The sequence below is a fragment of the Acinetobacter sp. AS23 genome (genome assembly GCF_023612055.1).
Lineage (GTDB): Bacteria > Pseudomonadota > Gammaproteobacteria > Pseudomonadales > Moraxellaceae > Acinetobacter > Acinetobacter oleivorans.
Window position 1 is genome coordinate 749,730 of the sequence record NZ_CP082274.1, and the last position, 57,671, is coordinate 807,400.

A 57,671-nucleotide genomic window follows, 5' to 3' on the forward strand; every position below is an offset into this window, starting at 1 on the left:
GCTTTTCTAGCTTTATTAAGCTTTTTTCAGCATCAAGTTTGCCACTGGGGTTGTTATGCGTAGGTGCTGCTTTACAGTTTATGCAAATTAAAAAAGATATTGTCGTGTTGGCGGCAGACACTTTTGCACGACTTTTAGCAGTGCCTGCTTTGGCTTATATGGTTTGTACTTGGTTTGGTTTACCAAGTTTGCAAACACAAATTTTAGTCATTTTCTTTGCGCTACCGACTGCTTCTGCTTCATACATTTTAACCAAAGTTTTGGGTGGCGACAGCCAACTCATGGCAGCAGTAATCAGCTTTCAAACCCTATGTGCAGCTGTGACGTTGCCAGTGATGATTTGGTGGATTTCTTAAGATATAAACCTTTAGGTAAGACACGTTCTATTTTCTAAACATTAATAGGCTGATTCTTATTTAAAGAATGCTTTGCTACCTTCCTCATCTAATTATTGCTAAACTTTTTTCTTTTTCAGGTGGATGAGTATGTCCTTTGATCTCAAAGTGAGCTTGCAGCAAAGGTCTGAACCGTCTGCACAGCAGAAAAAACTTAATCGCCTGATTGATAAAATAGAACAGCAAAAAGTTAGCCTTAGCACATGGCAAAATGCGCAAGCTGAGATTCAACAGCACATACGGCAAAAACTGATGCCCGTGTATAGCGATTTGCATGAAGTCTTATTTCAGCAGTTGGATCAACTTTGGAATATGTTGCATAGCCACGAGTTTTCCAAAGCGGATATGCAACAACTTGATGAAAAAATTGCCCAGCTTTCACACATGTTGAAGCGCTCCAAAATGCTTTCTGCTGAACAGTTGGAGTTGGTGAAGCAGATCGATACCTTTTATCAGCAACATGCGGGGGAATCGGCAAAAAAGACTAAAAAAGCTCATTCAATAAAATTTGAATATGATGAAAGTACTGAGCAAAGTGCAGAATTTGATGAAGACTTTGAACAGTATGCGGCTGAGCAACAACAAGCGCGAGAACAAGCCAAACAGCAAAGGCAGCAACAGAAATGTGAACAAGCTGAGCAAATGGCAGCGCAGTCACTCAAAACAGTTTATTTAAAAATTGCTGCGATGATTCACCCAGACCGTGAACAAGATGAAACCAAAAAAGAAGAAAAAACTGAGTTGTTCCAACAAGCAAGTCAGGCCTATGAAAAGCAGGATTTGTTTTATTTACTCAAACTTCAGTTACAGCTTGAACAGAATAAAGGAGTAGGGGCTAAAGAATTATCTGCTGAGCAATTGCGGTTTTACAAACTTGCTTTGGATGCACAAAGCCAGCAGCTTGAAAGCCAACTTGCTGAGATTTTGGATTCTTTTCAGTTAGCCAAGAATGTGAAAGCGGAGCATGTACATATTAGTGATGTTTATAAAGCTATAGATGCTGATTGTGCTGAGTTGAAGCAGCAGGTGAAGTGGGAAAAGGAACGCTTAAAGCATATGAAAAAAGTGAGTGGGGTGGAGATGTTGTTGGAGCATGGGGTGTTATAATTTTTAAAAGCATATATCCCCCTAACTTTAAAAGTAAAGGGGGAATACAATTAAGAAAATCTAATTTTGGGAAGTGCACATGAAAGCCAAAATACAGTTTCTCCTATACCAAACCACTCAATGTTCGTGGGATCATTTCTTATAATTTCAAAAGTCTTATGACTACTTTCAGTATTTAGAAAATTAATAACGTGATCTAGAGTTTTCTCACTACTTCCTTCTAAGAATATACAATTTTTTTCTTTCAATTGTCTATGAATTTTACAATTAGCGTGTTCATCAAACTCACAATCTTTAATAATTTTCTTATCTTTAAGGAAATTATAAACTTGATTCCAATATTTACCTTTAGGCGTACTTCCTCCAAGGTGAGTATAGAATTTTTTTGTAAAACCTAGCTTTATATCTATATAGGAATAAAAATTGATAGTTGATTCCGCATCCAAGTTTCTTAAGATTTTTAATCTTTCAAAAGGGATATAAGGTGTGTTTTCTAGGAGTTTTTCAGGGATTAAATTTTCAGCTTCACGGCAATTAGTATTTGAAAAAAAAGCTAACCATGAATCACTTTCTACTAAAACTTTACATTTTTTAGCATTATCACTAATTTCACAATTAGGAGAAAATTTATCACTATCTTTAAAACAAAAAATAAACTCTTGCTTTTTATTTAGTTGGTTTCTTAACTCCTCTGTAATTGTATCTCCACCACCACCTTGGAAATGGTTGGATATCTTTAATGAAGGAAAGTTTTTCCTATTTTTGATTCGAAAGTGTTCTGCTGCATAATTTAAAAAATAAGAATCATTAAGATTTTCTGCCAGTATTAAAATTCCTTTTGAAAGAAAACCAGGTTTAATTTCATTTATATTTATAATCCATCTCTTATCAATATTACTTATGTTATAAGTATTCGCAGTAATAATAATCTTATAGGGAATGCTATTGTAAAATGATTGATTGGTTGCATAATTATTAAGAGCGAATGAAGCAGCTTCTCTAGCTGGCTTTGAAAAGTCACTACACTCGGAGAATTTTTTTAATAAACTTCTACTACCACTTATAATAAAATAACCTTCACTAAAACCATCTAATAAATACCCTAAATTTTTCAAATTTTCACAGTTTTCCAAATCTAGTTTGTCTAGAGAATCATCTAAATGAATATACACGAATCAAGTCTCAAAATTAATAAATTATAAAGTTAGCTAAAGAAACCAAATGGCCAATTTTCTAATATTCCTTCCTCATTAAAATTAGAATGAATAATATTTGTTTGACCAGATTCATTGTCAAAAATTAATATTTGAACATCTTCAGTATCTAAATTCCCTTCTTCAATTAATTCTCCAAGTCTATTTATTAAGTGGGGACTATGAGTTTCATAAATAAAATGATATGTTCTATCTAAATATTTTAGTTGATTAATAATATCAACTGTTATATCAGCAATTTTAGCTTGATAAGCAGGATGTAAATGGAGCTCAGGTTGTTCCACAACTAAGCAGCCTTGATCTTCACTTTTATTATTATAAACAGCACTCCACAACTGTAAAATAACAGGTAAAAGTTGGGAGTAACCAACACCTAGATCTGCAAGATTAATAGTTTCCCTTGTATCTTTATTCATAATTAAATGTAGGGAAATATGCCCAGTGCTATCTTCTGTTGAGAATTCTAAATCAAAATGTTTGTTAATTAGCTCTTTTAGTTTCTCATGTTTATGGTTTTCTAGAAGAAACATAGCAATATTTGATCCTTTAGAGTCGACCTCATCTATCGCTAATTCTTGTTTTCTATAGTAACGTTGTGCCGTTGCTCTAAGTGGTTCAAGATATCTTACTTGTGAAAAAAAAGATGATATTGAGTTATTATAAAAATCTAGAATTCTTTCAATATTTGAAATTATATATATTTCTTTTAAGTCATGGATTCTTTCTTCAATAACACCTAATTTTTGAAAAGCTTTGATATCATAGTTATTTAACAAAGATTCATGAAGTAAATCAATTACCTTGTCAATATCCTTCTTATTAATTTCCTTTTTAAAATTCTTTTCTATAAGAATAGGAAATAAAAAATTATTATTTTTAATAAAAAAATCAATATATTGATGTAATTTTTTTTGGGATGTTACTGAATTATCTTGTTTTAAATCTATTTTTATATTTGGTAAAATTTGTCTTTGTTCTATTTTATAAAAATCATCAATCTCTAACTCATATGTATGATCGTTTATAGTTGCATAAATTTTATTGGATTTAGGTTTAATTATAAATTCTATATAATCGTTTAAAAGTAAAATGTTTACAGTATATTGAGGGTCTTTTGAGTTTATATCAAGGAGATTAATAGAGATTGAGGTTTTAATTTTTGTATCATCAGCATCATTAAAAATATTTTTTTGAATTCCTCTCGATATTAATCTAGTTGAACTAAAAATATTGATATAATCATATTTAGACATTTCTATATTAAAAGAAAATTTTATTCCCTCCTCGGTACTTTTTTTATGTATTGATGTATTAAAATCACCGAAATCAACTAGCCGACCATACCATAATATAGGTGATTTTTTTTGCGATTCACAACTCTGGCGCAGTAGAGGAAATGATCTTGCAAATGTACTTTTGCCAACACTATTACGCCCAACTAATATTGTTAAAGGTTTTAAGTTGATAAAGCCTGTATCTTTTAAACTTCTTAAATTTTGTATTCTTATTGAATCTAACTTACTCATAAAAAATCTCCTTATGGAAATGGGGATTTTATCGTGTTTTTTTACTTAATAACAACACATCTAATACTAAAGCGCAGCGATCTACTCCATATTTACTTTAACTTTCTCTAACAGAGCAGCAAGCTCCGCTTTTTGACCCTCAACAACCGCTGCTGGTACTTTAGATATAAAGCCTTCATTTGCAAGTTTGCCCGCGATTTGGTCGGTAGCTTCTAAAATAAGAAATTGTTGAGGTTATATTCTTTATAAAATATAGTGTGAAAATTATAAAAATTAAAAGATCGGATTTATGAATGAAAAATTTATTCAATTATCAAGAGAACTTAAACATAGACCTATTTTAGAGAAGGCTTTAGGTCATTTTCCTAACTTACCTTTAATTGCTATAGATTGCGGCTGTGGTGCTGGCAATGAATCTGCTTACCTATTATCAAAGGGATTTAATGTTTATGCTTTTGATATTTCAATTGAGGCGCAAAAATTCTGTGCTGAGCGATTCAAGGATGACTCTAAATTTATTTTCTATCATGAATCTTTTGAAGACTTTAATTTTCCATCTGCAAGCTTAATTATTGCTTCATCAAGTCTATTCTTTTGCGATCCAAGCTATTTCGAGCGTGTAATTAAACGAATTATAAATGCACTTCCTGAAGGCGGAATTCTTGTAGTTGATTTATTGGGGACTCAAGATGAATGGGTTATTAGAGAACCTAAAAAATTTATAGGTTTTACTTATCAAGATATAGCCGATTTATTCTTATGCGATTTTAATTTATTGTTTCATAAAGAAATGAATGAAAATTTGCCCTTATTGAATGGTTACATAAAATCATGGCATCTTCATATGCTGATTCTACAAAAAAAGTAATTTTTAAATATAGAAAAACCCAGAACCTGCTTGCACAGATTCTGGGTTTATTCGACTAAAAAAGCTTAAAGCGCAGCAATCTGCTCCATATTCGCTTTAACTTTCTCTAATTGAGCAGCAAACTCAGCAAGCTTCGCTTTTTCACCTTCAACAACTGCTGCTGGTGCTTTAGATACAAAGCCTTCGTTTGCAAGTTTGCCCGCGATTTGGTCGTGTTGCTTTTGGATTTTATCCAAATCTTTTTGCAAACGAGCAAGCTCAGCTTTAGGGTCAATTAAGCCTTTCATTGGTACAAATACCGATGCATGGCTAACAACGCTAGAGCAAGACAAAGGTGGTTCTTGGTCTTTATTCAAGAACTCAATGCTTTCAACTTTAGCCAATGCTTTGAACAATGCTTCAATACGAATGATTTGTTCACGTTCAGCGTCAGACGTGTTTTGAAGTAATACTGGCAACAAGCGCGCATTACCTAAACCTAACTCACCACGAATGTTACGTACTGCACCAATCAAACCTTGAAGCCATTGCATATCTGCTTCAGCTTGTTCATTGATTTTTGCTTGCTCAGGAATAGGGTATTGAGCAGTCATAATCGTTGGACCGCCTTGACCAAGCATTGGTGCAAGCGTTTGCCAGATTTCTTCTGTCAAATACGGCATTAACGGATGAGCCAAACGTAAAGAAGCTTCCATTACAGCAAGTAATACACGACGTACTTCAGCTTTACGCTCTTCTGAAACTTCTGCATCGTTTAGAACTGGTTTAGTTAACTCAACGTACCAGTCACAGTATTCATTCCAGATAAAGTCGTAAATCGCTTGAGCAGCAAGGTCTAAACGATACGTTGCAAACGCTTGATGTACAGCAGCTTCAGCTTTTTGCAGACGGCTCATAATCCATTGTTCTGGAAGTTCCCATAGATCAGGGCGCGCTTCTTGACCAACAGTTTGACCTTCAACATTCATCAGAACGAAACGAGTCGCGTTCCAGATTTTGTTACAGAAGTTACGGTAGCCTTCAACACGTTTTAAGTCGAACTTGATGTCACGACCAGTGTTTGCAAGCGCACAGAACGTGAAACGTACTGCGTCAGTACCATAAGCATTAATACCTTCTGGGAACTCTTTGCGCGTTGATTTTTCAATCTTCGCAGCATCTTTCGGGTTCATTAAGCCAGTTGTACGTTTTGCAACTAAGCTTTCTAAATCAATACCGTCAATCAAGTCTAATGGATCAAGCACGTTACCTTTAGACTTCGACATTTTTTGACCTTCACCATCACGTACCAAGCCGTGAACGTAAACAGTCTTAAATGGAACTTGAGATGAACCATCTTCATTTTTCATGAAGTGCAGGGTCATCATAATCATGCGGGCAACCCAGAAGAAAATGATGTCAAAACCAGTCACCAACACATCTGTTGGGTGGAAAGTTTTTAAGAAATCATTTGCTGCATCTTTTTGTGCGTCGCCAGTCCAACCTAAAGTTGAGAATGTCCAAAGTGCAGATGAGAACCACGTATCAAGAACGTCTTCGTCTTGTTTAAGTTCAACGTCAGCAGCGATGTTATTTTTCGTGCGTACTTCTTCTTCGTTACGGCCAACATAGATGTTGCCATTTGCATCGTACCAAGCTGGAATACGGTGACCCCACCAAAGCTGACGAGAAATACACCAGTCTTGAATGTCACGCATCCATGCCATGTACATGTTGCTGTACTGCTCTGGAACAAACTTAATACGACCATCTTGAACTGCTTCAATTGCAGGCTCAGCAAGCGGAGCAATTTTTACGTACCATTGGTCAGTAAGTAACGGCTCAATGATCACGCCAGAACGGTCGCCGCGTGGAGCTTTTAAGTCATACGGTTGGATTTGATCTAACCAGCCTTCAGCTTCAGCTTGAGCAACTAATTTTTTACGTGCTTCAAAACGTTCTAAACCAGCATATTCCGCAGGTGCAGTAATGGTTTTAGAAATCTGTTCGCCAGCTTTTGCAATATATTCAAACTCGCCTAAAACTTCGGCATTTTTGTTGAAGATATTAATGATTGGCAAGCTATTGCGTTTACCTAGGTCATAGTCATTGAAGTCGTGAGCAGGCGTGATTTTTACACAGCCAGTACCGAAGTCTTTTTCAACGTAGTCGTCGGCAACGATCGGAATTAAACGACCCGTAATTGGCAATACAATGTTTTTACCAACAAGGTGTGCATAACGCTCATCTTCAGGATGAACAGCAACCGCAGTATCACCAAGTAATGTTTCAGGACGAGTTGTTGCAACGACTAAATAGTCTTTGCCGTCTTGAGTTTTAACTGATTTGTCTTCAAAGAAATATTTAAAGTGCCAAAGTGAGCCTTTTTCTTCTTTGCTTTCTACTTCAAGGTCAGAAAGTGCTGTTTGAAGTTTAGGGTCCCAGTTTACAAGGCGCTTACCACGGTAAATTAAACCGTCTTCGTGCAAACGAACGAATACTTCTTTAACTGCGTTAGATAAACCTTCGTCCATCGTGAAGCGTTCACGTGACCAGTCTACAGATGAACCTAAGCGACGAATTTGTTTCGTAATTGTGCCGCCAGATTGTTCTTTCCATTCCCAAACTTTTTCGATGAACTTATCACGGCCTAAGTCATGACGAGTTACACCTTGTAAGCCAAGTTGACGCTCAACAACCATTTGCGTTGCAATACCAGCATGGTCAGTACCCGGTTGCCACAAAGTGTTTTTACCCATCATACGGTTATAACGGGTGAGGGCATCCATAATGGCATTGTTAAAGCCATGGCCCATGTGCAAACTACCTGTGACGTTTGGTGGTGGAATCATGATACAGAATGATTCACCGTGACCAGAAGGTTTGAAGTAACCTTGTTCTTCCCACGTTTGGTACCACTTCTTTTCGATCTCGGTTGGATCGTATGTGGTCGCAATATTTTGAGCGGTTTGAGCGTCAGTCATAGTAGCTTAGATCGAATATGCATAAAAAATTGCACCTATTGTATCAAAAAAATGCCTCGAAATTAATGTGCTGAAAACAGATAAACGGTTTTGTATTTTTTTCAAAAAACGGTAGATTTATGAAGGATGGATCACAATTTAATCGTGTAGACACACGGCACAAAAATTACAAACGAATTGAAAAAGGATGTTGCTCATGAGTTATGAAGTTTTTTTGAAAATTTCCGATTCAACTTATACCCAATTCGAGACCATTCGACAGAAACTGCATGATGGGATAAGTCAAAGTCAGGCAAAACCTTTAGGCGATGTACTCTCTGATCTTTCTTGTGAAATTATTGAGCAGGTATTTTCTGTGCTTTTACAGTCAGGAAGTGCAACCATGTCTCCAAAGCAACAAGCTGAGTCTGAAAAAGTTATTCAGCAGGTCTTAGAGACTTTTCGAAAATATATGCCTTGGTCAGTTTCATTTTTTGGAAATGAGCGTCTTTTGCCTTTAGTCGATTACATGACGTCTCTGATGAAAGAACAGGGGCAACAAGTTTATATTACCTACCCAGTTACCCTGCAGCTCGTACAACAAGCTCAACACCTTACGCAGCAAATTCGTGACGGTAATATGCAAAGTATTGCAGCTGCTTTTGAAACCTTAATACAAATTGTAGATTTAGGCGTAACAAGCCTAGTACGTGAGCCTAAAAAGCGTTTAAAATTTAATTTAGTTGTCGATAAAACTCTTAACGGAGTAATCAACATGACGACGCATTTGGGCTATAAACGTTTGGAAAAGTTAGGTACACAGGTCGATCAGACCACAGCAACTCATTATATCAACCACTTTTTGGCCTTCATGCATCAAGCAGCATAATTTAAAAAGATAATAGGAACATAAAGCATGGCCAAACTTGATACTTTGCAAAATAAAGTGGTATGGATTACGGGAGCATCTTCTGGTCTGGGTAAGGCCTTAGCCGGTGAGTTGGCTTTGCAAGGGGCCGAAGTGATTTTGACCTCGCGTCGTTTTGAAGAATTAGAAGAAGTTCGGGTTGGCTTGTTAAACGCTGACCGTCATTTGTCGGTGGTTGCTGATATTACTGATGAAAAACAAGTAAACGAAGCTTATAAGCAGATTTTAAAAGCGAAAGGGCGAATTGACTGGCTCATCAATAATGCAGGTTTAAGCCAACGTGCTTTAATTAAAGATACGACAATGGCAACCGAACGGGCCATTATGGAAGTCGACTATTTCTCTCAAGTGGCATTAACTAAAACTGTGCTGCCGACCATGCTAAAACAAAAGTCTGGTCGTGTTGTATTTGTGTCGAGTGTAGCGGGTTTATTAGGGACTCAGTACCGTGCAAGCTACTCTGCTGCTAAGGCGGCAATTCACATGTGGGCAAATAGTTTACGTGCTGAAGTCTCCGATCAAGGTGTTGAAGTTTCAGTTATTTTCCCAGGCTTCGTAAAAACTAACGTTTCGTTCAATGCACTAAATGGTGCTGGGCAACCTCAAGGTCATCAAGATGAGGCTATCGAGAATGGTTTAGAGGCAGATGTATTTGCAGAGCAATCTGTAAAAGCATTAATGCAGGGTCAAGAATATATTGTTGTTGGTGGAGCAAAGGAAAAACTAGGTGTGATGGTTTCTCGGATGTCACCAAAACTTCTTTATAAAATGATTAGGAAAACAAAAGTAAAATAAAAAAGTGATTTCGCCATGCTAAATTGATGGAAAAACCCGCATAGAAGGTTCACCATGGATCAAGATTATCACCGTATTTTAGACGTCATTACGCGTTTTCAATTGGTCTTTGACCAGAAAAATTGGGACGCTTTTGATGAGTTATTGGCAGATCAACTTGAGGTGGACTATTTCCAGTTTAGGGGAGAGCCTTTATGTGTCGTGTCTTGTCATGAATATAAAGGTTCTAGGCAACAAGCTTTATCGCATTTACGGCTACAGCACAATTTGAGTAATCCTCTGATTCGTATTGAACAAGATCAAGCATGGTTAGAATGTAATTATCAAATTTATCGTTTTTCGGAAAATGATTATTTTCATTCGTTTGGTCGTTATTATTTTACTTTGGCAAAACAACAAGAGAGTTGGAAAATTACCGGAATTTGCCAACACTTAACTAAAAATATTGGCAATCCGCGCATTCATTTTTCTGCTATGGGGCAGTGCTAGTCTTTTACTGCTGTACCATAAGCAAATACTTCAACCATGCCACCTTGCATACCAAGTTCGGTTGTACTCAGCCGAACTCCCATAATATGGTTAGCTCCTGCGGTATGGGCTTGTTGTTTTAAGCGAACAATGGCTTCACGGCGAGCACGCTCAACTACACTTTCATAACTGGTAAGTCTTCCACCCAAAACATTCTTAATGGATGCCAATACGTATTTAAAGTAGTCATGAGAAATTACGACATTACTACTAATAAAATGACCTCGCTGATCACTCGTTGCAAAACGATTGGTATTAATTCGGATATGGGCCAGTCGTTGTTCTTTTTCTAGAAGTTCATTCAAATGTTTTCGTTCAATATGGCGCCCAAAACCCCAACCAATACTGAAAAGAATTAGAAAAATAACAAGCTGAAAAATAAGATTGTCCATTTTCTACCTATGCACTAAATGGATCTGGTAGATGGGGCGCTTGAGGTTGAACAACCACAGCCGTACCATATACGAATAATTCAGAAGCACCTTGGGCAATATTTGAAGTTGAAAACCGAATACCAACAATTGCATTCGCACCAAGTTGCTGAGCTTTGGCAATCATGCGATCCATGGCTTCTTGGCGGGATTCTTCTAATAATTCGGTATAGCCTGTAAGTTCACCACCTACAATATTTTTTAAACTTGCCATCAAATCACGGCCAACATGCTTACTACGGACGGTACTTCCATAAACAACATCAAGTTGCTTTACAATCTGGTGGCCCGGAACACTTTCTAAATTACTCAGTAACATTGTTTTTTATCAATCTAAATTCTTAAGGTTTCAAGATAAAAAATATTCACATCAGATGCAATAAAAAAGCCCACCGAAGTGAGCTTTTATAAATTAAGTTATTTAAAACTTATTGTTTTTTAAGTTCAGCACTTGATGGTTGATTAACCACTGTATCTGAAGTATTTGCTTTTAAACCACCGCCTAGAGTTTTGTATAACTCGATTTGGTTGTTTAAGTTAGCTTGTTGAAGCAACAATAAACCTTGTTCTGCTGAATAAGATGAACGCTGTGCATCAAGAACTGTCAAGTAACTGTCAATACCAGCACGGAAGCGGGCATTTGACAGTGTGTAGTTGCGGTTAGTTGCTTCTACTAGGCGTTGTTGAGCTGTTAAACGCTCACCAATATTGGCACGAGTTGCAAGCGCATCATTCACTTCGCGGAATGCAGACTGAACTGATTTTTCATAATCAGACAATGCAATTTTCTGATCGGTTTCAGAAATTTTCACATTGGCTTTACGTGTACCCCAGTCAAAGATTGGTAAGTCTAAGCTTGGACCAATTGACCAAACAAAACCACCAGACTTAAATAGATCACTTAAGTCAGTTGATGCATAACCCGCAGAACCCGTTAAGCTAATGGTTGGGAATAAACGTGCTTTTGCAGCACCAATATTCGCACCAGCAGCGCTTAAGTTATATTCAGCAGCTTTTACATCTGGACGGTTGTTAAGCAAGTCACTCGGTAAACCAGCTGTATATACATTTTGTTGAGTAATGCGTTTTACAGGTTGGTTTGGCAACAAGTTTTGTGGAACTGATTGGCCCACTAACAAGTTCAACAAGTTTTGTGCTTGAGCAATCTGTGTTTTGTAGTTCGCTACATCATTACGCGCAGTTTCTACAGAAATCTGTGCCTGACGTAGTGGAACTTCACTGTCGATGCCCACATCAAAACGTTTTTTGTTGAGATTGTAAGAGTCTTGTTGTGCTTTAAGCGTTTGCTCTGCAAGTCTTAAATTCGCTGTTGCGAAAGAATAGTTTAACCATGCTTGAGCAACTTGGCTGATAAGACTGATTTGAGTCGAATCACGTGCACTTTGCGTTGAAAGATAACTATCTAGTGCAGCATCTTTTAAGCTGCGTACACGGCCCCAAAAATCGAGTTCATAGGCAGTTACACCCAAACCTACTTGATAAGTAGAGTAGGGGTTATTCGGATCACGGCTTTGAGAAACCTGACGAATTGCACTACCACTTGCTCCGATTGTTGGAAGCTGGTTGTTTTGCGTAATTCGATATTGCTGTTGGGCACGTTCAATATTGAGCGTTGCTGTACGTAAGTCGCGGTTGTTGGCAAGCGCCAAATCAATCACTCCGAGCAAACGAGGATCGCTAAAGAACTGTTTGTAACCCTGTTCAGCAATAGACGTACCAGAAGCGCTGTTATATGCATAGCTTTCTGGAATATCGGTTTTCACGACTGGTTCTGGGCCGCGCATGCTTTGACAAGCTGACAAAGCAAGCGCAAGTGCAGATACCGCAATGCTACGACCTGAAATAGACCATACTTTTTGCATCACGATTTATGCTCCTGAGTGTTTATGGTTTTTGGTTTGTACTTAAAGATACTACGAATCCACACATAGAATACAGGGATAAAGAAGATACCTAAGAACGTTGCACTGAGTACGCCACCGAGTACACCGAAACCGACTGAGTGCTGACTTCCTGCACCAGCACCTGTTGAAAGGGCAAGTGGAAGTACACCGAAACCGAAGGCAAGGGTAGTCATGATAATTGGGCGTAAACGCATTTTTGAAGCATGTAAAGTTGCCTCAAGTAGGTCTTCACCTTTTTCCTGCAACTCTTTTGCGAACTCAACAATCAAGATCGCATTTTTTGCAGAAAGACCAATGACCGCGATCATTGCTACCTGGAAGTAAATGTTATTTGAGAGATTTGGATCTCCTTTAATAATCATACCCAAGTAAGTCAATACGATTGCACCAATAATACCAAGTGGTACTACAAGTAAAACCGAGAACGGAATAGACCAGCTTTCGTACAATGCCGCTAAGCAAAGGAAAACGATTAACAATGAAAGCGCATATAAGAATGGAGCTTGAGCACCAGACTCACGTTCTTCAAGTGATAAACCTGTCCATTCATAGTCGAAACCTTGTAAGCCCATAGATGGTAACTTAGCAATAATTTCTTCCATGGCTTTCATAGAGTCACCAGAGCTCACGCCAGGTGCAGGTGTACCTTGAATGTTAACTGATGATACGCCGTTATAACGTTCAAGACGAGGAGAACCATATGTCCATTTGCCTGTAGCAAATGCAGAGAACGGTACCATTTCGCCTTTGCTATTACGTACATACCACTTGTTTAAGTCCTCTGGCATCATACGGCTATCCGAATCACCTTGAACATAAACTTTTTTCACACGACCACGGTCAACGAAGTCGTTAATGTATGAGCCACCCCATGCAATACGCATAGTGTTGTTAATGTCAGCAATGCTAACGCCCATAGCACCAGCTTGAGCCTGATCTACATCAATTTGATACTGAGGTGTATCTTCTTGACCATTAGGACGTACCCCTACAAGACGTTTATCTTGTGAAGCCAAACCTAAGATCGTATTACGTGCTGCAATAAGTTTCTCATGACCTTGACCACTTGAATCTTTAAGTTGCAAGTTAAATCCAGCTGTTACACCGAGTTCAGGCATTGCAGGAAGCTGTAATGGCATAATGTAAGATGCGTCTTTGACGATCATATTTAATGCCATACCGCGCTGAATTAACGCACCGATTTGAGACTCTGGTGAAGTACGTTCACTCCAGTCTTTCAACTTAACGAAGCCAATACCAGCATTTTGACCAACACCCGTGAATGAGAAGCCCGAAACGGTGAAAATAGATTCCACAGTATCTTTTTCATTCATGAAGAAGTTTGTCATGGTGTCAATCACTTTACCTGTACGGTCAAGCGTTGCGTTTGGTGGTAATTGAACAAGTGTCATAACCACACCCTGATCTTCCTCTGGTAAGAATGAAGATGGGAGTTTTTGGAACAAGAACACTAGTAGGCCAATCACTACAGCGTAAAGTACGCCAGAGAAGATTTTGCCTTTAAGCATGCGGCTAACACCATTTTGGTAGCTATGCGACATGCGGTCAAAACTGTTGTTAAATCCTCTGAAGAAACGAGCAAAAATATTATTGCTTGGTTCTTTGTTAGGATCATGCTGTTTTAAAATGGTTGCACAAAGTGCAGGGGTGAAAGTTAACGCTACAATTAACGATAGAACCATTGCTGTTACAAGGGTAATCGAGAATTGACGGTAAATCACACCTGTTGTACCACCAAAGAATGCCATTGGTACGAATACCGCTGTCAATACGCTTGTAATACCAATTAACGCACCAGAAATCTGTTGCATTGATCGTGAAGTCGCCGTGACCGGATCGGTATGCTCTTCACTCATCACACGCTCAACGTTTTCCACTACAACAATGGCGTCATCGACCAGAAGACCAATTGCCAATACCATAGCGAACATGGTTAAGGTGTTAATTGAGAAACCAAAGATATTAATAACAGCAAATGTACCTAATACAACAACAGGTACAGCAAGTGTTGGAATAATCGTTGCACGCCAGTTCTGCAAGAACAAGAACATAACAATGAACACTAAAATTACCGCTTCAATTAATGTGTGTACAACACTTTCAATTGAAAGACGAATAAATGGAGTAGTGTCATAAGCTAGTTTATCTGCAAGGCCTGTTGGATAGTTCTTACGTAATTCTGCTAAACGGTGTTCAACAGCGTCAGCGGTGTCAAGTGCGTTAGCACCAGTTGCAATTTTAATTGCAAGACCGCCAGCAGGTTTACCATTAAACTTCGAATCGAACTGGTAGTTATCAGAACCTAACTCTACACGAGCAACATCTTTTAAACGAACCTCAGCACCTGATGCTGTGTTCTTTAAGAAGATATTTTTAAATTGTTCAGGTGTTTGTAACAAGCTTTGCGCATTTACTGTTGCGTTAAGCACTTGACCTTGAACCGCTGGTGCACCACCTAACTGACCTACAGCAACTTGTGAGTTTTGCGCTTGTAAAGCAGTCGCAATATCACTTGGTGTTAACTGATAGTTGGTGAGTTTTGCAGGGTCGAGCCAGATACGCATTGCGTACGAACCACCAAAGACTTGTACCTCACCAACACCAGCAACACGGCTAAGTGGTTCTTTAATTGACGAGTTTACGTAATCTTTAATGTCTGAGTCTGACAAGGTATTGTCTGGTGAATAGAATGCAATAACTTGCAAGAAGCTTGCACCAGATTTAGTAACCGTCACACCTTGGCGTTGAACGTCTTCAGGCAAAAGAGCAGTTGCAGATTGCAGTTTGTTTTGAACCTGAACCTGTGCAATATCAGGATCAATACCTTGTTCAAAGTTTAATTGAATAGATGCTTGACCGTTACCCGCACTGTTAGATGAAATATAACGTAAACCATCTAGACCATTCATTTGTTGTTCAATGATCTGGGTTACAGTATTTTCAACAGTCTCAGCCGATGCACCAGGATAAGTTGCAGCAATTGTAACTGTCGGTGGTGCAATCGTCGGATACTGTGCAATAGGCATTTTAGTTAGCGTGAGAATACCCGCCAACATAATGACTAATGCAATCACCCACGCAAAAATGGGGCGATGAATAAAAAATTGTGCCATTCAATCTACCCCTTATGCATTAGATGCTTTCTGTTCTGCTTGAGGTTTACCTGATTGAGCCGGTTTTGTAGCATTTGGAGCTGCACCTTGAGGATTCGCTGGTTGAGCTTGGTAAGGTTTTGCTGACACTTCTTGCCCTTCTTTAACTTTGGCAACACCATCAACAATCACTTTTTCACCAGCTTTGAGACCATTAGTCACAATCCAGTTTTGTCCTTGAACACCAGAGGTTTCAACAGGACGACTCTCAACAGCGCTTTTAGCATTAACAAGCATTGCTACAGCTTGACCTGTCGGTAAACGCGTAATTGCGGCTTGAGGAATCAGATAAGCATTTGGAACTACACCTTGAACAATCTGCGCAGTTGTGTACATACCCGGAAGTAACAGATGGTTCGGGTTCGAGAATACGGCACGTAAAGTAATCGTTCCTGTATCCTGATTTACAGAAGCATCAGAGAAAGCAAGTTGTCCTTCGATTGGATAAGTCGAACCATCTTCAAGCTTCAACTTCACTTTCGTGTTGTTACTGTTGTTTAAACTGCCTTTGCTGAGTTGTTGGCGTAAACGTAATAACTCGGCACTAGACTGGTTAATATCAACATAGATAGGATCTAACTGTTGAATCGTCACTAAAGGATCAGTTTGGTTTGCTGTAACTAAAGCACCAGCTGTTACAGAAGAACGTCCAGACTGACCAGAAATTGGTGAGCGGATTGTAGAATAACCAAGATCTACATTTGCATTCGTTACTTGAGCTTTTGCAGCAGAAACTTGTGCTTCAGCAACATTCACCTGACCAAGTAAGTCGTCATATTCTTGTTTAGATACAGCATTACTCGAAACAAGTTGCTTATAACGGTTTAGCTTGGTACGTAGTGAAGCTAGATTTGCCTGTTGTTGTAAAAGAGATGCTTTTGCATTTTCAAGCGTTGCACGGTTTGTTCGAGAGTCCAGTTCATAAAGAGCCTGACCTTCACGCACATAACTTCCTTCAGCAAACAAGCGTTTTAAAATTACACCACTTGTTTGAGGACGAACTTCAGAAATTTGATATGCTGAAGTACGGCCAGAAAGCTCAACGCTTTGTTCAACACTTTGTGGTTGAGCAACAATAACACCTACCTCAGCAGGCGGCATTTTCTGAGCAGCAGCAGCTTGCTGTTTCTCATCGGAGCCTTTGCCACAACCAACAAGTGCGATACTTGTTGCTAATGCGCAAGCAGTAAGGGCAGGAGCCCAAAGCTTAGCCGACATCATTGTTCCACCTCGTTAGATAAAATCTAAAAATATATTTGTTTTTTACTTAACCTACTTTGTGTTTGTAATAACCAGAGCCAAAGCAGTGCAATCCAAATAAAACCTATGCCCCAACCGGCGAGTACATCTGTTGGAAAATGAACTCCTGCATATATTCTTGAAAGCCCCATGCAGATAAACCAAAGGCAAGAAATCAAAATGATATAAGGAGAGTTAATGTTGGGCTTATGGCATAACATTATCATTGCCAGACAAGCCAGTGTTGATGCATAAACACTGTGTGCACTTGGGAACGATGCACCGTAACTTTCGACAATATGATATACCTGTGGAGGTCTTGGGCGATCAACACACCACTTGAGCAGCCAACCCATGGTGATACTGCCAAGAACTCCCACGCTAATGAAAATAACAGTAATATATTTTTTATACCATGCCTGATATATACACACCAGAAAGGATAAAAAAAGTACAAAAGGCATACCGCCTATCCGTGCTAGGAAGATCGTAATAGAGTTAAGATAATCTGAACGATATTCACTCAATATTTGAACGCTGAGAAGATCCAAAGACTGAAGTCTTGGTACAAAAAGACCAAGAACACCTAATCCTAAAAAAATACAACCAATAAAAAGCAACAAATAGGGCATATAAATACCTTTGCTTATTCAAGCAGTGTCCACTACTGAAAGCCGTTAAAAGTGTACTTGCCAGTACACTTTTTTTCAAGCCTGATAGATCATCGTAAATTCATTTTGAAAAATTTTTAACATTTGGAAAAACAATCACAACAAAATTGACGGAATTCACATTTTGTGTACAAAGCAAAATTCTTAATGTTCTATCTTTTTTCCATTATTTGTAGTCGTATTTTCTTCAAGTTCTAGCGGCTGTTTCGGGGGCCAGAAAAAATCACTTGGACGAGTCAGAAAGTGGGTCATAACGAGTTTGGCTAAAGGTTTCCATTGTTCGAAGCGAACACGACGTGCACGTAGAGCCACAATAATCGTTAAAGTGAAACTAACGAATAAGTTAGTGAGACCAATACATAACACGCCTAGAAAGGATACGATAATCAGTCCGATGTCTGGACTGCCGTTAATGGTCATTAAACCTTGAATAAAGTTGGCCGAAGCAAAGGCAATATGACGGATATCTAAAGGTAAACCTAAAATAAACCCTATGGTCCCCATGCTTCCTAACATAATCCCGAATAAGAAGTTACCCGCTAATGCTCCTAAATTGCGCTCAATATATTCAGCAAAACGGTTGAGGCGATCTTGCCCAAACCAGTTGGCTAAGCGACGATGTGCTCTTAGGCGTGGACCGACTTTTCGGTAAACAGCTAGGTTATCGAAGTATCCAGCAATGAGACCCGACAAAAACAAACACACTCCGGCAATCGCTGCATGTGGAACTGCTAATGAAGTGAAGGGGTTTAAGCTGTGCAACAAATACGTTGCTTTAGTATGAGTTAACAAGGGCTCATCAAGATAGAACTGCCAAGCAAATGTAATGAGTGCAGCAGTAGGAATCGCAATTGAAATATTGCCTAAAATAGCAATGAATTGTGTTCGAATAATATTAATAATCAGGGCTGCTAACTCTGCAATTTGAGCTGTTTTAGAGCCTTTACGCTGTTGCACAGTGGCTGCGAGGGCCGCAGCTGTCATTGCAGGTTGTTTGGTTGCAACTGTGAAATGCAGTACATGAATCAGAATGAATCCTAGAGAATAATTCATACTGAAAGTAAAGGCCTGCATTAGCGGAGCCATTGTCATTCTTGCTGCAAGAATTTTTAAAGATGCCATACAGGCAATAATGACACCCGCTCCAGCAGCAGCTTTATACATGCCCCAAAAGCCTTTGGTATCAGTACTTACATAATGTTCACCTGTTCGGCTGGCATTTTCAGTTACTTGAAAAGCAATAAGTTCACTTGTTGTACTTAATAAAGAGCGAACACTTTTTTCACTATAGTGCGCCTTGGTTAAATCGGAAATCAGATGTCCTAAAGAGACATATTTTCCTTTAGTGTTATCTACAACCAAATAAAGCAGTAATTCAATTCGATCGAGGCACTGCTCAAGTAATGACAATAAGTAAGTCAAACTTAAGCTGACCCCAATTCTTTTGGTAGCACGGCGAATTTTTAAAACCACATCCCGACACTGTTCCAACATAACAAATGCTTGTGATGCATCCGGAGGGGAAGTCACCGCAATTTCATGTTCAAAAAGTTCTTGTTTTTTGTACTTCTCGATAAACTCAACAATTTCACGGTTTTGAACTAAAAATGGTGATTCATATTCAGTTAATTCCGGTTGAGCATTAATAAATTCGGGGTAAAGACCAATTCCACTAATTCGATAAGATAAAACGGTAATCGCTTTAATCATTTCACTTTGAATGACAAGCTTTTCATCTACATTACTTTGGCTTTGTCCAATAAGACCAAATAGATTTGCCCAATCTTCCTCATCAATATTATTGAGCCAAATTTTGTCACTTTCTAAATAGAAAATTCTACCAATTAATATTTTGAGTTGGCTTGCATCTTCGATTAACGGTAAAAAATGTGCTCCGAGTCTTTGTCCTAGCTGGTTCCAGAAACCATCTAAAGACAAAATTCCGCTATCAGCATATAAGCTGACTTGTTTATAGCGATTAATTAGACGTAATAAAAAAGTTTGTAGCAGGAAGGGTGCTGTAGGTGTGCGTAATAGGCTTTCAATGAAAGCCTGTATTTTTTGCTTTATCTCATCCGTATTTTGAGGATCGGATGGACGAATAGCATTGACTAACTCAATAAGTAGATTTTCGTCAATGACAGCTTGAGAATCCTCAAGCTGTTTCTGTATTTTTAAAAAAAGATCTGAAAAATTTATATGCATAGGCAAAATAATATCTATTGTATTCGATGTAACGCAAGCTGAGTTAAGTTAATCAAAGCCTGACGATACGGTGTATCAGGTAGGTTTGATAAAGCTTGCAGTGCTGCTTCTGTTTCTTCTTGGGCACGTTGGTGACAATAATCTAAAGCACCAGACTTCTGTACAATTTCTATGACCTGAGATAATTGGTCCACTCCACCAGTTGCAATGCTGCGACGAATAATCGCATGCTCTTCACCTGTTGAGTGTGCTAATGCAGAAATTAACGGTAAAGTTGGCTTACCTTCCATTAAATCATCACCAATATTTTTACCTAATGTTTCAGCATCTGAAGTGTAGTCTAAAATATCATCAATAATTTGGAATGCATTACCAAAATGACCAGCAAACAATCTTAATGGTTCACGATACGCCTCTTGCCCAGCCAGAATAGCGGCACCTTCTGTAGCCAACTCAAACAGGCGAGATGTTTTACCGTGAATAATTTTTAAATATGTTTCTTCGGTTGTATCGGGTTGATGCTGTGATTGAAGTTGTAATACTTCACCTTCAGCAATTTCACATGTACCTGTTGAAAAGTCTTTCAATAAAGTCATGTTGTTTAAATCAACCAATAGGTCAAAAGCGCGAGCAATAAGGAAGTCACCGACTAAAACGGCTGTTTGATTATTCCATGTCGCATTTGCTGTAGGTCGACCACGACGAAGCCCAGATTCATCTACCACATCATCATGGACTAATGTCGCGGTATGCAACATTTCAATGATTGCAGCCAGACGTTGAGCATTTTGCATGTTGTCTAAACCACAAGCGCGAGCCGCCAGTAAACACATAATCGGGCGCATACGCTTTCCGCCAGCTTCAACCACATGTTTGCTGACAGACATGACTAAACCGACTTTTGAGCTAATTCCTTCATTAATCAAGTGATCCATCGCAGCAAAGTCTGAGGCAACAGGCGCAAGAATGTCTTGCTTGAAATCGATGACCATATGAAGAAAAACCCCGTATTGGTAGATAAGTGGCGTTAGTGTAACAATTAAAGGTGTGTTGCACAGGTAAACAAGTGGCTGATATTAATCATTTCTATTGTCTTTATGCGTTCTTTGTTCTTTATTTAAGCAAAACATGATATTTCCGGCAAAACAATAAATTTAATGACATCAGCATTAATACAACTTGTTCTTGTCGCAATTTGTGTCTGGAACTGTATTTTAATTTTCATTCAGAATCAATGAAAACTGCTAAATTCCAATCGAAGCTGTCTGTTGATTTTGTAAAAAGAGGGGAATAGGAGCCACTGATAAATAGAAAATACTTGTCGTTTGATCAAATTTCACTTAAAATCTGTCGCCTTATATAACCCCAGTGGCGAGCGTTTTAAGATCGATATATCCCTTATCGGCACGACGACACGGGCTAATTGGAGTACATTATGTACGCAGTAATCCAAAGCGGTGGTAAACAGCACCGTGTAGTTGAGGGTGAAACCCTTAAAGTTGAATTATTGAAAGCTGAATCTGGCGCGACTATTACATTTGATGATGTATTAATGGTTGTAAACGGTGACAGCATTCAAATCGGTGCTCCAGTTGTAGCTGGCGCTAAAGTAACTGCAGAAGTGGTTGGCCATGGTCGTCACGACAAAATCCGCATTATCAAAATGCGTCGTCGTAAACACTACCGTAAACAACAAGGTCACCGTCAATGGTTCACTGAGTTGAAAATTACTGGTATTTCAGGCTAATCACGAGGAGTAAGAGACATGGCAACTAAAAAAGCCGGTGGATCGACGAAGAACGGTCGTGATTCAAACCCAAAAATGTTAGGTGTTAAAGTTTACGGCGGTCAAGCTGTAACTGCTGGTAACATCATCGTTCGTCAACGTGGTACTGAGTTCCACGCTGGTGCAAATGTTGGTATGGGCCGTGACCATACTTTATTTGCTACTGCTGACGGCGTAGTAAAATTCGAAGTGAAAGGTCAATTTGGCCGTCGCTACGTAAAAGTTGAAACTGTATAAGTTTTAGCTTCAAAAAAAGCCCACATTTTGTGGGCTTTTTTTATGGAATTTAATCTGGTGTATCTTCATCATGATGAATGAAATTCTACAAACAACATGAATAACATAACAAAATATCTTATTTTCTCAATGATTAGCACAGAGTTTGTCGGTTAATATGAGTCTTGAATTAAGAGCTTGCTAAGTTTCATAACTTTGGAAGATGGCAAGTTGTCTTACAGCAACTAAAAAGGTGATGACATGAATATGCTTCGTAAAACTATGTGTGCTATTACACTCAGCGCGTCAGTGCTTGCTCCTGTAATGAGTACTACAGTGTTTGCTGCGCCTGTAGCAGCACCGGAGCAACAGGCAATTGGGAACCTGGTTAATCAGTTATCAGGTTTACAGCGTTTGACTGCCGATTTTGAACAAACAACTAAAGCCAATACAAAAACTGTGGCACAGAAAAAGAGTTTAAGTGCACAGCATATGAACCAGACATTCAAAGGCTCAATGAAAGTTGAACGTCCAGGGAAATTTTATTGGGAAACAGTAAGTCCTGCTAAACAAACGATTGTAACAAGTGGGAAAACAGTTTGGATCTATGATCCAGATTTACAACAAGCGGTTCGCCAAAGCTTAGATGATCAGGTTGCAGATACACCAGCGTTATTACTCTCTGGTAATACTAATCAAATCATGAAATCTTACCGTGTAACGCAACCCGATAAATCAAAACTTTATTTCACATTATTCCCTAAAAAAGAAGATGGCGCTTTCCAAAGCTTAACAATTAGTTTTGGAGCAAATAAAGTGCCTACGCTTATGGTGTTACAAGACTCATTAGGTCAGACTACTTATGTGCGCTTTAAGAACGTGAAAGTAAATGCTTCAATTCCAGCATCTGTCTTTAACTTTACGCCACCAAAAGGCACAGATATTATTGATCAATAATTAAAGCCTCTTCAAAAAAAGCTACCTTTCACGGTAGCTTTTTTTATATAAGAGAGATAGATACATTTTTTAACCCCACCTCGATCGGACGCTTTGTATAGTGATAGAGGTAAATTCATGGGGATTATTATGCGACTTTACGATAAAAAAATTATTTGTATTCTTCCATTAATGGCTGCAATGGCAATTGTGAGTGGTTGCCAACCAAAGTCGACAGCCAAAGAAGAGCAGGCTGCTTCGACTGCAAAAGTTAAAGAAACTAAAGAGGCTGGTGTTCCTGTAATTCAGGCAAAAGTAATCCCAGTAAAATTGCCAAAATCAAAAGTTTGTTTAGAAGATGGTTGTACTGAGTATGACTTTCAAACAGTACAAACCAATCAAAAGTGGATTAATGATTACTTCACTAATCGAATAAAGAAAGCAGATCCGAATGCTTTTGCAAACTTGGCTGATAAACCTGTAGAGGTACCTGAAGGTGAGCCGCGTTCGAGTCAAAGCGCAATTTATGTTCGCTATTTAGGGCAAAATTATAATCTTGCAACTTTTGCATTACAGACTTATTCGTATTCTGTTGGCGCAGCACATGGCATGTCACATCAAGAGTTCGTGACTTTTGATTTATTAAATAAAAAACATATTACTGTTGCTGAGCTCATTCAGCCTGATGTTGAAAAACAATTAGTTGATGCACTTTTTGATGCAAATACAAATTGGCTTCAAGAGCACAATATCAGTCGTGAAAAACTGCAATTAAGTGATAATTTCTACTACGGCGCAAATGGGATTGTTTTTGTCTATCCAATTTATGAATTGGCTTCTTATGCCGAAGGAATGTCTGAATTAACACTGCCGTATTTTGAAGCGAGTAAATTCATTAAACCTGAGTATTTACCGAGTGTGCCAAACTATAAGTTCTAAAATAGGTGATCTATTCTAACAATTGTGTGAAAGCTATTCGTTATGAAGATGATCACTATATTTTTTAGTGTGAAGGCCTTACACTATAGCCAGTTTTTTACCCATATTATGATTGATTATGATCGACCCTAAGTTACTCAGAAATAATATTGAAGCTGTTAATGCAGCTTTGGCAAAACGTGGTGTTCAATTAGATGTTCAGGAATGGGCTTCTTTAGAAACTCGCCGTAAAGACTTGCAATCAAAAACTGAAAAATTGCAGGCAGAGCGTAATGCCGGTGCAAAACAAGTGGGTCAGATTAAAAAATCCGGTGGTGATGCTTCTGAAATCATGGCGCGTATGCAAGCGATTGGTGATGAAATCAAAGCTGCTGAAGTTGCTTTGTCAGAGCTCCAAAACGAGATTGAACAAAAAGCGCTTAGCATCCCTAACTTACCAGATGAGTCTGTTCCTGCTGGTAAAGATGAAGATGATAACGTTGAAATTTCAAAATGGGGTACGCCTCGTCAGTTTGATTTTGAAATCAAAGATCATACTGACTTAGGTGAGTGGATGGGCGGTTTAGAGTTCGAAACTGCGACTAAATTGACTGGTTCACGTTTTAGTGTGTTGAAAGGTTCTTTAGCGCGCCTACAACGTGCTTTAACGCAGTTCATGCTTGATACCCATACTTTAAAGAATGGCTATACTGAAGCTTATGTGCCTTATTTGGTAAATGCGGATTCACTTCGTGGTACTGGTCAGTTACCAAAATTTGAAGAAGATTTGTTCAAACTTCAAGGTGAAAAAGAATATTACCTCATCCCTACAGCAGAAGTTCCTGTTACTAACTTCGTTCGTGATGAGATTATTGATACCGAACGCTTGCCATTAAAATATGCAGCGCATACACCGTGTTTCCGTAGTGAAGCTGGTTCTTATGGTCGCGACACCCGTGGTTTAATTCGTCAGCATCAGTTTGATAAAGTTGAGATGGTGCAAATCGTTAAACCTGAAACTTCTATGCAGGCACTTGAAGACCTTACTGCGCATGCTGAGGGTATTTTGCAGGCACTTGGTTTGCCATACCGCAAAATTTTGCTCTGTGGTGGGGATATGGGCTTCGGTGCGACTAAAACTTACGACTTAGAAGTTTGGGTTCCAAGCCAAAATACTTATCGTGAAATCTCAAGTTGCTCTAATATGGGTGATTTTCAGGCACGCCGCATGAAAGCACGCTACAGAATGGATCAAAAGAAGACTGAATTAGTGCATACACTAAATGGTTCAGGTCTTGCAGTTGGACGTACTTTGCTTGCTGTAATGGAAAATTACCAGCGTGAAGATGGTTCTATCGAGATTCCAGAAGTATTACGCCCATATATGGGTGGTTTAACCTTTATTGACTAAGCTTTGCATCTAAATTGTGCATGGTTTTTGCTTAACCCAAATCAGATGATTAATGTAGAGGTTTAAGGTGGATATTTTTCCAATCTCTTTAAAGTTGCAACAGCAACGTTGTCTGATTGTGGGTGGTGGGCATATTGCTTTGCGCAAAGCAAATCTTTTAGTCAAAGCTGGAGCCGTAATTGATATTATTGCTCCAGCAATTGAAGATCAGCTTTTAGAGTTGGTTCAGGCGAGTGGAGGGCAGTATTTTGCTGAGACCTTTGCTGAAATTTTTTTAAATACACCTTACAGATTAGTCATTGCTGCGACTAATGATGCGCAAGTGAACAAAGCTGTTTTTGAGCAATGTGAAGCGCGTAATTTACTGGTAAATAGTGTCGATGATATTCCACACTGTCGCTTTATGGTTCCAGCAATTATTGATCGTTCTCCATTGATCATTTCTGTTGCCTCAAATGGTGCATCACCCGTTTTATCTAGACAACTTCGTACTCAAATAGAAACGATTGTTCCACATGGCATGGGGAAACTTGCTGAGTTTTCTGGTCAATGGCGTAAGCAAGTAAAAGAAAAGATTAGTAACCCAGATGAGCGTCGAATCTTTTGGGAAAACTTATATGCTAGCCCATTAAAAGAACAAGTTTTTAATGACAATTTAGAAGTTGCAAATGATTTGATTCAGCAAGCCTTAACAGAATGGACTGCACCTAAAGGTGAAGTTTATTTGGTGGGGGCTGGACCAGGTGATCCTGAGCTACTGACATTAAAAGCATTGCGTCTTATGCAGCAAGCAGATGTTGTGATTTATGATCGTTTGGTGTCTGCACCGATCTTAGAACTTTGCCGCCGCGATGCGACCAAAATTTATGTAGGTAAAGCGCGTTCAAATCACTCTGTTCCCCAAGATGGAATCAATGCTTTACTGGTTGAATATGCTCAAAAAGGAAAGCGTGTTTGTCGTCTAAAAGGTGGTGATCCATTTATCTTTGGGCGTGGTGGTGAAGAGATTCAAGAGCTGGTTGAGGCAAATGTCACTTTCCAAGTTGTGCCAGGGATAACCGCAGCATCAGGTTGTTCAGCTTATGCAGGAATTCCATTAACTCATCGTGACTATGCACAAAGTGTACGTTTCTTGACTGGGCATTTAAAGGAAGGTTCCCCTGAACTCCCTTGGAATGAACTAGTTTATGAAAATCAAACTTTAGTCCTCTATATGGGGCTAGTTGGTTTGGAACGCATTTGTGAGCAACTTATTGCTCATGGTCAACGTGCTGATATGCCTGTAGCCTTAATATCTAAAGGCACCACACCAGAACAGAAAGTTATTGTTGGAACATTAGCTGATATTGCAACTAAAGTGTCTGAACATCATATCGTAGCGCCAACTTTAACTATTATTGGTGAAGTGGTGAATTTACGTGAACAGTTAAAATGGCAATAAATTTATCTGAATTTATTGCTGGTTATTAAAGTCGAGAAAATTTGTGATTCATGTTGTCCTATACGAGCCTGAAATTCCTGCCAATACAGGCAATATCATTCGTTTATGTGCTAATACGGGCGCACAGCTACATTTAGTCAAGCCACTAGGTTTTGAGTTAGATGATAAAAAGCTCAAGCGAGCAGGCCTTGATTATCATGAATGGGCGCGTATGCAGATTTGGGACAACATTGAACTATGCCTTGCAGACTTAAAAGCTAAAGGTGTTGAGCATGTTTTTCCACTCACCACTAAAGGCTCAGCGACTCCACATACAGTCGATTTGAATCGGCCTGTGGCTTTACTGATGGGGCCAGAAACACGTGGTTTGCCTGAGCATGTCCGCTTAATGTTTCCACAAGAACAGTGGATCCGTTTGCCAATGGCTGAAAACTCAAGAAGTTTAAATTTATCTAATGCAACCGCAGTGATTGTTTATGAGGCATGGCGTCAGCAGGGTTTTAAAAACTTAGGATAAGTTATCTAATTTTAAGTAAGAATAAGGCCACAGTTGTGGCCTTATTTGTTTTTAGATGTCTTATTTAGGGAAAATTACACCACTTGCTAAATCATAATTTGTTGGTGAGTTGGTATAGACCGATCCAAGTCGAACTGCAAAGAACCAACCTAATTTACCTTGGTCTTGAATTCGATTTTCAACGAGATATGGCTCATCTGTTTCGGATGCAGCATCTTCAATAAATACTTTATATTCAATAGGTCCCGTATTTTCACTATCACGCTCAAATAGGTAACCATCAATATTAAAGAAGCCTAGATTATTGTTCGCATCAACCAGTCTATAACCTTCGGCTGCCTGCTCTTTAAGAAGTTTTTCAAGTTTAATTGCATCATCTTTGTTAAACGGAATATGTTGTGGAACTTCAAAATAACGATACGCATAGGTTCCGTTATGCGTACTACTATTTACGCAAGTAGGTACATAGAAGGTTCCATTCGTTGTGCCATTATTAGTGAATGCTGAGTTTGCATAAATTAGCTTACAACCTTGTGCACCAAGTTCGTTGAAGGCATTCAAAATACTCGTGCGGGAAGTGTTGGTTAAGAAGCGATTAGAGTAAGTATAAGTTGCTGGTTTCTTATCATTTTTCACAAATAGATATTTATCTGTATTCGAAGTTACTTCTCCAAATGAGAGTTTATATATATAGCCTAAGCTACCTTGTTTATTTAACTCATTTACCCATAGTAAATAACGGTTTGCTACTGAATTAGTTTTAACATCAACTGTTTTATAGGTGTATGTATCAGTGGTTTTATTGTTTTTGACATATAAATTTTTATATAGGGCAAAGCTACTATCAGGATTATCCAAACTTACAGATGGTGTGAGAAGTGCATAGCCTTGGCGTCCTTGATCGTTAAGTTGGGTTAATAGATCGGCCCAAGATTCTTGATTGTCCGCTAGTCTATAACTTGCTGTTGCCAATACTTGTGTTGGCTTTTGCATGCTTGCTGATGGTGTTGTTTTTGTGAAACAAGTAGTTGTTAAATCAAAGTTTGCTTGCTGCAAATAATTATGTATCGCATTTGGCTCATCTGTAGGAACTAGGCAGAATTGATTTGCATTTTTAAACCCTAGAATAGCTGGCTGTTTCTGAGTTAGCTTTCCTGCTACTACAAGCTGCCAATCTACTTTGTTATAGCTTGAGGTTTGTATTGTCTGAGGTGCTCCAATATTTGAAACCAGACTAAAATCTTCAGCTTGGCGGTAACTTGCAACAATGTTACCTGTACAGTTCGATTCATTCTCATAACGTATTGTTTCACTAGCAAATCGAACGCTATTATCAGAAACCTTAATGACGTTCATTTTTAGAGCAGAACCGTTAATACAACCTCCTTTGCCCGCTAACCAACTTCCAACAAAGCGATCCGCTACACTTGTTGGTGTTGGTGTTGGTGTTGGTGTTGGTGTTGGTGTTGGTGTTGGTGTTGGTGTTGGTGTTGGTGTTGGTGTTGGTGTTGGTGTTGGTGTTGGTGTTGGTGTTGGTGTTGGTGTTGGTGTTGGTGTTGGTGTTGGTGTTGGTGTTGGTGTTGGTGTTGGTGTTGGTGTTGGTGTTGGTGTTGGTGTTGGTGTCGAATCATTATCGTCAGACCCACACCCACTTAAAGCTATAAAAATCAAAGCAATACTGCTTCCTTTTACTATGTTATTCATCACATGAACCCTTTTTTTATTAAAATGTGAAAATTTAACATTTTTAAAATAGATCAATTATAATGCAGTTGTAAAGATCAAATTTGAAAAAAGGTTCAACATGGCAGCTTATAATCAAATTGAAATATTCGAACAAAGTCAAAAATGGTTTGACCAGTTGCCATTAGAATGGAAAAACTGGCTTGAAGAAAATTTAGAAAAAGGGTGTGGAATTGAACAATTAGTTGATGTATTAAAAGCAAATGGATTTGAGCCAAGATTTGAAATGAATGATTTGAAATTTCAGACTCTATTGGATCATGATCAAGAGTGGATAATTGAACAAGTTTTAAATAAGGTCACGTCTGCGGAAATAGTAAAAATATTAATAGAGCAGGGGCATGATGGTTTAAAAGTAAAAGAATATTTAAATAATTTAGAAAATAATCAGTTATATAAAATTTTGAAGAAAAAGCATCATCAACTTAAAAAACGTGAATGGCTAATAGAAACTGTAGACCAATTGGCACAGCTAAACTCTGGCTATAGTGAAGAAATTCCTTCAATTACTGCTCCACAGTTCTCTGATTTTATAAAGGATTATTATAGTCAACATCGCCCTGTGATTTTAAAAGAAGGAATCGAACATTGGCCAGCTTTGCACAAATGGTCTCCGCAATATTTTGCTTCTAAATTTGGCCATCATTCAGTTGAAGTTCAGATGAATAGAAATTTAGATGAACAGTTTGAAAGACATTCTCCATCACTAAAACAGAAAATGAAGATGTCTGAATTTGTATCAAAAGTTATGGCAGTTGATGCTAGTAATGATTTTTATATGACTGCAAATAATGCGACCAACAGCCATCAGATGCTTCAAGAACTATTTTTAGATATTGGTGATTTTGCAGAAGGTTATTGTGACTCGGCTTTAAAAGATGAGCGTAGTTTTTTATGGTTTGGACCTAAAGGAACTTTCACGCCATTACATCATGATTTAACGAATAATATGTTAGTTCAAATTTATGGGCGCAAAAAAGTAACTTTAATCCCTGCCTTGCAAGTTCCTCATCTATATAACGATCATTGGGTGTTTAGTGAATTAAGTAATGCAAATAAAATTGATTTTGAAAAATATCCTTTGGCAAGATCAATCACTCCAGTGGAATGTATTTTGAATGCTGGGGAGGCTTTGTTTATCCCAATTGGTTGGTGGCATAGTGTAGAAAGTTTAGATGTCTCAATCAGTATTTCTTTTACCCATTTTAATGCGCCAAATCATTATGTTGATCGGTTTCCAAAAGAGGTCTAAGAATGAAAATTGCATCTTAAACCGTTCAGTGTGACAATTGCTCGGCCCATACTGTTTTTCAAATATGAAGGAAAATTGTTACCCTATGACCACACTCCAAACGAACAATGCAGAACTTAATCAGAAGCAGGTATTAATGTTAATGGAATACCTGACGCAATGGTTAATTCGTTCAGGAGTGGGATATAACGACTTTGCGACTGCTTTGAAACCTGTTTTCTATCAACAGGCTTTAACTGAGCTAGAGCGTATAGAACAAAAGCCAACTGATTCAGCGGTCAGTTTACTTTCAGGGTTACATCGCAAAGATGTGAATGCATTTAAAAAGGCGATGCAGGCTGGGCAGCCTTTAACAGAAGCAAAAGTAGCAGAGCCAGTAAGTGTTCCTGCTCGGGTGATTGGCTTGTGGCTTGCAGAGGGATTGGCAGAAAAAATTCCGTTTATTAGCGAAGATCAGATTAGCTTTGAAAGTTTGGTAAAGAAAGTTTCAACCGAAAAACACCCAAGATCTATTTTGAACGAACTTGAGCGTCTGAACATTGTGAAAGAAGAAGATGGCCTTGTGGTATTGCAGCAGCGTAGTTTTATGCCTGATGTTGAGCAATTCGAGGTTCGAAAATTATTAACGAATAACTTAGAGGCACATTTAGCTGCCGGAGTTCATAATTTATTTCAGCCAGAAAAAGAACCCTATTTAGAACAAGCAATTTTTGCTGATGAACTAACAGATGAATCGATTACTTTACTCAAAGAAGCAAGTTTACGCTTATGGGAAGATCTATCATTAAAAGTACTCAAGTTAGCCATTGAACGTTGTGCACTCGATGAAGGAAAAGAGGGTGCAACCAAAACTTTCCGTTTCGGAGCTTATCAATATGATGAAAACAACTTATAAAAAACTAATAATATCCATGAGTTTCATTTTGATGGGTGGTCTTTTGACTGCTTGCGGAGAGGATTTATTCGCAGGTGGTGCCAGTTTAGGTGGATCGGGAAATCCGACTAAACCCGGTAAACCAGGTGATTATGAAACACCTGCCGATGGTGAGAAAGGTGACTCAAAAGATAATGAAATCTGGTTACCCGCACCTGTTGAAGATGACTGTAATGACTTGCATCGTAAACTACAGTTCTTAAATAATGTAACGCGTGAACCTATCGAAAAAGAAACGGTTTTTAAATATGCACAGCAGTTAACTTTAAATGGCACAATTGCTTTGCAGATTACTCAAACTAATAAGGGATTAGAGAAAATACAAGAACGACAACCTGCGTGTTATGTGCCTTTAGAACTCTATTTATTTGGTAATACTAAACGTTCTTATCCAGAAAATGAGTGTAAAGAGATTCAAACTTACGAATATCAGCCTAATGAAACCAAAACTTTTATTGTCAATTATCCTGCATTTGAAGTCATGAATGGTACTTGGAAATATGGTCTAGAAAGCACCTATTTGAAAAATGAGCAGGAGTTAAAACAATGCGAACCTTTAACTATTCAATTTAAAATAAGTGCGCCGCCTGAATCCATTAAAATTAATTAAGTTGAGCGGCTTTTAAGCTAAGAGAAAAGCTTAATTGATCAAGTTCAATAAAATTTTAAAGGATTTATGGGTTAAGCTTGCTCTAGCACTTTTCCATCATAAGTCATTTGGGCTGCTAAAACTTGCTCAATATTGGTTTCAGCCCATTCCTTTAATTGAAATGCCATGGAAGCTACATTTTGCCCTAAAGCGGTAAGTGAGTAATCAACACGAATTGGGGATGTATTCTGAATTTTACGCTCAATAAAACCGTCTCTCTCCAGCATTTTTAACTTCTGTGATAAGACCTTAGGGGAGATACCTTGAATATTCTTTTTGAGCAAATTGAAGTGCTGAGTTTCTTCCTCAAGAACATTTAAAATCAATAAAACCCATTTATCTGCAATTTTTTCAAAAAATAAACGAGCAGGGCAATGTTGTTGAAAAATATTATATTTTAGACATTCATTCATACCATTTACCTATAATTTTTTGAAAAATTACCCTAGTTACCAACTAGTAACTAATTGACACCTAGTTTCTAAAATATATCATAAAGTGGAATTTAATAAAACAAAGGTTTGCTCCCATGTCTAACTCTAATATCGCGGTTGTATATTTCTCTGGTTATGGTCACACTAAAGTCGTGGCTGAAACGTTTGCAAAAGAAATTAATGCTCAGCTCATCCAAATTGATCAAGAGGGAAATATTACTGATCAAGATTGGCAGACATTAAATGATGTGAAGGGGATTGTTTTTGGTGCGCCTACTTATATGGGTACAGCGCCATGGCAGTTTAAAAAGTTTGCTGATGCAACTTCAAAAGTGTGGTTTACACGTGGTTGGCAAGATAAAGTATTTGCAGGTTTTACAAACAGCGCGAGCTTAAATGGTGATAAGCAAGTAACTCTTATTCAACTACAAACTTTAGCATCACAGCATGGTGGCATTTGGGTGAGTCTTGGTTTATTGCCAGCAAATACGAAAGATGCAACACGTGAAGATGTAAACAACTTAGGCGGCTCAGTTGGGCTTTTAGTTCAATCGCCTTCGGATGCAAGTGTGGAAGAGGTTCCAACAGGTGATCTTGAAACAGCAAAACTTTATGCTCAACGTGTACAAAGCATTGTAAATAAAATTTTTGGTTAATTTAACCATAAAAAAGGCGCTTTAAGCGCCTTTTTTATTACTCATGTTCATTATGCTGTGGAGCATTATATTTAAAGCCTTTGGTTTTATAGGCCAAATAACCTACACCAATAACGGCCCAAGCTAAGCCAATTTGTAAGGCAAGCTTATCAATCTCTAACCACATCATAAACACACTGGCAAAACCAAGCGTTGGTATAGCAATATAATTAATGATGTCTTTAAGCGTTTTATTCTTGCCATCTCTTAATGCATAGCGAGAAACTACAGAGAAGTTAACAAAACTAAAAGCAGTTAAAGCACCAAAACTAATCAAGTTAACAATATGTTCAAGATCTAAAAAGCCAGCAGATAAAGCAACCACACCAACAATAAGAATGTTATAAGTTGGAGTATGCAATTTTGGACTGATATGACCAAATAATTTCTTGTTGATGACTCCATCTCGTCCCATCACATACATTAAGCGTGATACGCCCGCATGTGCAGAAATACCTGATGCCATCACAGCGACTACAGCAAAATATAAAACCAAAGTTTTAAACATCAAACTACCAATCGCAGCGACCATCACAGGTTGTGATTCATCTAAAGGATTGAAGTAAGTGTTTGGGTTGCTTGGGAAATATAATTGGATGAAGTAAGTACTTACAATGAAAATAATACCTGCAAGTAATGCTGTAGAAAAAATAGCTTTTGGTAGCGTTTTTTCTGCATCTTTTGTTTCTTCAGCAAGAGAAGATAAAGCATCAAATCCGGTAAAAGAGAAGCAGAGTACAGTCGCGCCAGCAATTAAAGAACTGACAGACGTCATATCGTTCCAAAAAGGAGTTAATGACCACAATGCTGCTTTATCTGGATTTAAAGTTCCATCTGCATATACACCTTGAGTAAGTAAGATATATACTTGATAAACAAAATAAAAAATTACGCCAAGCTGAATAACAACAATCGTACTGTTAAAACGTGCAACGAACCGTGCACCAAATAAATTAATAACAGTCATGAGCGTTGTTAAACCAATCACCCATAACCAGTTATTTACTTCTGGAAAAAGAGCTCTTAGATAAATATCTGCCAAGATAATATTAACAAGCGGTGACAGTAGATAGTCTAACCAAGAAGACCAACCCACCATAAAGCCAACATTAGGGTGAATTGATTTTTGAGCATACGTATAAGCCGACCCAGAAGAAGGGTAGCGCTTAATCATATGTCCATAACTGATCGATGTTAATAAGATTGCGACTAATGCAAAAATGTAGGAAGTTGGTACATGACCACCACTTCGTTCTGACACTAAACCAAAAGTATCAAATAACGTTAAGGGCTGAATGTAAGCTAAACCAATAATAACAATATGCCAAAGTACAAGATTCTTTTGAAGCTTGCCTGTTGGTTTAGTCCCAGATAAATTTGTCAACGGCGTTATCCTCATAATCGTTGATCAAGGATCAGCTTGGTGTTAAGGATCGTTTGAGACGAACGATCCCCCCTACAGAAAAAGATAAAGTGCGCCAATCTATCCTAAATTGATATAAATTGTCAGTACTTTCATCTATTTTTTAGCAATTTTTTTGCCATATGTTTCAAATAAAATAATCAATAAAAATGCTTAGTGACAAAAAAGGTCTGATTCATTATATAAATCAGACCTTTATGGAGTTTCTTGGAGTTTAACTTATCGAATTACCAAGCTTTTTCTAAGATATCTCGGATATCTTTTAAGCTTGCTTCTTTCGGGTTGTAAATAATTGAGCCATCATTTAGTGCTTTTTCTGCAACTTCATCAAGCTGTGCTTCAGTTACTTTACCTGTTTCACGTAGAGTGCGTGGTAACTTTGTTAAAGTAAATAGGCGATCACGCATTGCTAAGATAGTCGTAATTGCTCTATCTGCACGCTGGGTTGCAGGAGTTTGTGCATAAATATCTGCACCAGCAAGTGGTAATAGCAACTCACCAATTTTCTGACCATTTACTTGTTTATTATATTCAAGTACGTAAGGTAAGAATAAATTCATGCATAGGCCGTGGGGTAGGTGAGCAACAGCACCTAAAGCATGCCCTAAAGAGTGAACTAAGCCAACCATTGAATTAGAAAATGCAATACCCGCCATTGTAGAAGCTTGTGCTAACTCTAAGCGGCCTTGTGAGTCATTTGGGTTTTCTAAGACATTAAAGAGATTTTCACTAATCTTTTTAATTCCGGCACTTGCATAAGCATCACTTAATGGATTGGCAGCCATACATGTATAGGCTTCAACACAATGCGTTAATGCATCCATACCAGTCATTGCAGTTAAATGAGGCGGTAATGTAAGCGTCATACGCGGATCCAAAATCGCTGCATGTGGCATTAAATAATATGAAGCAAATGCTAACTTAACATTCTTTTGAGTATCTGAAACCACGGCAACCATTGTTACTTCAGAACCAGTACCAGAAGTTGTTGGAATCACAAAAAATGGTTTTAATGGTTTCGGTAGGTTATGAGCACCTGCATATTGCAATAAGTCATTTCCACCTTCAGAAACTAAAATATTAGTTGCTTTAGAAGTATCTATAACTGAGCCACCACCTACAGCAATGATCGCATCACATTTGTTTGCACGATAAGCTTCTGCTGCAAGACGAACGACCTCTAAACTCGAGTCGGGTGGAACATCATCAAAAACATGGCCAATGACAGCATCAGTTGTACTAAATGCAGCTTCAATTGGATTTAATAAGCCGTTTGCACGTACACCCTTATCTGTAATGATAAGAGGGCGTTTTGCACCCAAAGTTGCAAGCTCAAACGGAATATGTTCTAGCGCAGCATTACCAGCAATGACTTTTACAGGACAAAAGAATTCGTAATATGGTTTGGCCATGTTATGCGCTCCGCTTGAAATAGGACTTGGCTACTTTTAGATAAATATTTGCAGCCTCGTTGAATTTTTCTTTTAGGCTCAGTTCGGTTGGGTATTCTTTGACTGCTAGTGAAGCAACCAATTTAGGTAAAATAAGAGCTTCCATTTTATTTAGGCAGCGTACTAAGCGAATAGCAGCAGATACATCACCATCGGCAATCATTCGGTCATTGGCAAATGCTTGAGCAGTACTTTCTTGAAAAGAAAACACTAAAAAGGCATGGGTGACATGTTTGAATGTAATCGTTAAGTCTGGTTTTCTTTCAGCTCTTTGAAGTAGTTCTAACTGTTTGTCTTCTGTCACTCGAGCAAAAAATGCTGGTCCATTCGGGAAAACATTCATTGAAAGTACAAAGTGAACAGGAAATTTAGATACTTCCTCTTGTATTTCAGTGTCCACTTGACTTGCCATGACCAAGCCACGCCCAATAACATCCATCATGAGCTTAACGTAGGCAAGTTGCAGAGTCGGCTTTACCGCTTTTGTCGAAATCACTCGCGTATCCCTTGTTAAAATTATGCGAAAGCAAATTTAGAGTAATTACTCTAATCCATTTTTATTTCATCGCAAAGCGATTTATTCATATTTGACTTTAGGGTCATTAAAGTACCCAGTACTATTAATATACTCAATAAAGTCCTGACAAAGTTGACCAAATGATGGATAAGGAGTCACTAAATCTTGTATACGTACCATTTCTAAGCCTGCATAGCCGCAAGGGTTGATGGTCTGGAATCCATCTAAGGCACAGTCCAAGTTTAATGCTAATCCATGATAACTACGACCACGACGAATTTTAAAACCTAAAGAACCGATCTTGCGGCCATCTACATATACCCCAGGTGCATCGGGCTTGGCATAAGCTTCAATTCCATATTTTTTTAAAACATCTATCATGAATTGTTCAGCAAAACTGACCAATGTACGTACGTTCCATTTTAGACGATTAAGATCAAACATGAAGTAAGCCACAAGTTGACCGGGTCCATGCCAAGTCACTTGTCCGCCACGATCAGTTTGCACTACAGGAATATCTGAAGAAATTAGGATGTGCTCAGGTTTACCAGCTTGACCTTGTGTTAAGACATTATGATGTTGAAGTAACCATAACTCATCAGGCGTATCTTGATCACGCTCGTTTGTTAAGAGTTTCATGGTTTCGAACTTGCTTTGATAATCTTGTAAATCGTTCCATTGGCGAATGATCAAGTTTGGTTTATCAAGGCTCATCACAATATCTTCCTATAAGTTGGTTTCTGCGGCACCCAGTTAATATCTGCAAGATAGAAGCCGAAAACCCTGTAATTTTAAAGGATTTTATAATAGGGTTTCTAAATATTTGTATTGTTTTTTCACTGTTTGATAGCTTAAAAATTTCTCAAAAAAAATACCACAGTAATAGTGTCTGACTGTGGTATTGATTGAAGAACTGAAAATTAAAGCGCAGTTCTAATCTGCGGGCAAGCAGCCAAGTCGGCATAAAGTGCATGAACTTGTTCTAATTCTTCAAAGCGCAATTGTGCTGTTAAAGAATGATACTTGCCGGTGCGAGATTCTTGAACTTTTAATGTTGAGTGGTCGAAGTCTGGGAAATGTTTCACCAAAATGTCGACTACAGCAACACGTAATTCTTCACCCGCATCGCCAATAAGTTTAATTGGATAATCCATCGGAAATACCCAAAGATGTTCTTGTAGTTCGCGAGATGGAGTGCGGTCTAACATAAGTTACCTCATGATTTGAAACGCCTGCATTATCGCAGGCGTTTATAGCTCTTTCTATTAAATGGGGCTTGGGTTTGAAATTTCAAGCCTTCAAAACTTAGTCATTTTCCAAGAAAGAACGTAAGTGTTCAGAACGAGAAGGGTGACGTAATTTACGCAATGCTTTCGCTTCAATCTGACGAATACGTTCACGTGTTACGTCAAACTGCTTGCCCACTTCTTCTAGTGTGTGATCGGTTGGCATATCAATACCAAAACGCATCTTCAATACTTTTGCTTCACGTTCAGTTAAGTTTTCCAATACTTCGCGTGTTGCTTCTTTTAAGCCTTCTGAAGTCGCAGCATCAATTGGAGAAGTGATGTTTTGATCTTCAATGAAATCACCAAGATGCGAATCTTCATCATCACCAATAGGTGTTTCCATTGAAATCGGTTCTTTGGCAATCTTAAGTACCTTACGAACCTTAACTTCGTCCATTTCTAAACGTTCACCTAATTCTTCAGGTGTTGGTTCACGGCCCATTTCTTGTAACAATTGACGAGATACACGGTTGATCTTGTTAATCGTTTCAATCATATGTACAGGAATACGAATTGTACGAGCCTGATCGGCAATCGAACGGGTAATCGCCTGACGGATCCACCAAGTTGCATAAGTCGAGAATTTATAACCACGACGATATTCAAACTTGTCTACCGCTTTCATCAAACCAATGTTCCCTTCTTGAATCAAGTCAAGGAACTGTAAACCACGGTTGGTATATTTCTTCGCAATCGAAATTACCAAACGAAGGTTGGCTTCTACCATTTCTTTCTTAGCACGGCGTGCTTTCGCTTCGCCAATCGCCATACGCTTAGAAATATCTTTAATTTCAGCAACGCTTAAACTAAGTTCTTTCTCAATATCTGCAATTTTTTGCTGGAATGCTAAAACATCTGGGCGAACTTTTTCTAAATGCGCCTTGATTTCAGCAGGAGCTTTAGCAATCTGTTCATCTAACCAAGCTGGATTAGATTCTTGCTTAGGGAAAGATGTACGGAATTGAGTACGGTCCATACGGCCACGACGTACTGCATAACGCATGATTTCACGTTCATTGGCACGAATTTGTTCATGTGTGCCACGAATCATTTCAGAAATGATATCGAATAAACGTGGTGTAAATTTAAACATCATGAATACAGTAGCTAAAGCTTCTAAAGCTTCATCTGCTTCAGGGCTATTACGCCCATGTTTCTCAATAATACCTTTTGTCTTAGTCCATGCAGATTCAAGTTCATTAAAACGAATCTTTGCAACTTCAGGGTCTGGACCAGACTCACCTTCAGAATCATCGTCGCTTTCTGACTCTTCGTCTTCTTCGTCATCGTCAAGCTTAACTTCTTTTGCTGGTGTAGCTGGCGCATCATCTTCTTCAAGTTCTGTTTCTTCTTCTAGAACTTCAGGAATATCTTCGTCAGTTTCCGGATCAAGATAGCCAGATAAAATATCGGCAAGGCGACGTTCGCCAGTCAAGAAATCATTATATTCTTTTAATACAACTTCAACAGCATTTGGCCAGTACGCAATTGAGTTAAGGACATCACGAATCCCTTCTTCAATACGTTTTGCAATGCTGATTTCACCTTCACGGGTTAACAGTTCAACTGTACCCATTTCACGCATGTACATACGTACAGGATCTGTCGTACGTCCAGGCTCATTTTCAACCGATGCAAGTACGGCAGCAGCTTCTTCTTCAGCAACTTCATCGGCTGTGTCAGTTGACTCACCGAACATGGTATCGTCAGATTCAGGTGCACGCTCGTGTACAGGAATACCAACGTCTTGAAGCATTTGAATAATGTCTTCAATCTGTTCGCTTTCAGTAATCGAGTCCGGCAGATGATCGTTAACCTCAGCGTAAGTTAAGTAACCTTGTTCTTTGCCTCGGCTAATCAGAGCCGCTACTTGAGAAGTAGGGGAATGCATATCGCTCATCTTTGCTTACTCTTCGTTGAATCTGTGGCAGTGAAAAACCGTGCATGATAGCACAATTTGCTTGAAATGTTTTGGGTTTGATCGGTAACCGTTAAATAAAAAATATCTTTGAATTCACGTCTGTTTTTTGAATATTGGGCTAAAATCATTTTTTTCAAGCTTAAACCATAGAAAAGATCATAGAATTTTTTCTTGATCAAAAAAATAGTTGAGTTTTATAAATACACAATTTTTCGGGTGAAAAAAAGTACAAATATGCAGTTTAATGAAAAAAATATAAATAAAACTTGACATGATTCTGTAAGAGAGATAAATAGCGCCTAGACCCATTCACATTTTTTCATTAGAGGTAGTTTTAGTGTCTTCTACAGATTTTGAACTAGATGATAACTACGGTGATGATGATGATGTCGGTTTTGATGAGTCATCAGGCAAAATCACTGCGAAAGAATCATTAGAAAAACGTAGATTAATTGATGATCTATTGGCTCAACGCCGTTTAGAGCGTGAGTTGAAAGATTTTGATTACGATTTAGACGATGATGATCTTGATGATGAAGACTAATCAAATCTGAATAGGGCATCGTCGGCTTAAATGCTATTCTATCGTAGATTTCTTTTTTATAGTCAGGTAACACAATGAGTGCGTTAGATTTAGACCAATTAAGTGAATATCTAGATGGAGACCACAATGAGTATGGTCTAGATTTCGCTGCAACTCATGGTTTTCTGTGTGCAATTGCAGTAGGCCCTCAGTTTGACCGTTGGTTAGATGAGCTGTTTGATAATAACCATAAAAAGGTTCCTGCTGAAATTATTCAGCAAATCAAGGCGTGGTTAGAGTCAATTCGACAAGACTTAGCAAATGAGAATGGAATTGTATTTCCATTTGAAATTGAAGAAGCTGATGTTGAATCTAGCTTAGGCGACTGGAGTGTGGGATTTGTTGATGCGATGTTCTTAAATGAAGAGGCATGGTTTGCCCCTGAACATGAAGAACAATTAATTGATTTAACTTTACCAATGATGGTATTTAGTGGAATTGATGAAGAAGATCCGCAGATGGAATCTTTCCGTCGTAATGGACAGTTAATGGATGAACTGGCAGAAGAAATTCCAGATAATTTGAATGAATTATATTTGATGTACCATACTCCAAATTAATTTATTAGAAGAAATAATAAATAACGTCCTTTCTAGGGCGTTTTTTATTACCTGAATTTTTTAATAGGTAATTGAGCATAATAATATTTTTACATTAATTTTATTTATATATAATATTTATTGTTATTTTAAAATTATACTTTTAATAGAGTTTAATTTACCTATCATCATGTATTAGTCCATGGTTGATATAAAAATTTTTAGTGTTATAACAATGCGATTTAATATGAATATAATTTGTAAAATTAGTGGCTTGCTCTCAGTAATATTGCTTATAGCTTGTGGTGGTGAAAATAGTAACAGTGTTAGTGAGGATAAAATTTCACAATCTAATCAAAATGAAGTTACTTATAAATTAATCTCTGGTACAGCATTTTCAAATTCTGCTTTGAATGGTGCAAATGTAACAGCAATTTGTAAAGATGGAGCTGGTTTTAAAAATACTGTAAATGTTAATGTCCAAGGTAAATGGCAAGGTGAAGTAGACAATAGTAAGTTTCCTTGTCGTTTACAGGTAAAGGCTAATGGACAAAGCTACTATAGTTATGTCGAGCGTGAGGATAATGTAAATATTAATCCGCTTACGGATATGGTCGTTGCTTATGCTAGTAACCAAGTTCCTGGAACGTGGTATCAATCTGGAACCATGACTACAGAAAAGTTAAATTCTGCAAATTCTGCTTTGGTAGCTGAACTTATTAAAAAGGGGTATGGTATTAATAATGATATGGATCTATTTAATGCTGAGATGAAAGCAAATAATCCTATTCATCAAGCTATTCAAGAGTTATTGGAAGCTATTAAGAATAATAGAGACATTAAAGACTATGATGCACTGTTAATGTTAATTAAAGATGGAAATTTATCTCAATTACCGGTGAAATCAGATCAAATTCTTGTCAATCCTTTAAATATTAATATAGATACGACGGCTTGCCAACAATATGACTCAGGTATAATTGAAAGATATAATTATTGTACTTCAGATGTTTTACCTGATTTTAAGGAAGATCAGTTAATTACACCTTTTGGTGAAAAGTGTAGTTTAACAAAAGTGGGTGATATGCTCACAGTTAGTAATGGTAAATTGACTATATCTACGTTTATCAATAAAGACGAGAATGATGGGATTCCTTCGAAAACATCTATTGGTACTTTATTTGTAGCCTCTAATCCTGTTTTATCGGCCCAAGAGGATGTTTTATATAATATTGGAATTTCATTTCTGACTAATGGGCAAATTAATGGTGTAAGTGCTGGTAATGGGGAGGGTGATGCTTTAGTTTGTGCAACAACTAGATCACGTACCTCATAATAACGACTCATATCTTAAATTTGCTTTATATAACCTATTATGAAGAGGGCATCATTTGATGCCCTCTTTTATTACAAGCGTTTACGCTTTGCAGCTGCAATTTGCGACTGGCGCATACGGAAACCAGCTTTTTGTTTTTCAGTTGTCTTGTCGATGCAATACACGCATGAAACACCATGTTCATAACTCGTTAAAGCTGACTCTTCTGGAGTTAATGGCCAACCACACGCATGACATTTAATATTTACGCCTTCTTCAACGCCATGAGTTACAGCTGTACGTCCGTCAAATACGAAACATTCGCCTTCCCATAAACTTTCATCGGCTGGGGTTTCTTCTAAGTATTTAAGGATACCGCCTTTGAGGTGATAAACCTCTTGGAAGCCTTCTTGAAGAAGTAAAGATGTTGATTTTTCACAGCGAATACCACCTGTGCAGAACATCGCAATTTTTTTATCTTTATGTTGCTCTAGCTCTTTTTTGACATATTCTGGGAACTCGCGGAATGTCTCGGTTTTCGGGTCGATTGCACCTTTGAAAGTACCCGCCTTATATTCATAGTCATTACGCGTGTCGATTAAAATTACATCATCACGTGCAATTAAATCATTCCATTCTTTTGGATCAAGGTAGTGGCCCACTAAGTCGCGGGGTTTAACCTCAACACCTAAAGTCACAATTTCTTCTTTAAGTTTAACTTTCATTTTACGGAAAGGTTTGTCAGAGCTATGGGATTCTTTGTATTCCATAGAAGCAAAACCTTCATTAAGCAAAAATTGATAGAGACTATCAATTGCTACACGATCGCCCGCAACAGTACCATTAATTCCTTCACCTGCTACAATCAGAGTTCCACAAAGGTTAATTGTTTTCACTAAGTCTAATAGACGTTGCTGAAGATCTGCAGGATCTTGAACTTCTTTAAATTGATATAGTGCTGCAACAACCCAACCCGCGGTCGCTTGCTGTTCTACAGGTGCAAGCTGTTCTACAGTAGCGTTCATGGAAAACTCCAAATGTATTAAGATATAAATTTAAGGCGCATATTTTAGCGCGAAAATGTGTAATAAGCGAGAAAACCATAAAAAGTATATGGTTTATTTAAGGAGTTTGTTTTGAGTAATGATCATCGAATGCTCTCTCTCACCCCATGTGCAGGGCGTTGTTCAACAGTTTTTGGTGATCAGGTGTGCCGTGGTTGTCGCCGTTTTAACCATGAAGTGATTCAATGGAATACGTATACAGCAGAGCAACGCTTGGCTGTGTGGAAGCGCTTAGATGATCAGTTGAATCAAATCCTAGTACCTATGTTGCCTCATGCGAACTTACAGCATGTAGAGGGATTTATTTTAAGTAAGCGTGTTCGGTTGATGGAAGGGGCGAGTAAAGGTCGCAAGCTTTATCATGCTTTAAAAATATGTGAAAAAAATAAGCATCTGGCAACAGAAAGTGGTTTGGGTATTTCAGAACCTCAAGTCAAAACAATCTGGGTTGAATTTGAAAGACGTGTTCTAGCTTTGGCTAAAGCGAGTTATGAGTTGGCTTGGTTAAGAGCTGATGGAATTAGTCATCATTTATTAAGTGTGTTTGATGAAGAATAAGTTTTTAAATTGAATTGAAAATACCACAATAAAAAAGCTGCCAGAAGGCAGCTTTTTTATCATTAATTTTCTTTCGAATATTAACGTTTGATGTCGCGCTGAGTCGGGCCAGTGTAAAGCTGACGAGGACGACCGATTTTGTATGGTGCGCTGTGCATTTCTAACCAGTGGCTGATCCAACCTACTGTACGTGCAAGAGCAAAGATTACTGTAAACATTTCTGTTGGGATACCAATCGCTTTAAGGATGATACCTGAGTAGAAGTCTACGTTAGGGTAAAGTTTACGTTCAACAAAGTACGGGTCGTTCAATGCAATACGTTCAAGTTCCATAGCAAGCGCTAATTGAGGATCATTGATATTTAATGCTTCAAGAACTTCGTCACAAGTTTGTTTCATGACTTTAGCACGTGGGTCGAAGTTTTTGTACACACGGTGACCGAAGCCCATGAGTTTAACTTCTTTACGTTTTACTTTTTCCATGAACTCAGCAACATTTTCTACACTGCCGATTTCATCAAGCATCTTAAGAACAGCTTCGTTTGCACCACCGTGAGCAGGTCCCCAAAGCGCAGAAATACCTGAAGAGATACATGCGTATGGGTTTGCACCAGTAGAACCAGCAAGACGTACTGTAGATGTCGAAGCATTTTGTTCGTGATCAGCGTGAAGCGTGAAGATACGATCCATTGCACGAGCAAGAACAGGATTTACTTTGTAATCACGGTCAGCAGGAGTAGCAAACATCATGTGTAAGAAGTTTTCCGCGTAATTTAAGTCATTACGTGGATAGATGAATGGTTGGCCTACTGTGTATTTGTAACTCCAAGCAGCAAGTGTTGGAATTTTTGCAATTAGACGAATCGCAGTGATTTCACGGTGATTGATGTCTTCAATGTCAAGATTGTTGTGATAGAACGCAGATAATGCACCAACAACACCAACCATGATCGCCATAGGATGAGCATCACGACGGAAACCATTGAAGAAACGGCTAACTTGGTCGTGAACCATAGTGTGAGCACGAACTTTGGCATCAAATTCTGTTTTTTGTTCAGCAGTTGGGAGCTCGCCATTTAATAATAAATAACAAGTTTCAAGATAGTCTGCTTGAGTTGCTAACTGGTCGATTGGGTAACCGCGGTGTAATAAAATACCTTTGTCACCATCAATGAACGTAATTTTAGACTCGCATGCAGCTGTCGCCATAAAACCAGGATCGAAAGTAAAATGACCTTCTTTCAATATGCTGCTGACATCAATTACATCTGGACCTAAAGTGCCACTGTAGATTGGTAAACCAATTTCTTTGCCATCAAGATGTAATACGGCTTTTTTGCCATTTGCTTCAGACATTCAATAGATCTCCTGTCCTGGTGAATGTTGATCTGACTCGAAATCCTAATGTTCTCATGTGCGAATCAGACGGTGTCAAAATTTGCTATAAGATTAGTGAGTACTGAAATTTTGTCAATTATACTTATGGATAAAAAATAACGTTCTCACAGAGAGTTAGTCATCAAGACCCGAGCAAAAAAGTCAGTAAAATCACTGCATCGGGATGGTATAATAAGTCAATTCAACAACAACGTGCAGAAAAAAAATGAAGTATCAGTACAATTGTAAGCAAATTTTTAAATTAAGATTGGGAATGGTAAGTCGGTAGAAAATGCCAATCCAATTAAAAAAATCATAAAACTCATGGTGTAATTTAAAATTGCTAATCAAAAAAAACTCTATTTTTATTTAGTTGTAACAAAGAATGTTGATGTTTTTTTAAGTTTAATTGTATAAAAAATAGCTAATTGAACAGCTTTAAAATAATTAAAAATTTTATTTTCAATAAAAATTGCTTTCTCAAATGTATTTTAGATTGACTGATTTGTATTGAATCCAACTAACTTCACTTAGTTGAATTGTAGCTTTTATTGAAAATATGACCAGTTACTAACATTTTTCTATTTATATGATGAATTTATGACTTTATCTTTAGTCTAAAATTTGCTTATTTAAAAGAAATTGCAGAAAAAATGAAATTAAATAAAAAGTTATTTTAAACAATAACATGATGGAACTCTGCATGCCATTTTAACAGGGTTAATAGGGTGATATCATTGTTAATGATTCTTATTTAATTGTTTTTTGCTTAAATGGGAAAGTGGATTGTTTGTATTTTGATACTTCGCGTTTTATAATTCAGTGTCGTTTATAGGTTAGGCATGAGCTGTGCTTGCCTAACAATGCCAGCTTTCCTTGGAATTAATTCAACAAACTCCGGTCGGAGTTTCTACCTACAGGATGCCCGCTGTGAAAAGCAACAGACCTGTCAATTTGTCCATGGGTCAGGTGTTAGCGGTAAATTTACGCTCACCCGTGGCTATTGCATCAATTTTACACCGTTTATCAGGTGTCATCGTTTTCTTATTAGTACCAGTTCTATTATGGATTTTAGATAAATCATTATCTTCACCAGAAGGATTTGACTACGTTAAAAATGTCGTGTTTGGAAATATCCTTGTACGTTTTATCGTTTGGGTATTTGTAGCCGGCTTGTTATTCCACTTTATTGCTGGAGTAAAGCACTTACTTGCAGATTTAGGTTTTGCTGAAGAACTGCAAAGTGGTCGTATAGCAGCGACAATTTCATTGATCTTATCTGTGGTAGCTATTATCGCAGCCTTTATATGGATTATGTTCTAATGAAAAGTGCTACAGGTTTAACTGGTTCAGGTTCTCGTGATTGGTTTATCCAGCGTGTAAGTGCGGTTGTACTTGCAGCCTATACTGTTGTTCTTTTGGGTTGGATTCTCTGCAAAGGTGGATTTGACTATCAACAATGGGCTGGTTTCATGATGACATTACCAATGAAGATTTTCTCTTTATTGGCAATTTTATCGCTTATCGCACACGCATGGATTGGTATGTGGCAAGTTTTTACTGACTATGTCACTACTCGTCAAATGGGTCCTTCAGCGAAAGGTTTACGCCTTGTACTGACGACGGCTGTCATTATTGCAGTGTTTGTGTACGCAATCTGGGGTATCCAGATTTTCTGGGCGAATTGATAGGAAGACATCATGGGCGCGATAACCCCTAAAGAAGATTATTCAAATATTCAAAACCTCACTTTCGATGCAGTTATCGTTGGTGGTGGTGGTTCTGGTATGCGTGCATCTTACCAACTTGCTCAAGCAGGTTTGAAAGTTGCAGTACTCACTAAAGTTTTCCCGACACGTTCGCACACTGTAGCTGCTCAAGGCGGTATCGGTGCGTCGTTAGGTAATATGCAAGAAGATAACTGGCATTTCCATTTTTACGATACAGTAAAAGGTTCTGACTGGTTAGGTGACCAAGACGCAATTGAATTTATGTGTCGTGAAGCACCAAAAGTTGTGTATGAACTTGAACACATGGGTATGCCGTTTGACCGTAACGCTGATGGTACAATTTACCAACGTCCGTTCGGTGGTCACTCTGCGAACTATGGTGATAAACCAGTTCCACGTGCTTGTGCAGCTGCGGACCGTACAGGTCATGCATTATTGCACACGCTTTATCAAAGCAACGTGAAAATGGGTACTCAATTCTTCGTTGAGTGGATCGCTCTTGATTTGATTCGTAACGAAGCTGGTGATGTTCTTGGTGTAACAGCAATTGACCAAGAAACTGGTAACATTTCAGTATTCCAAGCAAAAGCGACATTATTTGCTACTGGTGGTGCTGGTCGTGTTTACCGTGCATCAACAAATGCTTATATCAACACTGGTGACGGTCTTGGTATGGCTGCTCGTGCTGGTATTCCATTACAAGATATGGAATTCTGGCAATTCCACCCAACGGGTGTTGCGGGCGCTGGTGTATTGTTGACTGAAGGTTGTCGTGGTGAGGGTGCAATCCTTCGTAATAAAGACGGCGAACCGTTCATGGAACGTTATGCACCGACTTTAAAAGATTTGGCTCCACGTGACTTCGTTTCACGTTCTATGGACCAAGAAATTAAAGAAGGTCGTGGTTGTGGTCCAAAAGGTGATTATATCTTACTTGATATGACTCACTTGGGCGCTGATACAATCATGAAGCGTTTACCATCTGTATTTGAGATTGGTAAAAAATTCGCGAACGTTGACATTACAAAAGAAGCGATTCCTGTAGTACCAACAATCCATTATCAAATGGGTGGTATTCCTACGAATATGCATGGTCAAGTGTGCTTACCTGAAGCGGGTACAGACAACTACACTAAACCTGTAAAAGGTTTCTATGCAATTGGCGAATGTTCTTGTGTATCAGTACATGGTGCAAACCGTTTAGGTACTAACTCACTTCTTGACTTGGTTGTATTTGGTAAAGCTGCTGGTGAGCACATTATCGATTACGTAACTAAGCATCATGGTGATGAATACGCACCACTTCCAACAGATGTATTAGGGCAAACATTAGCTCGTGTACGTAAGTTGGATGATTCAACTTCTGGTGAAAATGCTCAAGAAGTTGCTGATGCAATTCGTGATATCGTTCAAGATCACGCTGGTGTATTCCGTACTCAAGCATTGCTTGATAAGGGTGTAAAAGAGATCCTTGCTCTTGAGCCACGTGTGCGTAATATCCACTTAAAAGATAAATCTAGAGTATTTAACACTGCACGTGTTGAAGCGCTTGAAGTTGAAAACTTGTATGAAGTTGCAAAAGCAACTTTAATTTCAGCAGCTGCGCGTAAAGAGTGTCGTGGTGCGCATACTGTAGTTGATTATGAATTACCAGCTGATCATCCAACTTATTCATACGGTCGCCGTGATGATGAGTGGATGAAACATACGTTATGGTATTCATCAGATAACCGTTTGGAATATAAGCCAGTGCGCTTCAAACCGTTGACTGTTGATGCAATTCCGCCAGCACCACGTACATTCTAATCGGGAGTATAAAGATGAGTAGAGGTACTCGTACATTCGAAATCTACCGCTATGATCCTGATAAGGATAAAGCGCCGTACATGCAAACTTTCAAGCTTGAATTGACTGATAAGCACCGTATGTTGCTTGATGCATTGCTTGCATTGAAAGTTCAAGACGAAACGTTAACATTCCGTCGCTCTTGCCGTGAAGGTATTTGTGGTTCGGATGGTGTGAATATCAATGGTAAAAATGGTTTGGCTTGTCTAGAAAACCTAAATGATTTACCAGAGAAAATCGTAATTCGTCCATTACCAGGTTTGCCGGTAGTTAAAGATTTGGTTGTTGATATGAACCAATTCTATGATCAATATGACAAGATTCAGCCATTCTTGATCAATAACCAGCCAGCTCCACCTAAAGAGCGTTTACAATCTCCTGAAGAGCGTGAACACTTAAACGGTTTGTATGAATGTATTCTTTGTGCATGTTGTTCAACTTCATGTCCATCATTCTGGTGGAACCCTGACAAGTTCTTGGGTCCTTCAGCTTTGTTGAATGCATACCGTTTTATTATCGATTCTCGTGATACTGCAACTGCAGACCGTTTGGCTCGTCTTGACGATCCATTCAGTTTGTTCCGTTGTAAAGGTATCATGAACTGTGTGTCAGTATGTCCTAAAGGTCTAAACCCTACAAAAGCAATCGGTCACATCCGTAATATGCTATTAGATCAAGCGGGTTAATTCTGCACAAATAGAGAACGCACATCCTTGATGTGCGTTTTTTTTTAACTTTATAATGTAAACTTTAGACTTTGGTCGAAAAAGATGAGGTTTTTATATATTGCACCATATATTAAAAGATAAAATCGCATATGTATTTCGCCAATTTATAGGTGGTATGTGTCAAAAAAATCAATCGTTCGTTAAGAACATGATACGATTTGCCACAAAGTTATAGGTGAAAAAAGCGTATACTAGTGAAATTAATTTAAGTAGCACAATCTTAGATCTGTGCTTAATTTTTATGGTTAAAGTCATTTTAGAAAAGTTAATTTTAAAGTTAATTTTTCTAAAAAGATTTGCAAAAAATTGCTCGGTTTTAATCGAGTATAAGGTGAGTGATGATGCCATTGAGGGTGTTGTGATTCATTAATTACCTATGGAGTTTCCTCTCTAGGTAGTATGACGCCCCATGGTCTTAAAGACCTGTTGGGTAAGTAATGCCTTTTTTACCAATTTGGCATTATGCATCATGGGTGTGCTTAAAAGGCAGCCTGTAATATTTTTTGCAATAGGAAATGGGTCCACAAATGCAAGAAGTTGCTGACGCATTGCGTCTTGACACTGAACTTTCCGCTGATAGTGCAGCGTATATTGAAGAACTTTACGAGCAGTACCTGTCTTCCCCAACCTCTGTAGCTGAGGACTGGCGCCAATATTTCGATAAATATCCAAAGGGTGACCAACCACACGGCGCTGTGCGTGAGCAATTCCTATTACTAGGACGTAATGCTAATCGTGTTCAACCTGTTGTACAAAGTACGGTAAGTACTGAGCATGAACGTCGTCAAATTGGCGTTTTACAACTTATTGCTGCTTATCGTAATCGCGGACATCAAAAAGCTAAGTTAGATCCATTAGGTCTTGCTAAGCGTGAAGAGATTCCAGATTTAGAGCTTTCAGCTCACGGTTTAACCAAATCAGATCTAGACACAGTATTCAATACCGGTAATCTTGAAATCGGTAAGAGCGAAGCGACGCTTGCTGAAATGATTGAAGCAATGGAAGCAATCTATTGTGGTTCAATCGGTGTTGAATATATGCATATCGTGGACACAAAAGAAAAGCGTTGGATTCAACAACGTCTTGAAAGTGTTCGTGGTCAGCTTAATTTTACAAATGATCAAAAGAAAGGGTTCCTGGAGCGTTTAACCGCTGCAGAAGGACTTGAAAAATACCTAGGCAATAAATACGTTGGTGCTAAACGCTTTGGTGTAGAAGGTGGTGAATCTTTTATTCCTATGGTGAATGAAATCATTCAACGTGCTGGTGCTGTTGGTTGTAAAGAAGTTGTTATTGGTATGCCACACCGTGGCCGTTTAAACCTTCTTGTTAATATTATGGGTAAAAACCCTGCAGACTTGTTTGGCGAGTTTGAAGGTAAAGCTATTCATAAGAAAGGTTCTGGCGACGTTAAATACCATCAAGGTTTCTCAAGTAATGTAATGACTCCTGGTGGCGAAGTTCACTTGGCATTAGCATTTAACCCATCTCACTTGGAAATCGTTGGTCCTGTAGTTGAAGGTTCTGTGCGTGCACGTCAAGTGCGTCGTAGAGACATCGGCGGTGATGATGTATTACCAGTAATTGTTCACGGTGATGCTGCATTCGCAGGTCAAGGTGTGAACATGGAAACTTTCCAGATGTCACAAACTCGTGGCTATACGGTTGGTGGTACTGTACACATTATCGTGAACAACCAAGTTGGTTTTACAACTTCTGATCCACGTGATGCGCGTTCTACTGAATATTGTACTGACGTTGCAAAAATGATTCAGACGCCAATTTTCCATGTGAATGGCGATGATCCTGAAGCAGTAATCTTTGCTACTCAATTAGCACATGATTTCCGTCACGAATTCCGTAAAGACGTAGTACTTGACTTGTTCTGTTACCGTCGTCGTGGTCATAACGAAGCAGATGAACCGTCTGGTACACAGCCATTGATGTATCAAGTGATTGCTAAAAAAGCAACAACTCGTACACTCTATGCAGATCAACTTGTTCAAAACAAAGTAATTGATCGTGCTGAAGCAGACCAAATGGTTGAAGATTACCGTGCTGATTTAGAAGCCGGAAACCATGTAGCAAATGCTTTGGTGCTTGAACCAAATACAAAAATGTTTGTTGATTGGACACCTTATTTGGGCCATGACTATACAGACGATTGGGATACTTCATTTGACTTAAATCGCTTAAAAGAATTAGGCGAGGGCATGAGCAAACTTCCGGAAGGATTTGTTATGCAGCGTCAAGTGCAAAAAGTAATTGAAGATCGTGTGAAAATGCAAACTGGTGAAACTGCATTGAACTGGGGTGCTGCTGAAACTTTAGCTTACGCAACCTTGATCGATGAAGATTACCTTGTTCGTATTACTGGTGAAGACGTTGGGCGTGGTACATTCTCACACCGTCATGCAAAATTGCATAATCAGGTAGATGGCTCAACGTATATCCCGCTTTGTCACGTTAAAGAAAATCAGCCTCGTTTTGCAATTTACGATTCTTTATTATCTGAAGAAGCTGTTCTTGCATTTGAATATGGTTATGCAACTACAATTCCTAAGAGCTTAATTATTTGGGAAGCACAATTTGGTGACTTCGTAAACTGTGCTCAGGTTGTAATTGACCAGTTCATTGCTTCTGGCGAGACTAAGTGGGAACGAGTTTGTGGTTTAACAATGTTGTTACCACACGGTTTCGAAGGTCAGGGTCCAGAGCATTCATCAGCTCGTTTAGAACGTTTCTTACAGTTATGTGCTGAAGATAACATGCAAGTGATCACTCCAACGACACCTGCACAGATTTTCCATGCATTACGTCGTCAAGCTGTACGCCCAATTCGTAAGCCATTGATCGTAATGTCACCGAAATCTTTACTTCGTCATAAACTTGCGACTTCTACTTTAGAAGAGCTTGCAAATGGTTCATTCCAAACTGTAATTGACGAAATTGACCAAATTAACAAGTCAGATGTAACTCGTCTTGTACTTTGTGGTGGTAAAGTTTATTACGATTTACTCGAAAAACGTCGTGAACAAAACTTAACTAACGTCGCAATTGTACGTATTGAACAGTTATATCCATACCCAGAACAACGTCTTGCGGAAATCTTAGCTGCATATCCAAACGTGAAAGAACTTGTTTGGGCACAAGAAGAGCCGAAGAACCAAGGCGCTTGGTTATTTATCGCACCGCGTTTATACGACGATATCTTAAAATCTGGCAAACAAATCCGTATCAGTTTTGCAGGTCGTGAAGCTTCTGCTGCACCAGCTTGTGGCTCACCGTACTTGCATGCAAAACAACAAGCTCAGCTAATTAATGATGCATTGGCAATCGAAGCTGAACAATCAGGAGATTCTCAATAATGGCAACCGAAATTAAAGCACCGGTATTCCCAGAGTCTGTTGCAGATGGAACCATCGCAACTTGGCACAAAAAGGTGGGTGAACCTGTATCACGTGATGAAGTGATCTGTGATATTGAAACCGACAAAGTTGTTTTAGAAGTGGTTGCTCCTGCAGATGGTAGCTTGGTTGCAATCATTAAAGGTGAAGGCGATACAGTTCTTTCTGACGAAGTGATTGCTCAGTTTGAAGCTGGTGCTGGTGCTGGTGCGGCAGCTGCTCCTGCAGTAGAGCAAGCAGTTGCTCAAACTCAAGCTGGTGCAGCTCCTGTTGTTGAGCGCACTGAAGCTGTATCTGGCCAAGCTCCTGCAGTTCGTAAAGCTTTGTCTGAAACTGGTATTGCTGCTGCTGACGTACAAGGTACTGGTCGCGGTGGTCGTATCACTAAAGAAGATGTAGCAAACCATCAAGCTAAACCAGCTGCTAACGTTACTCCGTTAAGCGTAGCTGTTGGTGAGCGCATCGAAAAACGCGTTCCAATGACTCGTTTACGTAAGCGTGTAGCTGAGCGTCTTCTTTCTGCAACTCAAGAAACTGCAATGTTAACTACATTTAACGAAGTTAACATGAAGCCAATCATGGAATTGCGTAAGCAATATAAAGATGCGTTTGAAAAACGCCATGGTGCTCGTTTGGGCTTCATGTCATTCTTTGTTAAAGCTGTAACTGAAGCACTTAAACGCTATCCTGCGGTAAATGCGTCAATTGATGGCGACGATATTGTTTATCACGGTTACTATGACATCGGTGTTGCTGTATCTTCTGATCGTGGTCTTGTTGTACCAGTATTACGTGATACTGATCGTATGAGCTATGCAGAAGTTGAAGCTGGTATTGGTGCGTATGCTGCTAAAGCACGTGACGGTAAATTATCTATCGAAGAAATGACTGGTGGTACTTTCACTATTACTAACGGTGGTACTTTCGGTTCATTACTTTCAACTCCAATTTTGAATCAGCCGCAAACTGGTATCTTGGGTATGCACAAAATCCAAGAGCGTCCTATGGCTGTAAATGGTCAAGTTGAAATCTTGCCAATGATGTATTTAGCACTTTCTTATGACCACCGTATGATCGATGGTAAAGAAGCAGTAGGTTTCTTGGTAGCAATCAAAGAATTGTTAGAAGAGCCAGCTAAACTCATCCTTGATCTTTAATTTCTTCGAATAATATTACCGAGATAGAGTGATCCTCTATCTCGGACCATGGAGATAAATAATGTCTCAACAATTTGATCTTGTTGTTATTGGCGGTGGTCCTGGTGGTTATGAAGCTGCAATTCGTGCTGCTCAACTAGGTTTTAAAGTCGCTTGTATCGAAAAACGTATTCACAACGGTAAGCCATCTTTAGGTGGTACATGCTTAAACGTAGGTTGTATCCCTTCTAAAGCATTACTTGACTCTTCACATCGTTATGAAGATACAGTGCATCATTTAGCTGATCACGGTATTACTACAGGTGAAGTAAATTTTGATCTTGCTAAGCTTCTTGCTCGTAAAGACAAAATTGTTGACCAATTAACTGGTGGTATCGATCAATTGCTTAAAGGCAATGGTATTGAGTGGTTAAAAGGTACTGGTAAATTACTTGCTGGTAAAAAAGTTGAGTTTGTTTCACACGAAGGTGAGACTCAAGTTTTAGAACCTAAATACGTAATTCTTGCGTCTGGTTCTGTACCTGTAAATATTCCAGTAGCTCCTGTAGATCAAGATATTATTGTTGATTCAACTGGCGCGTTAAACTTCCCAGAAGTACCTAAACGTTTAGGTGTTATTGGTGCTGGTGTAATCGGTTTAGAACTTGGTTCTGTTTGGCGTCGTCTTGGTGCTGAAGTTGTTGTATTTGAAGCAATGGATGCATTTTTACCAATGGCTGATAAAGCTTTGGCAAAAGACTACCAAAAACTTTTAACTAAGCAAGGTCTTGATATTCGTATTGGCGCTAAAGTTGCTGGTACTGAAGTTAATGGTCGCGAAGTGACTGTTAAATACACTCAAGGTGGCGAAGAAAAAACTCAGACTTTTGACAAATTAATCGTTTGTGTAGGCCGTAAAGCTTATGCAGAAGGTTTATTAGCTGATGATTCAGGCATTAAATTGACTGAACGTGGTCTAGTTGAAGTAAACGATTACTGTGCAACTTCTGTAGAAGGTGTATATGCGATTGGTGACTTAGTTCGTGGTCCAATGCTTGCTCATAAAGCAATGGAAGAAGGTGTAATGGCTGTTGAACGTATTCACGGTCATGCAGCTCAAGTGAACTACGACACAATCATTTCTGTTATCTATACACATCCGGAAGCGGCATGGGTTGGTTTAACTGAAGAACAAGCTAAAGAAAAAGGTCATGAAGTTAAAACTGGTCAATTCGGTTTTGCTGTAAATGGTCGTGCTTTAGCGGCGGGTGAAGGTGCTGGTTTTGTTAAGTTTGTTGCTGATGCAAAAACTGACCGTTTATTAGGTATGCATGTCATTGGACCTGCTGCATCTGATATCGTACACCAAGGTATGATCGCTCTTGAATTTGTATCTTCTGTTGAAGATCTTCAGTTAATGACATTTGGTCATCCAACATTCTCTGAAGTTGTTCATGAAGCTGCACTTGCTGTAGATGGTCGTGCAATTCACGCGATTCAACGTAAGCGTAAATAAAATAAAGAGCGGTTCTCCGCTCTTTTTCACATTTGATGGTGTGATTAAAAAAACATCAAGGTGATAGAGGTAGACAGCAATTTGCATATACAACATGAGAATGTTGCGCAAATTGAAGACAACAAACAAAGTTAAGTAGGTAACTAAATGAACTTACATGAGTATCAAGCTAAAGCGTTATTGAAAGAATATGGTATGCCGGTACAAGAAGGTATCTTGGCAACCAATGCAGACGAAGCAGTTGCTGCATTCGAACAGCTTGGTGGTAAATTCGCTGTAATGAAAGCGCAAGTTCATGCTGGTGGTCGTGGTAAGGCTGGTGGCGTTAAAGTTGCAAAATCTAAAGAAGATGTTATCGAGTTTGCAAATAACATTATTGGTACTCGTCTTGTAACGTATCAAACAGATGCAAATGGTCAACCAGTAAACAGCATTATTGTTGCTGAAGACGTATACCCAGTTGAGCGTGAGCTTTACTTGGGTGCGGTTGTAGACCGTTCTAGTCGTCGTATTACTTTCATGGCTTCTACAGAAGGTGGTGTAGAAATCGAGAAAGTTGCAGAAGAAACTCCAGAAAAAATTATCAAAGTTGAAGTTGACCCATTAGTTGGCTTACAACCATTCCAAGCGCGCGAAGTTGCGTTTGCTTTAGGTTTGAAAGACAAGCAAATCAGCCAATTTGTTAAAATTATGGCTGCTGCTTACCAAGCATTTGTAGAAAATGACTTTGCATTATTCGAAATTAACCCACTTTCAGTTCGTGAAAATGGCGATATTTTATGTGTAGATGCAAAAGTTGGTATCGACTCTAACGCGCTTTACCGTTTACCTAAAGTTGCTGCTTTACGTGACAAATCTCAAGAGAATGAGCGTGAATTAAAAGCATCTGAATTTGATCTTAACTATGTTGCTTTAGAAGGTAACATCGGTTGTATGGTTAACGGTGCTGGTCTTGCAATGGCAACTATGGACATCATTAAACTTTATGGTGGTCAGCCTGCAAACTTCCTTGACGTTGGTGGCGGTGCAACTAAAGAGCGCGTAATCGAAGCGTTCAAAATCATCCTTGCTGATACATCTGTACAAGGTGTTTTAATTAACATCTTCGGTGGTATCGTACGTTGTGACATGATTGCTGAAGCGATTATTGCAGCGGTTCAAGAAGTAAACGTAACTGTTCCAGTTGTTGTTCGTTTAGAAGGTAACAACGCTGAGTTAGGTGCTAAATTACTTGATGAATCTGGTTTGAAATTAATTTCTGCGAACGGCTTGTCTGATGCCGCAGAAAAAGTTGTAGCTGCAGTTAAAGCGTAAGGGGAGTATCAATCATGAGCGTATTAATTAATAAAGACACTAAAGTATTGGTACAAGGTTTTACTGGTAAAAACGGTACTTTCCACTCTGCACAAGCTTTAGACTACGGTACAAAAGTTGTTGGTGGTGTTACTCCAGGTAAAGGTGGTACTACTCACCTTGACTTGCCAGTATTCAACACAATGAAAGAAGCTGTACGTGAAACAAATGCAGATGCATCTGTAATTTATGTACCAGCTCCATTCGTTTTAGATTCTATCGTTGAAGCGGTTGATTCAGGTGTTGGCCTAATCGTTGTGATCACTGAAGGTGTTCCAACAATCGACATGCTTAAAGCAAAACGCTACTTAGAAACTAACGGTAACGGTACTCGTTTAGTTGGTCCTAACTGCCCAGGCGTGATCACTCCAGGCGAATGTAAGATTGGTATTATGCCTGGTCATATTCACCAACCAGGTCGTATTGGTATCATCTCACGTTCAGGTACATTGACTTATGAAGCTGTTGCTCAAACAACTAAGCTTGGTTTAGGTCAGTCTACTTGTATCGGTATTGGTGGTGACCCAATCCCAGGTATGAACCAAATCGAAGCTCTTCAATTGTTCCAAGACGATCCAGATACTGATGCAATTATCATGATTGGTGAGATCGGTGGTACAGCTGAAGAAGAAGCTGCTGAATTCATCAAATCTAACGTGACTAAGCCTGTAGTAGGTTACATTGCTGGTGTAACTGCACCTAAAGGTAAGCGTATGGGTCACGCTGGTGCGATCATTTCTGGTGGTCAAGGTACAGCTGAAGAGAAATTCGCTGCATTTGAACGCGCGGGAATGGCTTACACTCGTAGCCCAGCTGAGCTTGGTTCAACAATGTTGCAAGTTTTAAAAGAGAAAGGTTTAGCTTAATCGCTTTATCCTGAATCTTAAAAAACACCGCATCTGAAAATGATGCGGTGTTTTTTTATCTATTAAAAATAAGTAATCAAGAAAATAAAATTTCTAAAGAAAACTAAATATTTAAGCAAAAAAATACGCAATGATTGGGGTGATCATTGCGTAGAACAACGAATCTGTAAAAACA

General features: G+C 38.6%; 52 protein-coding genes and 2 pseudogenes (1 of these 54 only partly in view). 31 read left to right on the top strand and 23 right to left on the bottom strand.

The annotated features are described in order from the left end of the window. Together K6I41_RS03675 and K6I41_RS03680 are read left to right on the top strand one after the other, a co-directional pair. A protein-coding gene (locus K6I41_RS03675; RefSeq protein WP_250375221.1) for an AEC family transporter crosses the window boundary here: on the top strand, window positions 1-356 show its end. Its footprint begins 550 nt before the window's first position; the window shows 356 of its 906 coding nt (coding positions 551-906); its start codon lies beyond the left edge, outside the window; it ends in the stop codon at window positions 354-356. A gap of 129 nt (window positions 357-485) precedes the next feature. Further along, window positions 486-1,502: a molecular chaperone DnaJ gene (locus K6I41_RS03680; RefSeq protein ID WP_250375222.1), complete on the top strand. Its 1,017-nt coding sequence runs from the start codon at window positions 486-488 to the stop codon at window positions 1,500-1,502. A gap of 50 nt (window positions 1,503-1,552) precedes the next feature. Here the strand turns inward: K6I41_RS03680 and K6I41_RS03685 are convergent, their stop codons facing one another. The 3 genes and pseudogenes from K6I41_RS03685 to K6I41_RS19185 form a co-directional block, all read right to left on the bottom strand. After that, a complete protein-coding gene (locus tag K6I41_RS03685; RefSeq protein WP_250375223.1) occupies window positions 1,553-2,674 on the bottom strand; it encodes a hypothetical protein in 1,122 nt (373 codons plus the stop codon). Window positions 2,675-2,706: 32 nt separating this feature from the next. Then, window positions 2,707-4,242 carry an AAA family ATPase gene (locus tag K6I41_RS03690; RefSeq protein WP_250375224.1) on the bottom strand — a complete coding sequence of 512 codons (1,536 nt, stop codon included), beginning with the start codon at window positions 4,240-4,242 and terminating at the stop codon, window positions 2,707-2,709. An 81-nt stretch (window positions 4,243-4,323) separates the two neighbouring features. After that, window positions 4,324-4,446 (bottom strand): annotated as a pseudogene (locus K6I41_RS19185) (hypothetical protein); the annotation flags it as partial. An 85-nt stretch (window positions 4,447-4,531) separates the two neighbouring features. Here K6I41_RS19185 and K6I41_RS03695 point away from each other — a divergent pair. Then, window positions 4,532-5,110 carry a class I SAM-dependent methyltransferase gene (locus tag K6I41_RS03695; RefSeq protein WP_250375225.1) on the top strand — a complete coding sequence of 193 codons (579 nt, stop codon included), beginning with the start codon at window positions 4,532-4,534 and terminating at the stop codon, window positions 5,108-5,110. A gap of 65 nt (window positions 5,111-5,175) precedes the next feature. On the opposite strand, the gene K6I41_RS03700 is transcribed toward K6I41_RS03695, so the two are convergent. Further along, window positions 5,176-8,073: a valine--tRNA ligase gene (locus K6I41_RS03700; RefSeq protein WP_250375226.1), complete on the bottom strand. Its 2,898-nt coding sequence runs from the start codon at window positions 8,071-8,073 to the stop codon at window positions 5,176-5,178. Between the two features lie 196 nt (window positions 8,074-8,269). Between K6I41_RS03700 and K6I41_RS03705 the strand changes: the two genes are divergently transcribed. Genes K6I41_RS03705 through K6I41_RS03715 form a run of 3 tightly spaced genes read left to right on the top strand, consistent with a single transcriptional unit; the run spans window position 8,270 to window position 10,264 of the window. After that, window positions 8,270-8,941 (top strand): hypothetical protein, encoded by a 672-nt coding sequence (locus K6I41_RS03705; RefSeq protein WP_250375227.1) that lies wholly within the window; start codon window positions 8,270-8,272, stop codon window positions 8,939-8,941. 27 nt (window positions 8,942-8,968) lie between these two features. Beyond that, window positions 8,969-9,775 carry an SDR family NAD(P)-dependent oxidoreductase gene (locus tag K6I41_RS03710; RefSeq protein ID WP_005309982.1) on the top strand — a complete coding sequence of 269 codons (807 nt, stop codon included), beginning with the start codon at window positions 8,969-8,971 and terminating at the stop codon, window positions 9,773-9,775. Window positions 9,776-9,829: 54 nt separating this feature from the next. Then, entirely contained in the window at window positions 9,830-10,264 is a 435-nt protein-coding gene (locus K6I41_RS03715; RefSeq protein ID WP_004789364.1) for a nuclear transport factor 2 family protein, read from the top strand. On the opposite strand, the gene K6I41_RS03720 is transcribed toward K6I41_RS03715, so the two are convergent. The 8 genes from K6I41_RS03720 to sdsA form a co-directional block, all read right to left on the bottom strand. Next, the gene (locus K6I41_RS03720; protein WP_250375228.1) at window positions 10,261-10,695 is read right to left on the bottom strand and encodes a YbjQ family protein; all 435 of its coding nucleotides are present in this window, start codon (window positions 10,693-10,695) and stop codon (window positions 10,261-10,263) included. The two genes, K6I41_RS03715 and K6I41_RS03720, sit on opposite strands and share 4 nt — an antisense overlap. A 7-nt stretch (window positions 10,696-10,702) precedes the next feature. Further along, window positions 10,703-11,053 (bottom strand): YbjQ family protein, encoded by a 351-nt coding sequence (locus K6I41_RS03725; protein ID WP_004789368.1) that lies wholly within the window; start codon window positions 11,051-11,053, stop codon window positions 10,703-10,705. A gap of 109 nt (window positions 11,054-11,162) precedes the next feature. Then, complete coding sequence (adeK, locus tag K6I41_RS03730; RefSeq protein ID WP_005309989.1) at window positions 11,163-12,617, bottom strand: multidrug efflux RND transporter outer membrane channel subunit AdeK; 1,455 nt, start codon at window positions 12,615-12,617, stop codon at window positions 11,163-11,165. Then, window positions 12,617-15,793, bottom strand: a complete 3,177-nt coding sequence (adeJ, locus tag K6I41_RS03735; RefSeq protein ID WP_250375229.1) for a multidrug efflux RND transporter permease subunit AdeJ — start codon at window positions 15,791-15,793, stop codon at window positions 12,617-12,619. Before adeJ ends, adeK begins: the two co-directional genes overlap by 1 nt. A 12-nt stretch (window positions 15,794-15,805) precedes the next feature. Beyond that, window positions 15,806-17,053, bottom strand: a complete 1,248-nt coding sequence (gene adeI / locus K6I41_RS03740) for a multidrug efflux RND transporter periplasmic adaptor subunit AdeI (protein WP_250375230.1) — start codon at window positions 17,051-17,053, stop codon at window positions 15,806-15,808. Between the two features lie 23 nt (window positions 17,054-17,076). Then, window positions 17,077-17,703, bottom strand: a complete 627-nt coding sequence (locus tag K6I41_RS03745; protein WP_004789375.1) for a phosphatase PAP2 family protein — start codon at window positions 17,701-17,703, stop codon at window positions 17,077-17,079. A gap of 183 nt (window positions 17,704-17,886) precedes the next feature. Then, complete coding sequence (locus K6I41_RS03750) at window positions 17,887-19,947, bottom strand: site-specific recombinase (RefSeq protein ID WP_013196967.1); 2,061 nt, start codon at window positions 19,945-19,947, stop codon at window positions 17,887-17,889. Between the two features lie 14 nt (window positions 19,948-19,961). Beyond that, window positions 19,962-20,939: an All-trans-nonaprenyl-diphosphate synthase gene (gene sdsA / locus K6I41_RS03755; RefSeq protein ID WP_005310003.1), complete on the bottom strand. Its 978-nt coding sequence runs from the start codon at window positions 20,937-20,939 to the stop codon at window positions 19,962-19,964. 443 nt (window positions 20,940-21,382) lie between these two features. Here sdsA and rplU point away from each other — a divergent pair, with 443 nt between their 5' ends. From rplU to K6I41_RS03790, 7 genes are all read left to right on the top strand, one after another. After that, window positions 21,383-21,694, top strand: coding sequence for a 50S ribosomal protein L21 (gene rplU / locus K6I41_RS03760; protein ID WP_004639133.1), 312 nt, complete (start codon window positions 21,383-21,385; stop codon window positions 21,692-21,694). 18 nt (window positions 21,695-21,712) lie between these two features. After that, on the top strand, window positions 21,713-21,970 hold the full coding sequence (gene rpmA / locus K6I41_RS03765; RefSeq protein WP_002116037.1) for a 50S ribosomal protein L27: 258 nt from the start codon (window positions 21,713-21,715) through the stop codon (window positions 21,968-21,970). A gap of 240 nt (window positions 21,971-22,210) precedes the next feature. After that, window positions 22,211-22,906, top strand: a complete 696-nt coding sequence (gene lolA, locus K6I41_RS03770; protein WP_250375231.1) for an outer membrane lipoprotein periplasmic chaperone LolA — start codon at window positions 22,211-22,213, stop codon at window positions 22,904-22,906. A 117-nt stretch (window positions 22,907-23,023) separates the two neighbouring features. Beyond that, entirely contained in the window at window positions 23,024-23,824 is an 801-nt protein-coding gene (locus K6I41_RS03775) for an RsiV family protein (RefSeq protein ID WP_151768328.1), read from the top strand. 118 nt (window positions 23,825-23,942) lie between these two features. Next, entirely contained in the window at window positions 23,943-25,214 is a 1,272-nt protein-coding gene (gene serS / locus K6I41_RS03780; protein WP_013196969.1) for a serine--tRNA ligase, read from the top strand. A 67-nt stretch (window positions 25,215-25,281) separates the two neighbouring features. Continuing rightward, window positions 25,282-26,655 carry a siroheme synthase CysG gene (cysG, locus tag K6I41_RS03785; protein ID WP_198307152.1) on the top strand — a complete coding sequence of 458 codons (1,374 nt, stop codon included), beginning with the start codon at window positions 25,282-25,284 and terminating at the stop codon, window positions 26,653-26,655. A 43-nt stretch (window positions 26,656-26,698) separates the two neighbouring features. Further along, window positions 26,699-27,172 carry a tRNA (cytidine(34)-2'-O)-methyltransferase gene (locus K6I41_RS03790; protein WP_002116042.1) on the top strand — a complete coding sequence of 158 codons (474 nt, stop codon included), beginning with the start codon at window positions 26,699-26,701 and terminating at the stop codon, window positions 27,170-27,172. Window positions 27,173-27,232: 60 nt separating this feature from the next. On the opposite strand, the gene K6I41_RS03795 is transcribed toward K6I41_RS03790, so the two are convergent. Next, window positions 27,233-28,876: a PT dipeptide repeat lipoprotein gene (locus K6I41_RS03795; protein ID WP_250375232.1), complete on the bottom strand. Its 1,644-nt coding sequence runs from the start codon at window positions 28,874-28,876 to the stop codon at window positions 27,233-27,235. A 100-nt stretch (window positions 28,877-28,976) separates the two neighbouring features. On the opposite strand from K6I41_RS03795, the gene K6I41_RS03800 reads away from it, so the two are divergent. The 3 genes from K6I41_RS03800 to K6I41_RS03810 all read left to right on the top strand — a co-directional run bounded on the left by K6I41_RS03800 (window position 28,977) and on the right by K6I41_RS03810 (window position 31,711). Continuing rightward, window positions 28,977-30,167: a cupin-like domain-containing protein gene (locus K6I41_RS03800; protein WP_250375233.1), complete on the top strand. Its 1,191-nt coding sequence runs from the start codon at window positions 28,977-28,979 to the stop codon at window positions 30,165-30,167. Window positions 30,168-30,252: 85 nt separating this feature from the next. Further along, complete coding sequence (locus K6I41_RS03805) at window positions 30,253-31,062, top strand: DUF6502 family protein (protein ID WP_250375234.1); 810 nt, start codon at window positions 30,253-30,255, stop codon at window positions 31,060-31,062. Between the two features lie 16 nt (window positions 31,063-31,078). Next, window positions 31,079-31,711, top strand: coding sequence for a hypothetical protein (locus K6I41_RS03810; RefSeq protein ID WP_250375751.1), 633 nt, complete (start codon window positions 31,079-31,081; stop codon window positions 31,709-31,711). A gap of 71 nt (window positions 31,712-31,782) precedes the next feature. On the opposite strand, the gene K6I41_RS03815 is transcribed toward K6I41_RS03810, so the two are convergent. Next, window positions 31,783-32,163 carry a winged helix-turn-helix transcriptional regulator gene (locus K6I41_RS03815; protein WP_005310032.1) on the bottom strand — a complete coding sequence of 127 codons (381 nt, stop codon included), beginning with the start codon at window positions 32,161-32,163 and terminating at the stop codon, window positions 31,783-31,785. 116 nt (window positions 32,164-32,279) lie between these two features. Here K6I41_RS03815 and K6I41_RS03820 point away from each other — a divergent pair, with 116 nt between their 5' ends. Continuing rightward, window positions 32,280-32,840 carry a flavodoxin family protein gene (locus K6I41_RS03820; protein ID WP_250375235.1) on the top strand — a complete coding sequence of 187 codons (561 nt, stop codon included), beginning with the start codon at window positions 32,280-32,282 and terminating at the stop codon, window positions 32,838-32,840. 37 nt (window positions 32,841-32,877) lie between these two features. On the opposite strand, the gene K6I41_RS03825 is transcribed toward K6I41_RS03820, so the two are convergent. From K6I41_RS03825 to rpoD, 6 genes are all read right to left on the bottom strand, one after another. After that, window positions 32,878-34,263: an APC family permease gene (locus K6I41_RS03825; RefSeq protein ID WP_013196978.1), complete on the bottom strand. Its 1,386-nt coding sequence runs from the start codon at window positions 34,261-34,263 to the stop codon at window positions 32,878-32,880. Between the two features lie 266 nt (window positions 34,264-34,529). Continuing rightward, window positions 34,530-35,714 (bottom strand): iron-containing alcohol dehydrogenase, encoded by a 1,185-nt coding sequence (locus K6I41_RS03830; protein WP_004789399.1) that lies wholly within the window; start codon window positions 35,712-35,714, stop codon window positions 34,530-34,532. A gap of 1 nt (window position 35,715) precedes the next feature. Further along, window positions 35,716-36,249, bottom strand: coding sequence for a hypothetical protein (locus K6I41_RS03835; RefSeq protein ID WP_004789401.1), 534 nt, complete (start codon window positions 36,247-36,249; stop codon window positions 35,716-35,718). A gap of 81 nt (window positions 36,250-36,330) precedes the next feature. Continuing rightward, complete coding sequence (gene lipB / locus K6I41_RS03840; RefSeq protein WP_005310047.1) at window positions 36,331-36,984, bottom strand: lipoyl(octanoyl) transferase LipB; 654 nt, start codon at window positions 36,982-36,984, stop codon at window positions 36,331-36,333. A 206-nt stretch (window positions 36,985-37,190) separates the two neighbouring features. Continuing rightward, window positions 37,191-37,478, bottom strand: a complete 288-nt coding sequence (locus tag K6I41_RS03845) for a YbeD family protein (RefSeq protein ID WP_002116017.1) — start codon at window positions 37,476-37,478, stop codon at window positions 37,191-37,193. A 97-nt stretch (window positions 37,479-37,575) separates the two neighbouring features. Next, window positions 37,576-39,459, bottom strand: coding sequence for an RNA polymerase sigma factor RpoD (gene rpoD, locus K6I41_RS03850; protein ID WP_005310050.1), 1,884 nt, complete (start codon window positions 39,457-39,459; stop codon window positions 37,576-37,578). A 358-nt stretch (window positions 39,460-39,817) separates the two neighbouring features. On the opposite strand from rpoD, the gene K6I41_RS03855 reads away from it, so the two are divergent. The 3 genes from K6I41_RS03855 (at window position 39,818) to K6I41_RS03865 (ending at window position 41,938) form a co-directional block, all read left to right on the top strand. Further along, the gene (locus K6I41_RS03855; RefSeq protein ID WP_002116495.1) at window positions 39,818-40,024 is read left to right on the top strand and encodes a PA3496 family putative envelope integrity protein; all 207 of its coding nucleotides are present in this window, start codon (window positions 39,818-39,820) and stop codon (window positions 40,022-40,024) included. Window positions 40,025-40,098: 74 nt separating this feature from the next. After that, window positions 40,099-40,623, top strand: a complete 525-nt coding sequence (locus tag K6I41_RS03860; protein ID WP_004789407.1) for a YecA/YgfB family protein — start codon at window positions 40,099-40,101, stop codon at window positions 40,621-40,623. Between the two features lie 226 nt (window positions 40,624-40,849). Continuing rightward, window positions 40,850-41,938, top strand: coding sequence for a hypothetical protein (locus K6I41_RS03865; protein ID WP_250375752.1), 1,089 nt, complete (start codon window positions 40,850-40,852; stop codon window positions 41,936-41,938). A 71-nt stretch (window positions 41,939-42,009) separates the two neighbouring features. Here K6I41_RS03865 and trhO read toward each other — a convergent pair whose 3' ends face one another. Then, window positions 42,010-42,942, bottom strand: a complete 933-nt coding sequence (gene trhO / locus K6I41_RS03870; protein ID WP_005310055.1) for an oxygen-dependent tRNA uridine(34) hydroxylase TrhO — start codon at window positions 42,940-42,942, stop codon at window positions 42,010-42,012. Window positions 42,943-43,053: 111 nt separating this feature from the next. Here trhO and K6I41_RS03875 point away from each other — a divergent pair, with 111 nt between their 5' ends. Next, window positions 43,054-43,539: a DUF1289 domain-containing protein gene (locus tag K6I41_RS03875; RefSeq protein WP_005310058.1), complete on the top strand. Its 486-nt coding sequence runs from the start codon at window positions 43,054-43,056 to the stop codon at window positions 43,537-43,539. A gap of 80 nt (window positions 43,540-43,619) precedes the next feature. On the opposite strand, the gene gltA is transcribed toward K6I41_RS03875, so the two are convergent. Both gltA and K6I41_RS19220 read right to left on the bottom strand, forming a co-directional pair. Next, window positions 43,620-44,894 (bottom strand): citrate synthase, encoded by a 1,275-nt coding sequence (gene gltA / locus K6I41_RS03880; protein ID WP_004789414.1) that lies wholly within the window; start codon window positions 44,892-44,894, stop codon window positions 43,620-43,622. Window positions 44,895-45,258: 364 nt separating this feature from the next. Beyond that, window positions 45,259-45,339: pseudogene (locus K6I41_RS19220) on the bottom strand (hypothetical protein); the annotation flags it as partial. A 497-nt stretch (window positions 45,340-45,836) separates the two neighbouring features. Between K6I41_RS19220 and sdhC the strand changes: the two are divergent. The 10 genes from sdhC to sucD all read left to right on the top strand — a co-directional run bounded on the left by sdhC (window position 45,837) and on the right by sucD (window position 57,496). Next, window positions 45,837-46,238 (top strand): succinate dehydrogenase, cytochrome b556 subunit, encoded by a 402-nt coding sequence (gene sdhC / locus K6I41_RS03885; RefSeq protein ID WP_081399112.1) that lies wholly within the window; start codon window positions 45,837-45,839, stop codon window positions 46,236-46,238. After that, entirely contained in the window at window positions 46,238-46,603 is a 366-nt protein-coding gene (gene sdhD, locus K6I41_RS03890; RefSeq protein WP_003655454.1) for a succinate dehydrogenase, hydrophobic membrane anchor protein, read from the top strand. Before sdhC ends, sdhD begins: the two co-directional genes overlap by 1 nt. A 12-nt stretch (window positions 46,604-46,615) precedes the next feature. Then, on the top strand, window positions 46,616-48,451 hold the full coding sequence (sdhA, locus tag K6I41_RS03895) for a succinate dehydrogenase flavoprotein subunit (RefSeq protein ID WP_144734960.1): 1,836 nt from the start codon (window positions 46,616-46,618) through the stop codon (window positions 48,449-48,451). A 14-nt stretch (window positions 48,452-48,465) separates the two neighbouring features. Continuing rightward, complete coding sequence (locus K6I41_RS03900) at window positions 48,466-49,176, top strand: succinate dehydrogenase iron-sulfur subunit (protein WP_005310066.1); 711 nt, start codon at window positions 48,466-48,468, stop codon at window positions 49,174-49,176. Window positions 49,177-49,459: 283 nt separating this feature from the next. Further along, window positions 49,460-49,588 carry a hypothetical protein gene (locus tag K6I41_RS03905; protein WP_002116082.1) on the top strand — a complete coding sequence of 43 codons (129 nt, stop codon included), beginning with the start codon at window positions 49,460-49,462 and terminating at the stop codon, window positions 49,586-49,588. Between the two features lie 157 nt (window positions 49,589-49,745). Beyond that, a complete protein-coding gene (locus K6I41_RS03915) occupies window positions 49,746-52,586 on the top strand; it encodes a 2-oxoglutarate dehydrogenase E1 component (protein WP_004789422.1) in 2,841 nt (946 codons plus the stop codon). Beyond that, on the top strand, window positions 52,586-53,782 hold the full coding sequence (odhB, locus tag K6I41_RS03920; protein ID WP_250375236.1) for a 2-oxoglutarate dehydrogenase complex dihydrolipoyllysine-residue succinyltransferase: 1,197 nt from the start codon (window positions 52,586-52,588) through the stop codon (window positions 53,780-53,782). Before K6I41_RS03915 ends, odhB begins: the two co-directional genes overlap by 1 nt. 61 nt (window positions 53,783-53,843) lie before the next feature. Further along, window positions 53,844-55,277, top strand: a complete 1,434-nt coding sequence (gene lpdA, locus K6I41_RS03925) for a dihydrolipoyl dehydrogenase (protein WP_005310073.1) — start codon at window positions 53,844-53,846, stop codon at window positions 55,275-55,277. Window positions 55,278-55,424: 147 nt separating this feature from the next. Further along, on the top strand, window positions 55,425-56,591 hold the full coding sequence (gene sucC / locus K6I41_RS03930; protein WP_003655470.1) for an ADP-forming succinate--CoA ligase subunit beta: 1,167 nt from the start codon (window positions 55,425-55,427) through the stop codon (window positions 56,589-56,591). Between the two features lie 14 nt (window positions 56,592-56,605). Beyond that, window positions 56,606-57,496, top strand: coding sequence for a succinate--CoA ligase subunit alpha (sucD, locus tag K6I41_RS03935; RefSeq protein WP_003655479.1), 891 nt, complete (start codon window positions 56,606-56,608; stop codon window positions 57,494-57,496). Window positions 57,497-57,671 lie beyond the last annotated feature (175 nt).

What these genes read in the sequence shown, in the direction of transcription:
- K6I41_RS03680 (WP_250375222.1), top strand. Translation starts at nt 486, where the DNA reads ATGTCCTTTGATCTCAAAGTGAGCTTGCAGCAAAGGTCTGAACCGTCT.
- K6I41_RS03690 (WP_250375224.1), bottom strand. Translation starts at nt 4,242, where the DNA reads ATGAGTAAGTTAGATTCAATAAGAATACAAAATTTAAGAAGTTTAAAA.
- K6I41_RS03695 (WP_250375225.1), top strand. Translation starts at nt 4,532, where the DNA reads ATGAATGAAAAATTTATTCAATTATCAAGAGAACTTAAACATAGACCT.
- K6I41_RS03700 (WP_250375226.1), bottom strand. Translation starts at nt 8,073, where the DNA reads ATGACTGACGCTCAAACCGCTCAAAATATTGCGACCACATACGATCCA.
- K6I41_RS03705 (WP_250375227.1), top strand. Translation starts at nt 8,270, where the DNA reads ATGAGTTATGAAGTTTTTTTGAAAATTTCCGATTCAACTTATACCCAA.
- K6I41_RS03710 (WP_005309982.1), top strand. Translation starts at nt 8,969, where the DNA reads ATGGCCAAACTTGATACTTTGCAAAATAAAGTGGTATGGATTACGGGA.
- K6I41_RS03715 (WP_004789364.1), top strand. Translation starts at nt 9,830, where the DNA reads ATGGATCAAGATTATCACCGTATTTTAGACGTCATTACGCGTTTTCAA.
- K6I41_RS03720 (WP_250375228.1), bottom strand. Translation starts at nt 10,695, where the DNA reads ATGGACAATCTTATTTTTCAGCTTGTTATTTTTCTAATTCTTTTCAGT.
- K6I41_RS03725 (WP_004789368.1), bottom strand. Translation starts at nt 11,053, where the DNA reads ATGTTACTGAGTAATTTAGAAAGTGTTCCGGGCCACCAGATTGTAAAG.
- adeK (WP_005309989.1), bottom strand. Translation starts at nt 12,617, where the DNA reads ATGCAAAAAGTATGGTCTATTTCAGGTCGTAGCATTGCGGTATCTGCA.
- adeJ (WP_250375229.1), bottom strand. Translation starts at nt 15,793, where the DNA reads ATGGCACAATTTTTTATTCATCGCCCCATTTTTGCGTGGGTGATTGCA.
- adeI (WP_250375230.1), bottom strand. Translation starts at nt 17,053, where the DNA reads ATGATGTCGGCTAAGCTTTGGGCTCCTGCCCTTACTGCTTGCGCATTA.
- K6I41_RS03745 (WP_004789375.1), bottom strand. Translation starts at nt 17,703, where the DNA reads ATGCCCTATTTGTTGCTTTTTATTGGTTGTATTTTTTTAGGATTAGGT.
- K6I41_RS03750 (WP_013196967.1), bottom strand. Translation starts at nt 19,947, where the DNA reads ATGCATATAAATTTTTCAGATCTTTTTTTAAAAATACAGAAACAGCTT.
- sdsA (WP_005310003.1), bottom strand. Translation starts at nt 20,939, where the DNA reads ATGGTCATCGATTTCAAGCAAGACATTCTTGCGCCTGTTGCCTCAGAC.
- rplU (WP_004639133.1), top strand. Translation starts at nt 21,383, where the DNA reads ATGTACGCAGTAATCCAAAGCGGTGGTAAACAGCACCGTGTAGTTGAG.
- rpmA (WP_002116037.1), top strand. Translation starts at nt 21,713, where the DNA reads ATGGCAACTAAAAAAGCCGGTGGATCGACGAAGAACGGTCGTGATTCA.
- lolA (WP_250375231.1), top strand. Translation starts at nt 22,211, where the DNA reads ATGAATATGCTTCGTAAAACTATGTGTGCTATTACACTCAGCGCGTCA.
- K6I41_RS03775 (WP_151768328.1), top strand. Translation starts at nt 23,024, where the DNA reads ATGGGGATTATTATGCGACTTTACGATAAAAAAATTATTTGTATTCTT.
- serS (WP_013196969.1), top strand. Translation starts at nt 23,943, where the DNA reads ATGATCGACCCTAAGTTACTCAGAAATAATATTGAAGCTGTTAATGCA.
- K6I41_RS03795 (WP_250375232.1), bottom strand. Translation starts at nt 28,876, where the DNA reads ATGAATAACATAGTAAAAGGAAGCAGTATTGCTTTGATTTTTATAGCT.
- K6I41_RS03800 (WP_250375233.1), top strand. Translation starts at nt 28,977, where the DNA reads ATGGCAGCTTATAATCAAATTGAAATATTCGAACAAAGTCAAAAATGG.
- K6I41_RS03805 (WP_250375234.1), top strand. Translation starts at nt 30,253, where the DNA reads ATGACCACACTCCAAACGAACAATGCAGAACTTAATCAGAAGCAGGTA.
- K6I41_RS03810 (WP_250375751.1), top strand. Translation starts at nt 31,079, where the DNA reads ATGAGTTTCATTTTGATGGGTGGTCTTTTGACTGCTTGCGGAGAGGAT.
- K6I41_RS03815 (WP_005310032.1), bottom strand. Translation starts at nt 32,163, where the DNA reads ATGAATGAATGTCTAAAATATAATATTTTTCAACAACATTGCCCTGCT.
- K6I41_RS03820 (WP_250375235.1), top strand. Translation starts at nt 32,280, where the DNA reads ATGTCTAACTCTAATATCGCGGTTGTATATTTCTCTGGTTATGGTCAC.
- K6I41_RS03830 (WP_004789399.1), bottom strand. Translation starts at nt 35,714, where the DNA reads ATGGCCAAACCATATTACGAATTCTTTTGTCCTGTAAAAGTCATTGCT.
- lipB (WP_005310047.1), bottom strand. Translation starts at nt 36,984, where the DNA reads ATGAGCCTTGATAAACCAAACTTGATCATTCGCCAATGGAACGATTTA.
- K6I41_RS03845 (WP_002116017.1), bottom strand. Translation starts at nt 37,478, where the DNA reads ATGTTAGACCGCACTCCATCTCGCGAACTACAAGAACATCTTTGGGTA.
- rpoD (WP_005310050.1), bottom strand. Translation starts at nt 39,459, where the DNA reads ATGAGCGATATGCATTCCCCTACTTCTCAAGTAGCGGCTCTGATTAGC.
- K6I41_RS03860 (WP_004789407.1), top strand. Translation starts at nt 40,099, where the DNA reads ATGAGTGCGTTAGATTTAGACCAATTAAGTGAATATCTAGATGGAGAC.
- K6I41_RS03865 (WP_250375752.1), top strand. Translation starts at nt 40,850, where the DNA reads ATGAATATAATTTGTAAAATTAGTGGCTTGCTCTCAGTAATATTGCTT.
- trhO (WP_005310055.1), bottom strand. Translation starts at nt 42,942, where the DNA reads ATGAACGCTACTGTAGAACAGCTTGCACCTGTAGAACAGCAAGCGACC.
- gltA (WP_004789414.1), bottom strand. Translation starts at nt 44,894, where the DNA reads ATGTCTGAAGCAAATGGCAAAAAAGCCGTATTACATCTTGATGGCAAA.
- sdhC (WP_081399112.1), top strand. Translation starts at nt 45,837, where the DNA reads ATGCCCGCTGTGAAAAGCAACAGACCTGTCAATTTGTCCATGGGTCAG.
- sdhD (WP_003655454.1), top strand. Translation starts at nt 46,238, where the DNA reads ATGAAAAGTGCTACAGGTTTAACTGGTTCAGGTTCTCGTGATTGGTTT.
- sdhA (WP_144734960.1), top strand. Translation starts at nt 46,616, where the DNA reads ATGGGCGCGATAACCCCTAAAGAAGATTATTCAAATATTCAAAACCTC.
- K6I41_RS03900 (WP_005310066.1), top strand. Translation starts at nt 48,466, where the DNA reads ATGAGTAGAGGTACTCGTACATTCGAAATCTACCGCTATGATCCTGAT.
- K6I41_RS03905 (WP_002116082.1), top strand. Translation starts at nt 49,460, where the DNA reads ATGGTTAAAGTCATTTTAGAAAAGTTAATTTTAAAGTTAATTTTTCTA.
- K6I41_RS03915 (WP_004789422.1), top strand. Translation starts at nt 49,746, where the DNA reads ATGCAAGAAGTTGCTGACGCATTGCGTCTTGACACTGAACTTTCCGCT.
- odhB (WP_250375236.1), top strand. Translation starts at nt 52,586, where the DNA reads ATGGCAACCGAAATTAAAGCACCGGTATTCCCAGAGTCTGTTGCAGAT.
- lpdA (WP_005310073.1), top strand. Translation starts at nt 53,844, where the DNA reads ATGTCTCAACAATTTGATCTTGTTGTTATTGGCGGTGGTCCTGGTGGT.
- sucC (WP_003655470.1), top strand. Translation starts at nt 55,425, where the DNA reads ATGAACTTACATGAGTATCAAGCTAAAGCGTTATTGAAAGAATATGGT.
- sucD (WP_003655479.1), top strand. Translation starts at nt 56,606, where the DNA reads ATGAGCGTATTAATTAATAAAGACACTAAAGTATTGGTACAAGGTTTT.